The organism is Burkholderia sp. Se-20378 (genome assembly GCF_017104665.1).
GTDB classification, from domain to species: Bacteria; Pseudomonadota; Gammaproteobacteria; order Burkholderiales; family Burkholderiaceae; genus Burkholderia; species Burkholderia lata.
Genome location: NZ_JAAGPG010000011.1, coordinates 1 through 53,436 on the forward strand (window position 1 = coordinate 1; position 53,436 = coordinate 53,436).

Consider the following 53,436-nt stretch of genomic DNA (forward strand, 5'->3'; position numbering starts at 1 on the left):
TTGCCTGATGACCATAGCGAGTCGGTCCCACCCCTTCCCATCCCGAACAGGACCGTGAAACGACTCTACGCCGATGATAGTGCGGATTCCCGTGTGAAAGTAGGTAATCGTCAGGCTCCCTAAGCCAGAAACCCCCGCCCGAAAGGCGGGGGTTTTTGCATTTGAGCGACGGAAATGCGCAGGGGATCGGGATGGGCGGCCTGGCTGGAGCTGGGGCGACGAATGAACCGATTTAGGGACCTGCCGCCCTCGAACGACCCGCCGCTCTGCGCCCCCTGATCAAACCGATCGAGCTGGCCCCACACGGGTGGCTGGCGCTGGCCGAAATCCACATTCAAACATCCATCCTCCGGCTGTTCACGACGACGGCCAGGTCGAGTAGCGACTCCATCGCATACCTGACTACCTCTCGACGTAGATTCGAGCGTCGCGGGCCGTGGTCCGGTGCAGCATTACCAATCCTTCGATTGCCGGCTATCTGGCGTCGTTCATCGGCGTATTGAGCTTATCCGCGGGCTAAGGCCATCATCGCAATTCCGTGCCTATCGAGCATGTTTCGCGGCCTCCGTCACCGCGTGAACCGTCGGCATGACCCGGGCAACGGGTCGCCTCAATCGGACGTTTTGGCGTGTTCTTGCCACGAGCACTGAACGACTGTTACCCATCGAGCGAGTGAAGACGGATTGCGCCCAGGATGACATCGTGTAGTCATCCTGAACTTTTGATCTCTTAATTCGTCGCATCTTCGCTCAAGTTGACCCACACAAAAAACGGGCATGCGTAACCAGTCGGATCGAAAGAATCGGTGTGCAGCGCGAACTGCATGTCCGCGAGCTCATCGACCGGATGGCATCAGAAATCCGCGCTGTTCCTTTTGACGAGCACGGGCTGCCCGTCGCGCAACATATAGATTTCTTCGATGAGCGAATAGGCCGTGCCGCCAAAGCAGTCTCGCCCTTCGCCCATTAACGCGAAGTGTGTGCCGCCAGCGTCGACGCCGGTCGATCGCACCGTGCATGCGGTACTCGGATCCCGGAGTGCGGAGCCATCGCCCGGCGAAAACCGGCGCGTCGTGTTCCGGCCTTGATCTCGCGTTAGCACGACCAACGCAGGGCAGCGAGCAGTAGGTGCTGAAGACTGGATGTCGCACGCCAGCTTTCCCGCGTCGTCGGATGGATGCGAAGCGGAAAACGCGCCGGCGTCGAATCCAACGCAGGTATTGACGTTCAGCTGCACGAGGCGAGTATCGAACGGGCACGCGGGATGTCGCGTGTATGCCGAGGATTCGCTGCGATAGGCCGACCAGATACTGACGTTCATCGGCTTGCACGATGGCGAGATGCAGTGGGCGGCACATTGCCGGATGTTCGCCGAGATCGCTTCGACAAGCCTGCGGGGCAGGCCCGGGCGGGGACGCATATCGTCGCCGAGTAATGGCTGCAATGGGTCGATGCACGCCGGGCCGCCGGACTCACGTTCTGGCGCATTGTCGCCGGCGCCGACGAGGTACATGGACGCATCGTTGAGCAGCCACGCATAGGCGATCGCATCTTGGCTCAACGGGGGCGTCCCGGCGGAACCGCCGTGTTGCGAATCGAGACACCCGGCATCGAGCGCGGGTTCCAGCCGGTCATATGCGGCGAGCATTGAGGCTGCCGCCGGGCGTCCTGGAGCGTGGCTGTCAGCGAGCGCCAGCTGGCGGATCCTGGTGATCGTGCTCGAGCGACACCAGTCGTCCGACGGACCCGCGGCATGCGCGGTCAAAGCCATGAAGGTCATCACAACGGCAAGCAGGCGCATAGGGGTCCGAACCGGAGGCGGGCAGTTGACCCGCGATGGTATCGCGCCTGTCGCTGAAGCCGGCAAAGGTCGATGCCGCGCCCATGACTTCCCGTCTGCAGCCGGCCGGCGGGCCCGAGGCAGTTGCCGGAAAACACCCGAAAGCCTTGTCACGTACATCGCCTGCAGGTCGAATTTGACAACCCGTGAGATCCGAAGCGGCATCCCTCAAAATATCGGGGATTGATCAACGAATCCGCCCGGCACGAAATTTGCGGAAATTTTTCGTTTACCCGCTTGGCAGAGTGCGAAAGAGGTCGTATGATGGCGGTCTTTCGTTTTCAGCGTAGATGCAGATCGACGTTGAGGGCGGAGTCTGACGAAGATGTGGCACTGATCGGTGGTACCCATGCTTGCCTTAGCCGGGCAAGGGCGGGAGGTTGGTGGTCAAGCAGGTGTCGGGAAGAGAGTGAAAATAATCTTCCGGATGTGCTTGACAGATGTGCGATGCACCCCCATAATCGTCAGTTCTCTACGGAGGGGTGCCCGAGTGGCTAAAGGGGGCAGACTGTAAATCTGTTGGCTTACGCCTACGTTGGTTCGAATCCAACCTCCTCCACCAAGATTATCAGCGCAGTGAGCGGTAAGGAATCGTTTGTGGCCCGTGCGGGTGTAGCTCAATGGTAGAGCAGAAGCCTTCCAAGCTTACGACGAGGGTTCGATTCCCTTCACCCGCTCCAGACCGCGAAGTTGAAGCGTAAAGCGCCCATGTGGCTCAGTGGTAGAGCACTCCCTTGGTAAGGGAGAGGTCGGCAGTTCGATCCTGCCCATGGGCACCAGCAGTACAAAGTCAGTGTCTTGTTTGCGCGCGGCGCAACCTGTGAAATTCCTTTTGGGAGTCGAAAATGGCCAAGGGTAAATTCGAGCGGACCAAGCCGCACGTGAACGTTGGTACGATTGGTCACGTTGACCACGGCAAGACGACGCTGACGGCAGCGATCACGACGGTTCTGACGAAGAAGTTCGGCGGCGAAGCGAAGGCATACGACCAGATCGACGCGGCACCGGAAGAAAAGGCGCGCGGCATCACGATCAACACGGCACACGTCGAGTACGAAACGGCTAACCGCCACTACGCACACGTCGACTGCCCGGGCCACGCTGACTATGTGAAGAACATGATCACGGGCGCAGCGCAGATGGACGGCGCGATCCTGGTTTGCTCGGCAGCTGACGGCCCGATGCCGCAGACGCGTGAGCACATCCTGCTGGCACGTCAGGTTGGCGTTCCGTACATCATCGTGTTCCTGAACAAGTGCGACATGGTGGACGACGCTGAACTGCTCGAGCTGGTCGAGATGGAAGTTCGCGAACTCCTGTCGAAGTACGACTTCCCGGGCGACGACACGCCGATCGTGAAGGGTTCGGCAAAGCTGGCGCTGGAAGGCGACACGGGCGAGCTGGGCGAAGTGGCGATCATGAGCCTGGCCGACGCGCTGGACACGTACATCCCGACGCCGGAGCGTGCAGTTGACGGCGCGTTCCTGATGCCGGTTGAAGACGTGTTCTCGATCTCGGGTCGTGGTACGGTTGTGACGGGTCGCGTTGAGCGCGGCATCGTGAAGGTCGGCGAAGAAATCGAAATCGTCGGTATCAAGCCGACGGTGAAGACGACCTGCACGGGCGTTGAAATGTTCCGCAAGCTGCTGGACCAAGGTCAAGCAGGCGACAACGTTGGTATCCTGCTGCGCGGCACGAAGCGTGAAGACGTGGAGCGTGGCCAGGTTCTGGCGAAGCCGGGTTCGATCACGCCGCACACGCACTTCACGGCTGAAGTGTACGTGCTGAGCAAGGACGAAGGCGGCCGTCACACGCCGTTCTTCAACAACTACCGTCCGCAGTTCTACTTCCGTACGACGGACGTGACGGGCTCGATCGAGCTGCCGAAGGACAAGGAAATGGTGATGCCGGGCGACAACGTGTCGATCACGGTGAAGCTGATCGCTCCGATCGCGATGGAAGAAGGTCTGCGCTTCGCAATCCGCGAAGGCGGCCGTACGGTCGGCGCCGGCGTCGTCGCCAAGATCATCGAGTAAGCCAGTTATTCGTTGATCGACAGTTTTGGGGCTGGCAACAGCCGGCCCCAGCATGGTTTAGGGGTATAGCTCAACTGGCAGAGCGTCGGTCTCCAAAACCGAAGGTTGGGGGTTCGATTCCCTCTGCCCCTGCCAAAAAATAGCCACGTGTCCTACGTGGCATTTGTTTTAAGGTGTTATGGCGAATCCATCCGTCGAAACTGTAAATACCTCCGGCGATAAGCTGATGCTGGCCCTGGGCGTATTGTTGGTCTTGGCCGGATTCGTGGGCTTCTTCTGGCTGGCCAATCAGCAGTGGTATGTCCGCGGTGCCGCGTTGGCGGTAGGTATCATCGCCGGCGTGGCCGTCGGGCTGATGTCCGCACCTGGCAAGAGCCTCATCGCCTTTGCCAAGGATTCGTACAAGGAAGTCCGCAAGGTCGTTTGGCCCACCCGCAAGGAAGCAACGCAAACCACACTCGTCGTGTTCGGTTTCGTGCTCGTGATGGCGATTTTCCTCTGGTTGAGTGACAAATCGATCGAATGGGTGATTTTCTCGGCGATTCTGGGTTGGAAATGATATGAGCGATACTCCGGCATCCCCGAGCGGAAAGCGTTGGTACGTCGTGCACGCCTACTCCGGTATGGAGAAGAGCGTGCAACGTGCGCTTCAGGAGCGCATTGAACGTGCTGGCATGCAGGACAAATTCGGTCAGATCCTGGTCCCGACCGAAGAAGTGGTCGAAGTCAAAGGCGGCCACAAGGCAGTAACCGAGCGTCGTTTCTTCCCCGGCTACGTGCTGGTTGAGATGGAAATGACGGACGAAACGTGGCACCTCGTGAAGAACACCGCGAAGGTCACCGGTTTCGTCGGCGGTGCACGCAACCGCCCGACCCCGATTTCCCCGAAGGAAGTCGAGAAGATCATGTCGCAGATGCAGGAAGGCGTTGAGAAGCCGCGCCCGAAGACCCTGTTCGAAGTCGGCGAGATGGTGCGTGTCAAGGAAGGCCCGTTCACGGACTTCAATGGCACCGTCGAAGAAGTCAACTACGAAAAATCGCGCGTGCGTGTGTCGGTCACCATCTTTGGCCGATCCACCCCGGTCGAACTCGAGTTCGGCCAGGTCGAAAAAGTTTGATCCCGATTCGGTGGGCAGCCTCGGCTGCCCACCTTCGCGCTTACGGCCCGCGTCATGGCCGTTGAGGAGCGTCAGTAGCCCGTGGCGAAAGCGCGTTATTACTCACCGAACGCCTTCTCTGGCGTTCCAATGAGGTTCACAAATGGCAAAGAAGATTATCGGCTTTATCAAGCTGCAGATCCCTGCAGGTAAAGCCAACCCGTCGCCGCCGGTCGGTCCGGCACTGGGCCAGCGCGGCCTGAACATCATGGAGTTCTGCAAGGCGTTCAACGCGCAGACTCAAGGCATGGAGCCGGGTCTGCCGGTGCCGGTGGTCATCACGGCATTCGCTGACAAGAGCTTCACGTTCGTGATGAAGACGCCGCCGGCGACCGTCCTGATCAAGAAGGCGGCGAAGGTGGACAAGGGCTCGAGCAAGCCGCACACCGACAAGGTCGGTTCGATCACGCGCGCTCAAGCTGAAGAAATCGCTAAGACCAAGATGCCGGACCTTACGGCAGCTGATCTGGACGCAGCCGTTCGCACCATCGCTGGTAGCGCACGCTCGATGGGCATCACTGTGGAGGGCGTGTAAATGGCTAAGATCTCCAAGCGCCGTCAGGCATTTGCTGCCAAGGTTGATCGTCAGAAGCTGTACGCGATCGAAGACGCACTGAGCCTCGTGAAGGAATGCGCGAGCGCGAAGTTCGACGAGTCGATCGACGTCGCAGTCCAGCTCGGCATCGATGCGAAGAAGTCGGACCAGGTCGTTCGTGGTTCGGTCGTTCTGCCGGCAGGTACGGGCAAGTCGGTTCGCGTTGCAGTGTTCGCGCAAGGCGAGAAGGCTGAGCAAGCGCGTGCAGCAGGCGCGGAAATCGTCGGTATGGAAGACCTGGCAGAGCAGATCAAGGCTGGCCAGATGGACTTCGACATCGTGATCGCTTCGCCGGACACGATGCGTATCGTCGGTACGCTCGGTCAGATCCTCGGCCCGCGCGGCCTGATGCCGAACCCGAAGGTCGGTACGGTCACGCCGGACGTCGCAACCGCCGTCAAGAACGCGAAGGCTGGTCAGGTGCAATTCCGTGTCGACAAGGCCGGTATCATCCACGCGACCATCGGCCGTGCATCGTTCGAACCGACCGCACTGCGTTCGAACCTGTCGGCGCTGATCGAAGCGCTGCAGAAGGCAAAGCCGGCAACGAGCAAGGGCATCTACCTGCGCAAGATCGCACTGTCGAGCACGATGGGCGTCGGCGTGCGTGTTGACCAGGCTACGCTGGCAGCGCAGTAAGCAAGTATTCGGGCTGCTTCGTTCGCGAAGCGGCCTACATGGGCTTTGGGCGGTTGTTCGTGCAGCAAGGCGGGCAACCGGTTATCAAAGACCGTTGGTGGGGCGCAGCAGTCGGGCGAACCCTTAATTCAAGCCAACGCAGATGGCGAACCCGAAAAAGTTTTGCAGTGGTGAAGCCGCAGGCCGTGAAGCGATTCCCGGCATGAGGTGGAAATACTCCTAACGAGGTCGGACGCCGTTGTTGAACGAGGTACGTGAGGTTTCGTGCCGAACGTATCGTTTCTGGAGGCTAACCGTGCCGCTTAATAGAGAAGACAAGCAAGCCGTCGTCGCTGAGGTTTCCGCGCAAGTCGCGAAGGCCCAGACCGTTGTGCTGGCTGAGTATCGTGGAATTGCGGTTGGCGATCTGACCAAGCTGCGCGCGCAAGCGCGTGAGCAAAAGGTTTACCTGCGCGTGTTGAAGAACACGCTGGCGCGTCGCGCTGTCGAAGGTACGCCGTTTGCTCCGCTGGCAGAGCAGATGACTGGCCCGTTGATCTACGGCATCTCGGAAGATGCAATTGCTGCTGCTAAGGTCGTCAACGACTTCAGCAAGAGCAATGACAAGTTGGTCATCAAGGCTGGTTCGTTCGATGGCAAGGTGATGGACAAGGCTGGCGTGCAAGCGCTGGCAAGCATCCCGAGCCGCGAAGAACTGCTCTCGAAGCTGCTGTTCGTTATGCAATCGCCTGTTTCGAGCTTCGCGCGCGCTCTTGCCGCGCTGGCCGAGAAGAAGCAAGCGGAAGCTGCGTAATCGAACGTGCATCAGCGTCATTGATCGCTGGCTGTATCCGAATTCAATTTAGGAGTATTTCAAATGGCAATCGCAAAAGAAGACATCCTGGCAGCAGTCGAAGGGATGACCGTTCTGGAACTGAACGAACTGGTCAAGGCATTCGAAGAGAAGTTTGGCGTGTCGGCAGCTGCAGTTGCAGTCGCTGGCCCGGCAGGCGGCGGCGCTGCTGCTGCTGCTGAAGAGCAGACCGAATTCACGGTCATGCTGCTCGAAGCAGGCGGCAACAAGGTTGCAGTCATCAAGGCAGTTCGCGAACTGACGGGCCTGGGCCTGAAGGAAGCGAAGGACCTGGTTGACGGCGCACCGAAGCCGGTCAAGGAAGCAGTGCCGAAGGCTGCTGCTGACGAAGCCAAGAAGAAGCTGGAAGACGCAGGCGCGAAGGCCGAAATCAAGTAAGTTTCGACGCGCTGTGCGAAGGCTGGCGGTATTTTCACCGCCGGCCTTTTTGTGCTTTGTGGGGTCGTTATTCTGGCACTCATTCGGGAGCCCGAATAATCGGCCCCAGAAGCCAAAGAAAACCGTCTGATCGTTGCGATTGATCACGAATGGCGGTTCTCTTTGTCTTCTGAAGCGACTGCAGAAGGCAAGTTTGGTCGGGTAGCGGGCAACACAGGCATCCGCTGCCGTCAGCCAGCGGTTGGTAGCGGCCAACCACCAAGCTTCTCGGCTCGTTCAAGCCGTCGGACGGCCATCGGGTCTCAGTCGGTGAACACTCGGGTTTGAAACGTCCAGGTATTCCGCCTCGATAGCACCCGCCGTGATTCGGAGATCGTATGCAATATTCCTTCACCGAGAAGAAGCGCATTCGCAAGAGTTTCGCGAAGCGCCCCATCGTTCACCAAGTTCCTTTCTTGCTGGCTACCCAGCTTGAATCATTCAGCACGTTTCTGCAAGCCGATGTGCTCGCGGCGCAACGCAAGCCTGAAGGTTTGCAGGCCGCGTTCACATCGGTATTTCCCATTGTTTCGCACAACGGCTTCGCGCGCCTCGAGTTCGTGAGCTACGCGCTGTCCGCGCCGGCATTCAACATCAAGGAATGCCAGCAGCGCGGCCTGACGTACTGCTCCGCACTGCGCGCGAAGGTCCGCCTTGTCATCCTCGACAAGGAATCGCCGAACAAGCCGGTCGTCAAGGAAGTGAAAGAGCAGGAAGTGTACATGGGCGAAATGCCGCTCATGACGCCGACGGGCTCGTTCGTCATCAACGGCACCGAGCGTGTCATCGTCTCGCAGCTGCATCGTTCGCCGGGCGTGTTCTTCGAGCACGACAAGGGCAAGACGCACAGCTCGGGCAAGCTGCTGTTCTCGGCACGGATCATTCCGTACCGCGGCTCGTGGCTCGACTTCGAATTCGATCCGAAGGACATCCTGTACTTCCGCGTCGACCGTCGCCGCAAGATGCCGGTCACGATCCTGCTGAAGGCCATCGGCCTGACGCCGGAACAGATCCTCGCGAACTTCTTCGTGTTCGACAACTTCACGCTGATGGACGAAGGCGCACAACTCGAGTTCGTGCCCGAGCGCCTGCGTGGTGAAGTCGCGCGTTTCGACATCACGGATCGTGATGGCAAGGTCATCGTCCAGAAGGACAAGCGGATCAACGCGAAGCACATTCGCGACCTCGAAGCCGCGAAGACCAAGTTCATCTCGGTGCCGGAAGACTATCTGCTCGGCCGCGTGCTGGCGAAGAACGTCGTCGACGGCGACACCGGCGAAGTGATCGCGAGCGCGAACGACGAAGTCACGGAAAGCGTACTCGAGAAGCTGCGCGAAGCGGGCATCAAGGACATCCAGACGCTCTACACGAACGACCTGGACCAGGGCCCGTACATTTCGTCGACGCTGCGTGTCGACGAAACGACCGACAGGACTGCCGCGCGCATCGCGATCTACCGCATGATGCGTCCGGGCGAGCCGCCGACCGAAGAAGCGGTCGAGGCTCTGTTCAACCGTCTGTTCTACAGCGAAGAAGCGTACGACCTGTCGAAGGTCGGCCGTATGAAGTTCAACCGCCGCGTCAGCCGTGACGAGATCACCGGCCCGATGACGCTGCAGGACGACGACATCCTCGCGACGATCAAGATCCTGGTCGAGCTGCGTAACGGCAAGGGCGAAGTGGACGACATCGACCACCTCGGCAACCGTCGTGTGCGTTGCGTCGGCGAACTGGCGGAAAACCAGTTCCGCGCAGGTCTCGTGCGTGTCGAGCGCGCGGTCAAGGAACGCCTCGGCCAGGCCGAAAGCGAAAACCTGATGCCGCACGACCTGATCAACTCGAAGCCGATTTCGTCGGCGATTCGCGAGTTCTTCGGTTCGTCGCAGCTGTCGCAGTTCATGGACCAGACCAACCCGCTGTCGGAAATCACGCACAAGCGCCGTGTTTCCGCACTGGGCCCGGGCGGTCTGACGCGCGAGCGCGCAGGCTTTGAAGTTCGCGACGTGCACCCGACCCACTATGGCCGCGTGTGCCCGATCGAAACGCCGGAAGGTCCGAACATCGGCCTGATCAACTCGCTCGCACTGTATGCGCACCTGAACGAGTATGGCTTCCTCGAGACGCCGTACCGCAAGGTCGTGGACAGCAAGGTGACCGACCAGATCGATTACCTGTCGGCGATCGAAGAAGGCCGCTACATGATCGCTCAGGCGAACGCCGCGATCGACGAGAACGGTCAGCTGATCGACGAACTCGTGTCGTCGCGTGAAGCCGGCGAAACGATGATGGTCACGCCGGACCGTATCCAGTACATGGACGTCGCACCGTCGCAGATCGTGTCGGTCGCAGCTTCGCTGATTCCGTTCCTCGAGCACGATGACGCGAACCGTGCACTGATGGGTTCGAACATGCAGCGTCAGGCCGTGCCGTGTCTGCGTCCGGAAAAGCCGGTCGTCGGTACGGGCATCGAGCGTACCTGCGCGGTCGACTCGGGTACGACGGTTCAGGCGTTCCGCGGCGGCGTCGTCGACTATGTCGACGCAGGCCGTATTGTGATTCGCGTGAACGACGACGAAGCAGTCGCAGGTGAAGTCGGTGTCGACATCTACAACCTGATCAAGTACACGCGTTCGAACCAGAACACGAACATCAACCAGCGTCCGATCGTGAAGATGGGCGACAAGGTCTCGCGCGGCGACGTGCTGGCCGACGGCGCCTCGACGGACCTGGGCGAGCTCGCGCTCGGCCAGAACATGCTGATCGCGTTCATGCCGTGGAACGGCTACAACTTCGAGGATTCGATCCTGATCTCGGAGAAGGTCGTTGCGGACGATCGCTACACGTCGATCCACATCGAAGAGCTGAACGTCGTTGCACGCGACACGAAGCTCGGGCCGGAAGAAATCACGCGCGACATCTCGAACCTGGCGGAAGTCCAGCTCGGCCGTCTCGACGAATCGGGCATCGTGTACATCGGTGCTGAAGTCGAAGCAGGCGACGTGCTGGTCGGCAAGGTCACGCCGAAGGGCGAGACCCAGCTGACGCCGGAAGAGAAGCTGCTGCGCGCGATCTTCGGCGAGAAGGCTTCGGACGTGAAGGACACGTCGCTGCGCGTGCCGTCGGGCATGAGCGGCACCGTGATCGACGTCCAGGTGTTCACGCGTGAAGGCATCCAGCGCGACAAGCGTGCGCAACAGATCATCGACGATGAACTGAAGCGTTACCGTCTCGACCTGAACGACCAGCTGCGCATCGTGGAAGGCGACGCGTTCCAGCGTCTCGCACGCATGCTCGTGGGCAAGGTCGCAAACGGCGGTCCGAAGAAGCTCGCGAAGGGCACGAAGATCGACCAGGCTTACCTGGAAGACCTCGACCACTACCACTGGTTCGACATCCGCCTTGCGGACGACGAAGCAGCGGCGCAGCTCGAAGCGATCAAGAACTCGATCGAAGAAAAGCGTCACCAGTTCGACCTCGCGTTCGAAGAGAAGCGCAAGAAGCTCACGCAAGGCGACGAACTGCCGCCGGGCGTGCTGAAGATGGTCAAGGTGTACCTCGCGGTCAAGCGTCGCCTGCAGCCTGGCGACAAGATGGCAGGCCGTCACGGTAACAAGGGTGTCGTGTCGAAGATCGTCCCGATCGAAGACATGCCGTACATGGCCGATGGCCGTCCGGCAGACGTCGTGCTGAACCCGCTGGGCGTTCCGTCGCGGATGAACGTGGGTCAGGTTCTGGAAGTGCACCTCGGCTGGGCCGCGAAGGGTCTCGGCTGGCGTATCGGCGAAATGCTGCAGCGTCAGGCGAAGATCGAGGAAATGCGCGTGTTCCTGACGAAGATCTACAACGACTCGGGCCGCCAGGAAGACCTGGAAAGCTTCACCGACGAAGAGATCCTCGAACTCGCGAAGAACCTGCGCGAAGGCGTGCCGTTCGCAACGCCGGTGTTCGACGGTGCGACCGAGGAAGAAATGGGCAAGATGCTCGACCTCGCGTTCCCGGACGACATCGCTGAACAGCTCGGCATGAACCCGTCGAAGAACCAGGTCCGTCTGTACGACGGCCGCACGGGTGAAATGTTCGAACGTCGCGTGACGCTTGGCTACATGCACTACCTGAAGCTGCACCACTTGGTCGACGACAAGATGCACGCGCGTTCGACCGGCCCGTACTCGCTCGTCACGCAGCAGCCGCTGGGTGGTAAGGCGCAGTTCGGTGGCCAGCGTTTCGGTGAAATGGAAGTGTGGGCACTCGAAGCGTACGGCGCGTCCTACGTGCTGCAGGAAATGCTGACGGTGAAGTCGGACGACGTGAACGGCCGTACCAAGGTTTATGAAAACCTGGTCAAGGGCGATCACGTGATCGATGCAGGCATGCCGGAATCCTTCAACGTGCTCGTGAAGGAAATCCGCTCGCTCGGTATCGATATCGATCTCGACCGCAATTAATCGGACTACGGAGAGAAAGCAATGAAAGCTCTGCTCGATCTATTCAAGCAAGTCCAACAGGAAGAAGTTTTCGACGCGATCAAGATCGGTCTGGCCTCGCCGGACAAGATCCGTTCGTGGTCGTTCGGCGAAGTGAAGAAGCCGGAGACCATCAACTACCGTACGTTCAAGCCGGAACGCGATGGTCTCTTCTGCGCGAAGATCTTCGGGCCGATCAAGGACTACGAGTGCCTGTGCGGCAAGTACAAGCGTCTGAAGCACCGCGGCGTGATCTGCGAGAAGTGCGGCGTCGAAGTGACGCTGGCGAAGGTGCGTCGTGAACGGATGGGCCACATCGAACTGGCCTCGCCGGTCGCTCACATCTGGTTCCTGAAGTCGCTGCCGTCGCGTCTGGGCATGGTGCTCGACATGACGCTGCGCGACATCGAACGCGTGCTGTACTTCGAAGCATATGTGGTCATCGAACCGGGCATGACGCCGCTGAAGGCGCGGCAGATCATGACCGAAGAGGATTACTACAACAAGGTCGAGGAATACGGCGACGAATTCCGTGCCGAAATGGGCGCGGAAGGCGTGCGTGAACTGCTGCGCGCGATCAACATCGACGAGCAGGTCGAGACGCTGCGCACCGAGCTGAAGAACACCGGCTCGGAAGCGAAGATCAAGAAGTACGCGAAGCGCCTGAAGGTCCTCGAGGCATTCCAGCGCTCGGGCATCAAGCCCGAGTGGATGATCCTCGAAGTGCTGCCGGTGCTGCCGCCGGAACTGCGTCCGCTCGTGCCGCTGGACGGCGGCCGTTTCGCGACGTCGGACCTGAACGACCTGTATCGCCGCGTGATCAACCGTAACAACCGGTTGAAGCGTCTGCTCGAGCTGAAGGCGCCTGAAATCATCGTCCGCAACGAAAAGCGGATGCTGCAGGAAGCCGTCGACTCGCTGCTCGACAACGGTCGTCGCGGCAAGGCGATGACGGGCGCGAACAAGCGTCCGCTGAAGTCGCTCGCCGACATGATCAAGGGTAAGGGCGGTCGTTTCCGTCAGAACCTGCTGGGCAAGCGCGTCGACTACTCGGGCCGTTCGGTCATCGTGGTCGGCCCGACGCTGAAGCTGCACCAGTGCGGTCTGCCGAAGCTGATGGCGCTCGAACTGTTCAAGCCGTTCATCTTCAACAAGCTGGAAGTGATGGGCGTTGCGACGACCATCAAGGCTGCGAAGAAGGAAGTCGAGAACCAGACGCCGGTGGTGTGGGACATCCTCGAAGAGGTGATCCGCGAGCACCCGGTGATGCTGAACCGTGCGCCGACGCTGCACCGTCTCGGTATCCAGGCATTTGAGCCGGTGCTGATCGAAGGCAAGGCAATTCAGCTGCACCCGCTCGTCTGCGCGGCGTTCAACGCCGACTTCGACGGTGACCAGATGGCCGTTCACGTGCCGCTGTCGCTCGAAGCGCAGATGGAAGCGCGTACGCTGATGCTGGCGTCGAACAACGTGCTGTTCCCGGCCAACGGCGATCCGTCGATCGTGCCGTCGCAGGATATCGTGCTGGGTCTGTACTACGCGACCCGCGAAGCGGTCAACGGCAAGGGCGAAGGCCTGTCGTTCACGGGCGTGTCGGAAGTGATCCGCGCGTACGAGAACAAGGAAGTCGAGCTCGCATCGCGCGTCAACGTGCGGATCACCGAAATGGTCCACAACGAAGACACGTCGGAAGGCGCGCCGCCGTTCGTGCCGAAGATCTCGCTGTACGCGACGACCGTCGGCCGCGCGATCCTGTCGGAGATCCTGCCGCACGGCCTGCCGTTCTCGGTGCTGAACAAGCCGCTGAAGAAGAAGGAAATCTCGCGCCTGATCAACACGGCGTTCCGCAAGTGCGGTCTGCGTGCGACGGTGGTGTTCGCCGACCAGCTGATGCAGTCGGGTTTCCGTCTCGCGACGCGTGCCGGCATCTCGATCTGCGTGGACGACATGCTCGTGCCGCCGCAGAAGGAAACGATCGTCGGCGACGCCGCGAAGAAGGTGAAGGAGTACGACCGCCAGTACATGTCGGGTCTCGTCACCGCGCAGGAACGCTACAACAACGTGGTCGACATCTGGTCGGCAACGTCGGAAGCGGTCGGCAAGGCGATGATGGAGCAGCTGTCGACGGAGCCGGTGACGGACCGCGACGGCAACGAGACGCGCCAGGAGTCGTTCAACTCGATCTACATGATGGCCGACTCGGGCGCCCGGGGTTCGGCGGTTCAGATTCGTCAGCTGGCCGGTATGCGTGGCCTGATGGCGAAGCCGGACGGCTCGATTATCGAGACGCCGATTACCGCGAACTTCCGCGAAGGTCTGAACGTGTTGCAGTACTTCATCTCGACCCACGGTGCACGTAAGGGTCTGGCTGATACGGCACTGAAGACCGCGAACTCGGGTTACCTGACGCGTCGTCTCGTCGACGTCACGCAGGATCTGGTCGTGGTGGAAGACGATTGCGGCACGTCGAACGGCGTGGCGATGAAGGCACTCGTCGAAGGCGGTGAAGTCGTCGAAGCGCTGCGTGACCGTATCCTCGGCCGCGTTGCGGTTGCGGACGTCGTGAACCCGGAAACGCAGGAAACGGTGTACGAATCGGGCACGCTGCTCGACGAAACGGCGGTCGAGGAAATCGAACGCCTCGGCATCGACGAAGTGCGCGTGCGCACGCCGCTGACCTGCGAAACGCGTTACGGCCTGTGCGCAGCCTGCTACGGCCGTGACCTCGGCCGCGGCTCGCTCGTGAACGTCGGCGAAGCAGTCGGCGTGATCGCGGCACAGTCGATCGGTGAACCGGGCACGCAGCTGACGATGCGTACGTTCCACATCGGTGGTGCGGCATCGCGTGCGGCAGTGGCTTCGTCGGTCGAAGCGAAGAGCAACGGTATCGTCCGCTTCACGGCGACGATGCGCTACGTTACGAACGCGAAGGGCGAGCAGATCGTCATTTCCCGTTCGGGCGAAGCGATGATCACCGACGACTTCGGTCGTGAGCGCGAGCGTCACAAAGTGCCGTACGGCGCGACGCTGCTGCAGCTCGACGGCGTGACGATCAAGGCAGGCACGCAGCTCGCCACGTGGGATCCGCTGACGCGTCCGATCATCACCGAGTACGGTGGTACGGTGAAGTTCGAGAACGTCGAGGAAGGCGTGACCGTCGCGAAGCAGATCGACGACGTGACCGGCCTGTCGACGCTGGTCGTGATCGACGTGAAGCGTCGTGGCTCGCAAGCTTCGAAGAGCGTGCGTCCGCAGGTCAAGCTGCTCGACGCGAACGGCGACGAAGTGAAGATTCCGGGCACGGAGCACGCAGTGCAGATCGGCTTCCAGGTCGGCGCACTGATCACCGTGAAGGATGGCCAGCAGGTGCAGGTCGGTGAAGTGCTCGCACGTATCCCGACGGAAGCGCAGAAGACGCGTGACATTACCGGCGGTCTGCCGCGGGTGGCGGAACTGTTCGAAGCGCGTTCGCCGAAGGATGCCGGCATTCTCGCGGAAGTCACCGGTACGACGTCGTTCGGTAAGGATACGAAGGGCAAGCAGCGTCTCGTCATCACGGACCTCGAGGGCAACCAGCACGAGTTCCTGATCGCGAAGGAAAAGCAGGTTCTGGTTCACGATGCTCAGGTCGTCAACAAGGGCGAAATGATCGTGGACGGTCCGGCCGATCCGCACGACATCCTGCGTCTGCAGGGTATCGAGGCGCTGTCGCGCTACATCGTTGACGAAGTGCAGGACGTGTATCGTCTGCAGGGCGTGAAGATCAACGACAAGCACATCGAGGTGATCGTTCGCCAGATGCTGCGTCGTGTGCAGATCACCGACAACGGTGATACGCGCTTCATCCCGGGCGAACAGGTCGAGCGTTCCGACATGCTGGACGAGAACGATCGCATGATCGCCGAGGACAAGCGTCCGGCTTCGTACGACAACGTGCTGCTCGGTATCACGAAGGCATCGCTGTCGACCGACTCGTTCATCTCCGCGGCATCGTTCCAGGAAACGACCCGCGTGCTGACCGAAGCGGCGATCATGGGCAAGCGCGACGATCTGCGTGGCCTGAAGGAAAACGTGATCGTCGGCCGTCTGATTCCGGCCGGTACGGGTCTCGCGTTCCACAAGGCACGCAAGGCGAAGGAATCGTCGGATCGCGAGCGTTTCGACCAGATCGCAGCGGAAGAGTCCTTCGACTTCGGCACGCCGAGCGCGCCGGCAGAAGAGCCGCAGCAACACCCGGCAGCCGAGTAAGTGCGGGCGGCGCGAGCCGCCTTGCCTTACCTCGTTGTCACCGAAACCGCCCGGTTCTGCCGGGCGGTTTTTTTTCGTCCGTCGTTTACGCGCATGACGGGCCTGCGCAGCGCCGGCGAAGGTCGCTTGCGAGCGATGTGTCGCCTGACTGCTGGCGCCGCCGCAGCCATTGTGCTGACTGCAGCGTAGCCGCGGCAGGCCCGTCATGCGCACGAACGATTACTGGCCGATTGGCCAAAACCGCACGATTCGCCACGCGTCGCGCGAGCGGGTTGTTAAAATTGCGGTCATCGTTTAGCCGTCCCTGTCCTCATTCATGTCCCGCGCCCTCGAAATCCTCGACGAAGTATTTGGTTATCCCGCATTTCGCGGCCAGCAGGGCGAGATCGTCGAGCACGTCGCTGGCGGCGGCGATTGCCTCGTGCTGATGCCGACCGGCGGCGGCAAGTCGCTGTGCTATCAGATTCCGGCGCTGCTGCGCCGCGAGGCCGGGCAGGGCGCCGGCATCGTCGTGTCGCCGTTGATCGCGCTGATGCAGGACCAGGTCGCCGCACTGAGGGAAGTGGGCGTGCGTGCGGCTTACCTGAATTCGACGCTGTCGGGCGCCGAGGCCGCGGCGACCGAGCGCGCGCTGCGCGAAGGCGAAATCGACCTGCTGTACGTTGCGCCGGAACGCCTGATGACGGGGCGCTTCCTCGACCTGATCGAGCGCGCGAAGATCGGCCTGTTCGCGATCGACGAAGCGCACTGCGTGTCGCAATGGGGGCACGATTTCCGCCCGGAATACATCCAGCTGTCGGTGCTGCACGAGCGATTCCCGTCGGTGCCGCGCATCGCGCTGACCGCCACGGCCGATGCGATCACGCGCGACGAGATCATCCATCGCCTCGCGCTCGACGACGCACGCGTGTTCGTGTCGAGCTTCGACCGCCCGAACATCCGCTACCGGATCGTCGAAAAGGACAACGCGCGTTCGCAGCTGCTCGATTTCATCCGTGCCGAACACACGAATGCCGACGGCACGACGGATGCGGGCGTCGTCTATTGCCTGTCGCGCCGCAAGGTCGAGGAAACGGCCGAATGGCTGAAGGCGCAGGGTGTGCGTGCGCTGCCGTATCACGCGGGGATGGAGTTCGAGGTGCGGCAGAAGCACCAGGAAATGTTCCAGCGTGAGGAAGGCATCGTGATGTGCGCGACGATCGCGTTCGGCATGGGCATCGACAAGCCGGACGTGCGCTTCGTTGCGCACCTGGATCTGCCGAAGAGCGTCGAAGGCTACTACCAGGAAACGGGCCGCGCCGGCCGTGACGGGATGCCCGCGAATGCGTGGATGGCGTACGGTCTCGGCGACGTCGTCCAGCAGCGCAAGATGATCGACGAGTCCGATGCGGACGACGCGCACAAGCGCGTCCAGACGTCGAAGCTCGACGCGCTGCTTGGGCTGTGCGAGACGATCTCGTGCCGCCGCGTGCGGCTGCTGAACTACTTCGGCGAGGAGAGCAAGCCGTGCGGCAACTGCGACACGTGCATCGAGCCGCCGGCTTCGTGGGACGCCACGCGTGAAGCGCAGATGGCGCTGTCCTGCGTGTTTCGCGCGCAGCGCGCAAGCGGCTTCAATTTCGGCTCGAGCCACCTGATCGAGATCCTGCGCGGCGGGCGCACCGAGAAGGTGTTGCAGCGCGGCCACGACCAGCTCACGACGTTTGGGATCGGCGCGTCGCTGTCGGAGCCCGAATGGCGCGCGATTTTCCGTCAGCTCGTCGCGTACGGCTACCTGGCCGTCGATCACGGCGGCTTCGGCGCGCTCGTGCTGACCGAGGCTGCGAAGCCCGTGCTGAAGAACGAAGAGAAGGTCACGCTGCGTCGCTACGTGAAGCCGCAGCGCACGCGCCAGTCGTCGAGCCGCAGCGGTACGCGCGTCGATCCGACGGCCGGCATGGGCACGCGTGAGCGCGCACGGTGGGATGCGCTGCGCGCGTGGCGTGCGGAAACGGCCAAAACGGACGGCGTGCCGGCCTACGTGATCTTCCACGATGCGACGCTTGCCGAGATCGCGCGCAACGCGCCGGAGTCGATCGACGACCTGCGCCATATCCCCGGCATGGGCGTGCGCAAGCTGGAGCGCTTCGGCGACGAGATCATCGGCGTCGTCGAGTCGGCCTGACACAGGCGTTCCGACCCTTCCGGTAAACCACACGTTCGGCAAGCGAATCACGCAAGCCGTTGACTTAGTTGGTATTTCCGGAATATCATGCTGGGTTCCGGTATTCGGTGGGCCGAGTTGCGTTCCAAGGTTCGCACCCGTTTCGCCGGTTCGGAAGTCAACTGTGCGCCGATTCTCGCTTTGCCCGAAATCGATGCGCAGATTTTGTTCAATTTCAGGAATAAACAATGCCAACCATCAACCAACTGGTTCGCAAAGGCCGTCAGTCGGAAACGACGAAGAGCAAGAGCCCGGCCCTGCAGGACTGCCCCCAGCGTCGCGGCGTGTGCACCCGTGTGTACACGACGACGCCGAAGAAGCCGAACTCGGCACTCCGTAAGGTCGCCAAGGTTCGTCTGACGAACGGCTTCGAAGTGATCTCGTACATCGGCGGTGAAGGCCACAACCTGCAGGAACACTCGGTTGTGCTGATCCGCGGCGGCCGTGTGAAGGACTTGCCGGGTGTGCGTTACCACATGGTTCGCGGCTCGCTGGATACCCAGGGCGTCAAGGACCGTAAGCAAGCGCGCTCGAAGTACGGCGCGAAGCGTGCAAAGGCTGCCAAGTAAGCAGTTTTTGATCAGGGATCGCCGTAGGGCGGTCAAGGCGGGAGTGCCGGATTGCCGGTGCTGTCGAGTAAGTGGTCACCCGGCCAAGCTGGTTAGTCGTGAAGATGTGATCGGGTTTGTTGGTGGCCGCGGAGCTGGAACCAGCTCCAACTGAACAAGTAAAGGAAGAATCATGCCGCGTCGTCGCGAAGTCCCCAAGCGGGAAGTGTTGCCGGATCCGAAGTTCGGTAACGTTGATGTAGCCAAGTTCATGAACATGCTGATGCTGTCCGGCAAGAAGTCGGTCGCAGAGCGCATCGTTTATGGCGCATTCGAACAAATCCAGACCAAGGGTGGCAAGGACCCGCTGGAAGTGTTCACGGTTGCGCTCAACAACGTCAAGCCGGTGGTCGAAGTTAAGAGCCGTCGCGTTGGTGGTGCCAACTATCAAGTTCCGGTCGAAGTGCGCCCGTCGCGTCGTATGGCATTGGCGATGCGCTGGCTGCGTGAGGCTGCGAAGAAGCGTAGCGAGAAGTCGATGGCCCTGCGCCTGGCAGGTGAACTCTCCGAAGCGGCCGAAGGCCGTGGCGGCGCGATGAAGAAGCGCGACGAAGTTCACCGCATGGCAGAAGCCAACCGCGCGTTCTCGCATTTCCGTTTCTAAGCGCCTGGCTGGGCTTTTAGCGGAAATAAATTCCGGGCGGGTGCGCTTTTCAGGCGCCTCGCCCGTTTGTGTTGAAGCATGATGCAGCAGCGCTGCATCGTGTCATCCCAGTAGAGGATCAAAGTGGCTCGCAAGACTCCTATCGAGCGCTACCGCAATATCGGTATTAGCGCTCACATCGACGCCGGCAAAACGACGACGACCGAGCGCATTCTGTTTTACACCGGTGTGAACCACAAGATCGGTGAAGTCCACGACGGCGCGGCCACGATGGACTGGATGGAGCAGGAACAGGAGCGTGGCATCACGATCACGTCCGCTGCTACCACCGCCTTCTGGAAGGGCATGGGCGGCAACTATCCGGAACACCGCATCAACATCATCGACACCCCGGGCCACGTCGACTTCACGATTGAAGTCGAGCGCTCGATGCGCGTGCTCGACGGCGCGTGCATGGTGTACTGCGCAGTGGGCGGCGTGCAGCCGCAGTCGGAAACGGTGTGGCGCCAGGCGAACAAGTACAAGGTGCCGCGTCTCGCGTTCGTCAACAAGATGGACCGTACCGGCGCGAACTTCTTCAAGGTCTACGACCAGCTCCGTCTGCGCCTGAAGGCGAACCCGGTTCCGGTCGTGGTGCCGATCGGTGCGGAAGAAGGCTTCAAGGGTGTCGTCGACCTGATCAAGATGAAGGCGATCATTTGGGACGAGGCATCGCAAGGTACCAAGTTCGACTACGTCGACATCCCGGCTGAACTCGTCGACACGTGCAATGAATGGCGTGAAAAGATGGTCGAAGCGGCTGCGGAGTCGAACGAAGACCTGATGAACAAGTACCTCGAAGCAGGCGAGCTGTCGGAAGCCGAGATCGTCAAGGGTCTGCGCGACCGTACGATCGCGTGCGAAATCCAGCCGATGCTGTGCGGTACCGCGTTCAAGAACAAGGGCGTGCAGCGTATGCTCGACGCCGTGATCGATTTCCTGCCGTCGCCGGTCGACATCCCGCCGGTTACGGGTGAACTCGAAAATGGCGAGAAGACGGAACGCCGTGCGTCCGACGACGAGAAGTTCTCGGCACTCGCGTTCAAGATCATGACCGACCCGTTCGTCGGCCAGCTGATCTTCTTCCGCGTCTACTCGGGCGTCGTCAATTCGGGCGACACGCTGCTCAATGCGACCAAGGACAAGAAAGAGCGTCTCGGCCGTATTCTGCAGATGCACGCGAACCAGCGTGAAGAAATCAAGGAAGTTCGTGCAGGCGACATCGCTGCTGCGGTCGGCCTGAAGGAAGCGACCACGGGCGACACGCTGTGCGATCCGGCACATCCGATCGTGCTCGAACGCATGATTTTCCCGGAGCCGGTGATTTCGCAGGCCGTCGAGCCGAAGACGAAGGCTGACCAGGAGAAGATGGGCCTGGCGCTGAACCGTCTCGCTCAGGAAGATCCGTCGTTCCGCGTGCAGACCGACGAAGAATCGGGTCAAACCATCATTTCGGGTATGGGCGAGCTCCACCTCGAAATTCTGGTCGACCGGATGAAGCGCGAATTCGGCGTGGAAGCGACCGTCGGCAAGCCGCAGGTGGCGTACCGCGAAACCATTCGCAAGTCGGCCGCGGACGTCGAAGGCAAGTTCGTCAAGCAGTCGGGTGGTCGTGGTCAGTACGGCCATGCGGTCATCACGCTCGAGCGCAGCGAACTGGGCAAGGGCTACGAGTTCGTCGACGCGATCAAGGGCGGCGTGATTCCGCGCGAATACATCCCGTCGGTTGACAAGGGTATCCAGGAAACGCTGAAGAGCGGCGTGCTGGCAGGCTTCCCGGTTGTCGACGTGAAGGTCACGCTGACGTTCGGTTCGTACCACGACGTCGACTCGAACGAAAATGCGTTCCGCATGGCCGGTTCGATGGCGTTCAAGGAAGCGATGCGTCGTGCGGATCCGGTTCTGCTCGAGCCGATGATGGCCGTGGAAGTGGAAACGCCGGAAGACTTCATGGGCAACGTGATGGGCGACCTGTCGGGTCGTCGCGGCATCATCCAGGGTATGGATGACATGGTCGGCGGCGGCAAGATCGTGCGCGCCGAAGTGCCGTTGTCGGAGATGTTCGGCTATTCCACGTCGCTGCGTTCGCTGACGCAGGGTCGCGCAACGTACACGATGGAGTTCAAGCACTACGCTGAAGCTCCGAAGAACGTTGCAGAAGCGATCATCAGCGCGAAGACGAAGTAATTCGTTATCACAATCGATTATTTTTGAAAGAAGAGAATCATGGCAAAAGGTAAATTCGAGCGGACCAAGCCGCACGTGAACGTTGGTACGATTGGTCACGTTGACCACGGCAAGACGACGCTGACGGCAGCGATCACGACGGTTCTGACGAAGAAGTTCGGCGGCGAAGCGAAGGCATACGACCAGATCGACGCGGCACCGGAAGAAAAGGCGCGCGGCATCACGATCAACACGGCACACGTCGAGTACGAAACGGCTAACCGCCACTACGCACACGTCGACTGCCCGGGCCACGCTGACTATGTGAAGAACATGATCACGGGCGCAGCGCAGATGGACGGCGCGATCCTGGTTTGCTCGGCAGCTGACGGCCCGATGCCGCAGACGCGTGAGCACATCCTGCTGGCACGTCAGGTTGGCGTTCCGTACATCATCGTGTTCCTGAACAAGTGCGACATGGTGGACGACGCTGAACTGCTCGAGCTGGTCGAGATGGAAGTTCGCGAACTCCTGTCGAAGTACGACTTCCCGGGCGACGACACGCCGATCGTGAAGGGTTCGGCAAAGCTGGCGCTGGAAGGCGACACGGGCGAGCTGGGCGAAGTGGCGATCATGAGCCTGGCCGACGCGCTGGACACGTACATCCCGACGCCGGAGCGTGCAGTTGACGGCGCGTTCCTGATGCCGGTTGAAGACGTGTTCTCGATCTCGGGTCGTGGTACGGTTGTGACGGGTCGCGTTGAGCGCGGCATCGTGAAGGTCGGCGAAGAAATCGAAATCGTCGGTATCAAGCCGACGGTGAAGACGACCTGCACGGGCGTTGAAATGTTCCGCAAGCTGCTGGACCAAGGTCAAGCAGGCGACAACGTTGGTATCCTGCTGCGCGGCACGAAGCGTGAAGACGTGGAGCGTGGCCAGGTTCTGGCGAAGCCGGGTTCGATCACGCCGCACACGCACTTCACGGCTGAAGTGTACGTGCTGAGCAAGGACGAAGGCGGCCGTCACACGCCGTTCTTCAACAACTACCGTCCGCAGTTCTACTTCCGTACGACGGACGTGACGGGCTCGATCGAGCTGCCGAAGGACAAGGAAATGGTGATGCCGGGCGACAACGTGTCGATCACGGTGAAGCTGATCGCTCCGATCGCGATGGAAGAAGGTCTGCGCTTCGCAATCCGCGAAGGCGGCCGTACGGTCGGCGCCGGCGTCGTCGCCAAGATCATCGAGTAATATCGGCGATCCGCGGATCCCGACGGGGTCCGCGATTCCCGCGGTATGCAGTTCGTACCGTCGAAACCGGGTGTCCAGCTTGCGCTGGCACCCGGTTTTGTTTTTCCGTCACGCCTGAAGCGCGGGACGAGAAACTCGCACCATCGCTCCAGAATTTCGTGTAGAATCGCGGGCTTAGCAGTGGAAGTACCGCAAGGAACCTGATGTCTCGCTCCCCGCAGGCGTCAAGTTTCACGTTCTTTTAGTGTCCGGCGATGCAACATCGCCTCGCTCTTTCCAAGGAATCGTCATGCAGCAACAGAAAATCCGCATTCGCCTGAAGGCATTCGACTATCGTCTGATCGATCAATCGGCTGCCGAGATCGTCGATACCGCGAAGCGGACTGGCGCAATCGTCCGTGGCCCGGTGCCGCTGCCGACGCGCATTCAGCGTTTTGACATCCTGCGTTCGCCGCACGTCAACAAGACGTCGCGCGATCAGCTCGAAATCCGTACCCACCAGCGCCTGATGGACATCGTCGATCCGACCGACAAGACGGTTGACGCGCTGATGAAGCTCGACCTGCCGGCTGGCGTCGACGTGGAAATCAAGCTGCAGTAAGGCTTCCAGCGCCGTTCGGCTTGCCGGGTGGTGCTAAGTCTTTGATTGCTTGCGGAAAACGCGAAGTCGGGCTATAATGCTTGGCTTTTCGCGTATTCGCGTAAAAAAGTTGGGCCTTGCGTGCCCGGCATTTTGTAAATCAGCCCCGACCAATCGCAGTCGGGAATGGAGAAAATGATGAGCCTTGGACTCGTAGGTCGCAAGGTTGGCATGACCCGTATCTTCACGGCGGAAGGGGATTCGATTCCCGTCACCGTGCTGGACGTGTCGGACAACCGCGTGACGCAGATCAAGACTGTTGAAACCGACGGCTACACGGCCGTGCAGGTTGCATTCGGCTCCCGTCGTGCCTCGCGCGTGACGAAGCCGCTGGCAGGTCATCTCGCCAAAGCCGGTGTCGAAGCCGGTGAAATCCTCAAGGAATTCCGCATTGACGCGGCCAAGGCAGCTGAGCTGTCGAATGGCGCCGTGGTCGGTGCTGATCTTTTCGAAGTGGGCCAGAAGGTCGACGTGCAAGGCGTGTCGATCGGTAAGGGCTACGCCGGTACGATCAAGCGTTACAACTTCTCCTCCGGCCGTGCTACGCACGGTAACTCGCGCTCGCACAACGTGCCGGGCTCGATCGGTATGGCGCAGGATCCGGGTCGTGTTTTCCCGGGTAAACGCATGACGGGTCACATGGGTGACGTGACGGTGACGGTGCAGAACCTCGAAATCGCTCGTATCGACGCAGAGCGCAAGCTGCTGCTCGTGAAGGGTGCGATTCCGGGCGCGAAGGGCGGCAAGGTCTTCGTGACGCCGGCCGTCAAGACCAAGGGGGCGAAATAATGGAACTCAAGCTCCTGAACGAAAATGGTCAGGAAGGTGCAGTGGTCAACGCATCGGACGTCGTGTTCGGTCGTGACTACAACGAAGCGCTGATCCACCAGGTCGTCGTCGCTTACCAGGCGAATGCTCGCCAGGGTAACCGCGCACAGAAGGACCGTGAGCAAGTCAAGCACACGACGAAGAAGCCGTGGCGCCAGAAGGGTACGGGCCGCGCTCGTGCCGGTATGTCGTCGAGCCCGTTGTGGCGTGGCGGTGGTCGTATCTTCCCGAATTCGCCGGAAGAAAACTTCTCGCACAAGGTCAACAAGAAGATGCATCGCGCAGGTCTCTGCTCGATCTTCTCGCAGCTGGCCCGTGAAGGCCGTCTGTCGGTCGTCGAGGACATCATCCTCGAAGCACCGAAGACCAAGCTGCTGGCCGAAAAATTCAAGACCATGGGTCTCGACTCCGTTCTGATCATTACGGATACGGTTGACGAAAACCTGTACCTGGCATCGCGCAACCTGCCGCACGTGGCAATTGTCGAGCCGCGCTACGCTGACCCGCTCTCGCTGATCTACTTCAAGAAAGTGCTGGTCACGAAGGCTGCGGTCGCCCAGATCGAGGAGTTGCTGTCATGAGCGAGATTCGCAAGAACGATCATCGTTTGATGCAGGTCCTGCTCGCACCGGTGATCTCGGAAAAGGCGACGCTGGTTGCCGACAAGAACGAGCAAGTCGTGTTCGAAGTCGCACCGGATGCCACGAAGCAGGAAGTGAAGGCGGCTGTCGAGCTGCTGTTCAAGGTTGAAGTTGATTCCGTCAACGTGCTGGTTCAGAAGGGCAAGCAAAAGCGCTTTGGCCGTTCGATGGGCCGCCGCAAGGACGTGAAGAAGGCGTACGTTTGCCTGAAGCCCGGCCAGGAAATCAACTTTGAAGCGGAGGCCAAGTAATCATGGCAATCGTTAAAGTTAAGCCGACATCGCCGGGTCGCCGCGCGATGGTCAAGGTGGTCAACAAGAACCTGCACCAGGGCAAGCCGTTCGCGGCACTGCTCGACTCGCAGAGCTCGACCGCCGGCCGTAACAACAACGGCCGTATCACCACGCGTCACAAGGGTGGTGGTCACAAGCAGCACTATCGTATCGTCGATTTCCGTCGCACGAAGGATGGCATTCCGGCAAAGGTCGAGCGTCTCGAGTACGACCCGAACCGTAGCGCGAACATCGCGCTGGTGCTCTACGCAGACGGCGAACGTCGCTACATCATCGCCCCGAAGGGCCTGACCGTCGGCCAACAGCTGATGTCGGGTTCGGAAGCGCCGATCCGTGCAGGCAACACGCTGCCGATCCGCAACATTCCGGTCGGTACGACGATCCACTGCATCGAGATGCTGCCGGGCAAGGGCGCGCAAATGGCGCGTTCGGCTGGTACGTCGGCCATGCTGCTCGCACGTGAAGGCGTCTACGCGCAGGTTCGTCTGCGTTCGGGCGAAATCCGCCGCGTGCACATCGAGTGCCGTGCAACGATCGGTGAAGTCGGCAACGAAGAGCATAGCCTGCGCCAGATCGGCAAGGCTGGCGCGAACCGCTGGCGCGGTATCCGCCCGACGGTGCGTGGCGTTGCGATGAACCCGGTTGATCACCCGCACGGTGGTGGTGAGGGCAAGACGGCTGCAGGTCGCGATCCGGTTAGCCCGTGGGGTACGCCGGCTAAGGGTTATCGCACCCGTAGCAACAAGCGCACGACGACGATGATCGTCCAGCGCCGTCACAAGCGTTAAGGAGTAGGCAATGGCACGTTCTGTTAAAAAAGGTCCGTTCTGCGACGCCCATTTGCTGAAGAAAGTTGAGGCGGCTGCAGCTTCGCGCGACAAAAAGCCGATCAAGACCTGGTCGCGTCGCTCGACGATTCTGCCGGATTTCATCGGCCTGACGATCGCTGTTCACAACGGCCGTCAACACGTTCCGGTGTACATCTCGGAAAACATGGTCGGCCACAAGCTTGGCGAGTTCGCACTGACCCGTACGTTCAAGGGTCACGCAGCCGACAAGAAGGCCAAGAAATAAGGGGCAATCAAGATGGAAGTGAAAGCAATTCATCGCGGTGCCCGCATCTCGGCGCAAAAAACGCGCCTTGTGGCTGACCAGATCCGCGGTTTGCCGGTCGACAAGGCGCTGAACGTTCTGACGTTCTCGCCGAAGAAGGCGGCTGGCATCGTGAAGAAGGTTGTGCTGTCGGCAATCGCGAATGCGGAGCACAACGAAGGCGCCGATATCGACGAGCTCAAGATCAAGAGCATCTACGTCGACAAGGCTGCATCGCTCAAGCGTTTCACCGCGCGCGCCAAGGGCCGCGGTAACCGCATCGAGAAGCAATCCTGTCACATCACTGTGACGGTCGGGAATTAAGGAGCCATACGATGGGACAGAAAATTCATCCGACTGGCTTCCGCCTGGCTGTCAGCCGCAATTGGGCTTCGCGTTGGTACGCGAACAACAACAATTTCGCGGCGATGCTGCAGGAAGACATCGGTGTTCGTGAATACCTGAAGAAGAAGCTGAAGAACGCTTCGGTCGGTCGGGTCGTCATCGAGCGTCCGGCGAAGAACGCGCGCATCACGATTTACAGCTCGCGTCCGGGTGTGGTCATCGGCAAGAAGGGCGAGGATATCGAGCAGCTGAAGACGGAACTGCAACGCCGCATGGGCGTTCCGGTCCACGTCAACATCGAAGAAATCCGCAAGCCGGAAACCGATGCTCAGCTGATCGCTGACTCGATCACGCAACAGCTCGAGCGCCGGATCATGTTCCGTCGCGCGATGAAGCGTGCGATGCAGAACGCGATGCGTCTGGGTGCTCAAGGCATCAAGATCATGAGCGCCGGCCGTCTGAACGGTATCGAAATCGCTCGTACGGAGTGGTATCGCGAAGGTCGCGTGCCCCTTCACACGCTGCGTGCTGATATCGACTACGCGACCTCGGAAGCGAAGACGACCTACGGGATCATCGGCGTCAAGGTGTGGGTTTACAAGGGCGACACGCTCGGCCGCAACGACGCACCGGTGGTGGAAGAAGTAGCCGAAGACAAGCGTCCGCGTCGCAATGCGCGTCCGGGCGACCGTCGTCCGCGCCGTGACGGCGAAGGCGGCGCTCCGGGTGCTCGTCGTGGCGCACCGCGCCGTGGCGCCGGCAAGCCCGAAGACGGCAAGACTGGAGAATAACGATGCTGCAACCGAAACGCAGGAAGTATCGTAAAGAGCAGAAGGGTCGTAACACCGGCAAGGCGACGCGCGGCAACGCAGTGTCGTTCGGTGAATTCGGCCTGAAGGCTATCGGTCGCGGTCGTTTGACCGCACGCCAGATTGAAGCGGCGCGTCGTGCAATGACGCGTCACATCAAGCGTGGCGGCCGCATCTGGATCCGGATCTTCCCGGACAAGCCGATTTCGCAGAAGCCGGCCGAAGTGCGTATGGGTAACGGTAAGGGTAACCCTGAGTACTACGTCGCCGAGATTCAGCCGGGCAAGATGCTCTATGAAATGGACGGCGTAACCGAAGAACTGGCACGCGAAGCGTTCCGTCTGGCTGCAGCCAAGCTGCCGCTGAAGACGGCGTTCATCGTGCGCCAGCTCGGCGCCTAAGGAGAAAATATGAAGGCTTCCGAACTTCTCCAGAAAGACCAGGCCGCGCTCAACAAGGAGCTGGCGGACCTGCTGAAGGCGCAATTCGGCCTGCGCATGCAACTCGCGACCCAGCAGCTCACGAACACGAGCCAGCTGAAGAAGGTTCGTCGCGACATCGCACGTGTGCGGACCGTCATGACTCAGAAGGCGAACCAGAAATGAACGATAGCGTGAAAACCTCGCTGAAGCGGACGCTGGTCGGTCGGGTCGTCAGCAACAAGATGGACAAGACCGTCACCGTGCTGATCGAGCACCGCGTCAAGCATCCGATCTACGGCAAGTATGTCGTGCGTTCGAAGAAGTACCACGCGCACGATGAAGCGAACACCTACAACGAAGGCGATCTCGTCGAAATCCAGGAAACTCGTCCTGTTTCGAAGACGAAGGCCTGGACGGTGTCGCGCCTCGTCGAAGCAGCTCGAGTCATCTAAGCGGGCTGTGCAGTAGGCAGTAACAGGCACTTCTCCGCGAAGTGCTTGAAATCGCAAAGTATTTGCTTGCGTGACCAGGATTATTTGTTATAATCCTGGTCTTCCCTCTTTATGGGAGCCCCGTCGCGGGCGAAGTTGGTGGGGGAAGCGGACTGGCGCCTGCCTGTCCGAAAGATTCACCGAATTGCGATGGCGGGTTTCGTTTGCCGTCGCTGCTGTTCCAACCCAAGCAGCCGATTGGCTGACGGGACCAAGACTGACCGAATGCATCATGGTGGTGCATCCGGATTAAGTTGGGAAAGACAAACCATGATCCAGACCGAATCTCGGCTCGAAGTAGCCGACAACACGGGTGCACGTGAAGTCCTGTGCATCAAGGTGCTCGGCGGCTCGAAGCGTCGTTATGCCGGCATTGGCGACATCATCAAGGTGAGCGTCAAAGAGGCAACGCCGCGCGGGCGCGTGAAGAAAGGCGAAATTTACAACGCCGTGGTGGTCCGCACCGCCAAGGGCGTACGCCGTCAAGACGGCTCGCTGATCAAGTTCGACGGCAACGCCGCTGTGCTTTTGAATAACAAGCTCGAGCCGATCGGCACCCGCATTTTCGGGCCGGTCACGCGTGAGCTGCGTAGCGAACGATTCATGAAGATCGTTTCGCTGGCGCCGGAAGTGCTGTAAGGAGTCGCGATGAACAAGATTCGCAAAGGTGACGAAGTCATCGTCGTCACTGGCAAGGACAAGGGCAAGCGCGGCGTCGTGCTGGCTGTCGGTGCAGAGCATGTGACGGTTGAAGGTATCAACCTCGTCAAGAAGCATGTGAAGCCGAACCCGATGAAGGGTACGACGGGCGGCGTGGAAGCGAAGACGATGCCCCTGCATATTTCGAACGTCGCACTGGTCGACGCGAATGGCAAGGCGTCGCGTGTTGGCATCAAGGTCGAGGAAGGCAAGAAGGTTCGCTTCCTGAAGACGACCGGTGCTGTACTGAGCGCCTGACGCAGCGGAGTAAAAAATGGCTCGTTTTCAAGAGTTTTACAAAGAAAAGGTTGTGCCCGGCCTGATCGAGAAGTTCGGTTACAAGTCGGTCATGGAAGTGCCGCGCATCACCAAGATCACGCTGAACATGGGTCTTGGCGAAGCGATCGCTGACAAGAAGATCATCGAGAACGCCGTTGGCGACCTCACGAAGATCGCCGGTCAGAAGCCGGTCGTGACGAAGGCACGCAAGGCAATCGCAGGCTTCAAGATCCGCCAGGGTTACCCGATCGGCGCGATGGTGACGCTGCGTGGCCAAGCAATGTACGAATTCCTCGACCGTTTCGTGACGGTTGCCCTGCCCCGCGTGCGTGACTTCCGCGGTGTGTCGGGTCGTGCTTTCGATGGCCGTGGCAACTACAACATCGGTGTGAAAGAGCAGATCATTTTCCCCGAAATCGACTACGACAAGATCGACGCACTGCGTGGGCTGAACATCAGCATCACGACGACTGCGAAGACCGACGACGAAGCAAAGGCTCTGCTCGCCAGCTTCAAGTTCCCGTTCAGAAACTGAGGTTACCGTGGCTAAACTGGCACTGATCGAACGTGAAAAGAAGCGCGCCCGCCTGGTCGCGAAGTTCGCAGCAAAGCGCGATGCGCTGAAGGCGATCGTCGAAGACCAAAGCAAGTCGGAAGAAGAGCGCTACGAAGCACGCCTGGAGCTGCAGCAACTGCCCCGCAACGCAAACCCGACCCGCCAGCGTAACCGCTGCGCGATCACGGGCCGTCCGCGTGGCACGTTCCGTAAATTCGGCCTCGCGCGTAACAAGATTCGTGAAATCGCATTCCGTGGCGAGATTCCTGGCCTGACCAAGGCGAGCTGGTAATAGGAGAAACGTAAATGAGCATGAGTGATCCTATCGCCGATATGCTGACTCGCATCCGCAACGGGCAGATGGTCGAGAAGGTATCGGTGTCGATGCCCTCGTCGAAAGTCAAGGTTGCAATCGCGCAAGTCCTGAAAGACGAAGGCTATATCGACGATTTCGCCGTGAAGGCGGAAGGTGCGAAGTCCGAACTGAATATCGCGCTGAAGTACTACGCTGGTCGTCCGGTTATCGAACGCATCGAACGCGTCTCGAAGCCTGGCCTGCGCGTGTACCGCGGCCGTAACGACATCCCGCAGGTCATGAATGGCCTCGGTGTGGCAATCGTGTCGACGCCCAAGGGCGTGATGACCGACCGCAAGGCGCGCGCTACCGGCGTCGGCGGCGAAGTCATCTGCTACGTCGCTTAAAGCCGAGGAGAGAGAAACATGTCTCGAGTAGGTAAGAGCCCGATCGCGCTGCAAGGCGCGGAAGTCAAGCTGGCCGACGGTGCGATCACCGTCAAGGGCCCGCTGGGCACCATCACGCAAGCGGTCAATCCGCTCGTGAACGTGGCGAACAACGACGGCACGCTGAACCTGTCGCCGGTGAACGAAAGCCGCGAAGCAAATGCACTGTCGGGCACGATGCGCGCGATTATCGCGAATGCCGTGCACGGCGTGACCAAGGGTTTCGAGCGCAAGCTGACGCTGGTTGGCGTCGGTTATCGTGCGCAAGCGCAAGGCGACAAGCTGAACCTGTCGCTGGGTTTCTCGCACCCGGTGGTGCACCAGATGCCGGAAGGCGTCAAGGCAGAAACCCCGACGCAAACCGAAATCGTGATCAAGGGGATCAACAAGCAACAAGTCGGTCAAGTGGCTGCGGAAGTCCGCGGTTACCGTCCGCCGGAGCCCTACAAGGGCAAGGGCGTGCGCTATTCCGACGAGGTTGTGATCCTCAAAGAAACGAAGAAGAAGTAAGGGTGCGCAATCATGGATAAGACTCAATCTCGCCTGCGCCGCGCTCGCCAGACGCGTATCAAGATCGCTGAGCTGCAGGTCGCGCGTCTCGCCGTGCATCGCACGAACACGCACATCTACGCTCAAGTGTTCTCGCCCTGCGGCACCAAGGTGCTCGCCAGCGCGTCGACGCTCGAAGCTGAAGTGCGCGCTGAACTGGCCGACAAGTCGGGCAAGGGCGGCAACGTTAATGCCGCGACGCTGATCGGCAAGCGTATTGCCGAGAAGGCAAAGGCTGCCGGCATCGAATCCGTCGCCTTCGATCGCTCGGGCTTCCGCTACCACGGCCGCGTCAAGGCGCTGGCTGAGGCAGCTCGCGAAGCTGGGCTCAAGTTCTAAGGAAGGAATTCGTCATGGCAAAGATGCAAGCGAAAGTTCAGGCTGACGAGCGCGACGACGGCCTTCGTGAAAAGATGATTTCGGTCAATCGCGTGACCAAGGTCGTGAAGGGTGGCCGTATTCTCGGCTTCGCCGCACTGACCGTGGTTGGCGATGGTGATGGCCGCATCGGTATGGGCAAGGGCAAGGCGAAGGAAGTGCCGGTCGCTGTCCAGAAGGCAATGGAACAAGCTCGCCGCAACATGTTCAAGGTGCCGCTCAAGAACGGCACGCTGCAACACGAAGTGCACGGCAAGCATGGCGCATCCGCTGTCCTCCTCGCTCCGGCGAAGGCAGGTACGGGCGTGATCGCCGGCGGCCCGATGCGCGCAGTGTTCGACGTGATGGGCGTTCAGAACGTCGTGGCGAAGAGCCACGGTTCGACGAACCCGTACAACCTCGTTCGCGCCACGCTGGACGGTCTGCGCAAGCAGTCCACCCCGGCAGACATCGCGGCGAAGCGCGGCAAGTCCGTCGAAGAAATTTTGGGCTAAGCCCGGGTGGTCACCATGTCTGAAAAAACTGTCAAGGTTCAGCTCGTTAAGAGCCTGATCGGGACCCGCGAATCGCACCGCGCGACCGTGCGTGGCCTGGGCCTGCGCCGACTCAACTCGGTCAGCGAGCTTCAGGACACGCCGGCGGTCCGCGGCATGATCAACAAGGTCTCGTACCTCGTTAAGGTCATCGCGTAAGCGGCCCTACGGATCAAGGAGTTGATATGGAATTGAATAACCTGAAGCCGGCAGCTGGCGCAAAGCACGCCAAGCGTCGCGTCGGCCGTGGCATCGGTTCGGGCCTCGGCAAGACGGCTGGCCGTGGTCACAAGGGTCAGAAATCGCGTTCGGGCGGCTTCCACAAAGTCGGTTTCGAAGGCGGTCAGATGCCGCTGCAACGTCGTCTGCCGAAGCGCGGCTTCACGTCGCTGACGAAGGAATTCGTCGGTGAAGTGCGCCTGAGCGACCTCGAGAAGCTGCCGGTCGATGAGATCGATCTGCTCGCACTGAAGCAAGCCGGCCTGGTCGGCGAGCTGACGAAGAGCGCAAAGATCATCGCGACGGGCGAACTGAAGCGCAAGATCGTCGTGAAGGGTCTCGGTGCCACCAAGGGTGCGCGCGCTGCGATCGAAGCGGCTGGCGGTTCGTTCGCCGAGTGACACGCGTAGCGCGTCGTCACTTGCATTCATCGGAGAAGGTACTTGGCTAACAGCCCGAGTCTTGCAAAACCCGGTCGAAGCACGGCGAAATTCGGCGATCTGCGCCGGCGAGCAATGTTCTTGCTCCTGGCGCTGATCGTCTATCGCATCGGCGCGCACATTCCCGTGCCGGGCATCGATCCGGATCAACTGGCAAAGCTGTTCCAGAGCCAGGCGGGCGGCATCCTGGGCATGTTCAACATGTTCTCGGGTGGCGCGCTTTCCCGCTTCACGATCTTCGCGCTGGGGATCATGCCGTACATCTCGGCGTCGATCATCATGCAGTTGTTGGCGATCGTCTCGCCGCAGCTCGAGGCGCTGAAGAAGGAAGGGCAGGCAGGGCAACGGAAGATCACGCAGTACACGCGGTATTTCACCGTGGTGCTCGCGACCTTCCAGGCGTTCGGTATCGCGGCTGCGCTGGAAAACCAGCCGGGCCTCGTTACTGACCCCGGCATGCTGTTCCGTCTGACGACGGTCGTGACGCTGGTTACGGGCACGATGTTCCTGATGTGGCTCGGCGAGCAAATTACCGAGCGTGGTCTGGGCAACGGTATCTCGATCATCATCTTCGGCGGGATCGCAGCAGGGTTCCCGAATGCCGTCGGTGGGTTGTTCGAGCTGGTGCGTACGGGTTCGATGAGCATCATTTCGGCGATCATCATCGTCGTCCTGATTGCCGCGGTGACTTACCTGGTCGTGTTCATCGAACGCGGTCAGCGCAAGATCCTCGTGAACTACGCGAAGCGCCAGGTCGGCAACAAGATCTACGGTGGGCAGTCGTCGCATCTGCCGCTGAAGTTGAACATGTCGGGTGTGATTCCGCCGATCTTCGCATCGTCGATCATTCTGTTCCCGGCAACGATTCTCGGCTGGTTCAGTACCGGTCAGCCGACGGGAAGCTGGATTTCCAATACGTTGCATAACGTTGCGGAAGCGCTGAAGCCGGGCCAGCCGGTCTATGTGCTGCTGTACACGCTGGCGATCGTGTTTTTCTGCTTCTTTTACACCGCACTGGTGTTCAACAGCAGGGAAACCGCAGACAACCTGAAGAAGAGCGGCGCGTTTGTTCCGGGCATCCGTCCGGGCGATCAGACCGCACGATATATCGACCGCATCCTCACGCGTCTGACGCTGGCCGGTGCGATCTACATCGTCTTCGTGTGTCTGCTGCCGGAGTTTCTGGTGCTGCGCTGGAACGTGCCGTTTTATTTTGGTGGAACGTCGCTGCTGATCATTGTCGTCGTCACGATGGACTTTATGGCGCAGGTGCAGTCGTACGTTATGTCGCAACAGTATGAGTCACTGCTCAAGAAGGCGAACTTCAAGGGCGGCAACATCCCGATGCGTTAAGGACTATGGCCAAAGACGATGTAATCCAGATGCAGGGTGAGGTGATCGAAAACCTCCCGAATGCGACCTTCCGTGTGAAGCTGGAAAACGGCCATGTCGTGTTGGGGCATATTTCCGGAAAGATGCGGATGCACTACATCCGCATCCTGCCGGGCGACAAGGTGACGGTTGAGTTGACGCCTTACGATCTGTCTCGTGCGCGGATCGTGTTCCGGGCGAAGTGATTTGAAAAAAGGGTATTATCATGAAAGTGATGGCATCGGTTAAGCGCATTTGCCGCAATTGCAAGATCATCAAGCGCAAAGGCGTCGTTCGCGTGATCTGCAGCTCGGATCCGCGCCACAAGCAGCGCCAAGGCTGACCGCGCGTTTGTTTGCGCTTTTTGTTTGAGGAAAAACAATGGCTCGTATCGCAGGGGTTAACATCCCGAATCACCAGCACACCGAGATCGGCCTGACGGCAATCTTTGGTGTCGGCCGCACCCGTTCGCGCAGCATCTGCGTGGCAGCTGGCGTCGATTTTTCGAAGAAGGTCAAGGACTTGACCGACGCAGACTTGGAAAAGCTGCGTGAAGAAGTGGGCAAGTTTGTCGTTGAAGGCGATCTGCGCCGTGAAGTGACGATGAACATCAAGCGCCTGATGGACCTCGGTTGCTACCGTGGTGTTCGTCATCGCAAGGGCCTGCCGATGCGCGGTCAGCGTACGCGTACGAACGCACGTACTCGCAAGGGTCCGCGTCGTGCAGCGCAAGCGCTGAAGAAGTAAGCGGAACTGACAGTTACAGGAAAACGTAATGGCTAAGGCTTCGAACACCGCGGCGCAACGCGTTCGCAAGAAGGTTAAGAAGAACGTCGCTGAAGGCGTGGTTCACGTTCACGCGTCGTTCAACAACACGATCATCACGATCACCGATCGCCAAGGCAATGCACTGGCATGGGCGACGTCGGGCGGTCAGGGCTTCAAGGGCTCGCGCAAATCGACGCCGTTCGCTGCCCAGGTCGCAGCCGAGTCGGCTGGCCGCGTCGCGATGGAATACGGCGTGAAGAATCTGGAAGTGCGGATCAAGGGCCCGGGCCCGGGTCGTGAGTCGGCGGTGCGCGCACTGCACGGCCTCGGCATCAAGATCACCGCGATTTCGGACGTCACCCCGATTCCGCACAACGGCTGCCGTCCGCCGAAGCGTCGTCGTATCTAAAGGTGTGCTGGCACGTTCGTGCTAGCACATTGCCTGTCGCCGCTCAGCGTCGACGGGCGTTGCTTTTTTGATTGACTAAGCCCACCGTTCGCCCCAAAGGGCGCGAACTAGCGCGGATTCAGATCTGCGTGACTGATTGATAGAGGAATGCAAAGTGGCACGTTATATCGGCCCGAAGGCCAAGCTGTCCCGCCGTGAAGGCACCGACCTGTTCCTGAAGAGCGCACGTCGCTCGCTCGCCGACAAGTGCAAGCTCGACAGCAAGCCGGGTCAGCACGGCCGTACCTCGGGCGCACGTACGTCCGACTACGGTACGCAGCTGCGCGAAAAGCAGAAGGTCAAGCGCATTTACGGCGTGCTGGAGCGTCAGTTCCGCCGTTACTTCGCCGAAGCCGACCGCCGCAAGGGCAACACGGGTGAAAACCTGCTGCAACTGCTCGAGTCGCGCCTCGACAACGTCGTGTATCGCATGGGCTTCGGCTCGACCCGCGCTGAAGCGCGTCAGCTGGTGAGCCACAAGTCGATCACGGTGAACGGCGTCGTCGCGAACGTCCCGTCGCAGCAAGTGAAGGCAGGTGACATCGTCGCGATCCGCGAAAAGGCGAAGAAGCAGGCGCGTATCGTTGAAGCGCTGTCGCTGGCCGAGCAAGGCGGCATGCCGAGCTGGGTTGCAGTCGATGCGAAGAAGTTCGAAGGCACGTTCAAGCAAATGCCGGAACGCGTCGAAATCGCAGGCGACATCAACGAAAGCCTGATCGTCGAATTGTATTCGCGTTAATCCGATTGACGGCCGAGGTACCCCGATTGCGTTGCGCAAGGAGGGGCCTCGGCTGTTTATTTTCTGGTTGTTACCGGTCAGCCTTATCGGTGTAACGAGCCGAGGGTATTGAAAAGGAAAGCCCATGCAAACCAGTTTGCTGAAACCCAAGATCATCGCCGTGGAATCGCTGGGCGAGAACCACGCGAGGGTGGTCATGGAACCGTTCGAACGCGGTTACGGCCATACCTTGGGCAATGCGCTGCGTCGCGTGCTGCTGTCGTCGATGGTTGGCTACGCGCCGACCGAAGTGACGATCGCGGGCGTGGTGCACGAGTACTCGACGCTGGATGGCGTGCAGGAAGACGTCGTCAACCTGCTGCTTAACCTGAAGGGCGTGGTGTTCAAGCTGCATAACCGTGACGAAGTGACGGTTACGCTGCGCAAGGAAGGTGAAGGCGTTGTCACGGCCGGCGATATCGAGCTGGCTCACGACTGCGAAGTCATCAACCCGAATCACGTGATTGCGCACCTGTCGAAGGGTGGCAAGCTCGACGTTCAGATCAAGATCGAAAAGGGTCGCGGCTATGTGCCCGGCAACGTCCGTCGCTACGGCGAAGACACGGCCAAGATCATCGGCCGCATCGTCCTCGACGCATCGTTCTCGCCGGTTCGCCGCGTGAGCTACGCTGTCGAAAGCGCACGTGTCGAGCAGCGTACCGACCTCGACAAGCTCGTGATGAACATCGAGACGAGCGGTGTGATCACGCCGGAAGAAGCGATCCGTCAATCGGCCCGCATCCTGGTCGACCAGCTGTCCGTGTTTGCGGCACTGGAAGGCACGGAAACGGCAGCCGAAGCGCCGTCGCGTGCACCGCAGATCGATCCGATCCTGCTGCGTCCGGTGGACGATCTCGAGCTGACGGTTCGTTCGGCGAACTGCCTGAAGGCCGAGAACATCTACTACATCGGCGACCTGATCCAGCGCACGGAAAACGAGCTGCTGAAGACGCCGAACCTCGGTCGCAAGTCGCTCAACGAGATCAAGGAAGTGCTCGCTTCGCGCGGTCTCACGCTGGGCATGAAGCTCGAGAACTGGCCGCCGGCTGGTCTCGACAAGTAAGCCTGGTTGATGCTGTAGTTGGCAAAGATGCGGATTTTCCTTTAAAATCCGCATCTTGCTTTTTTCGCTACCGGCCCGTGCACCCATCGAGGTGCGATAGAAGAGCTGGATCAAAACTTTGAATCAAGGAAACTGAAATGCGCCATCGTCATGGTCTGCGGAAACTGAACCGCACGAGCAGCCACCGTCTGGCTATGCTCCGTAACATGTCCAACTCGCTGATCGAGCACGAAGTCATCAAGACGACGCTGCCGAAGGCGAAGGAACTCCGTAAAGTCGTCGAGCCGCTGATCACGCTCGGCAAGAAGCCGTCGCTGGCAAACCGTCGCCTGGCGTTCAATCGCCTGCGCGATCGTGACTCGGTGGCGAAGCTGTTCGACGTGCTCGGTCCGCGTTTCGCGAACCGTCCGGGCGGCTACCTGCGCGTGCTGAAGTTCGGCTTCCGCGTGGGCGACAACGCACCGATGGCACTGGTCGAGCTGCTCGATCGTCCGGAAGTCGACGAAACGGAAAACGTGCAAGAAGCTGAGTAAGCTTCCGGTACGCAGCAGTATCTGAAAGGGGCCGAGCAATAGCTTGGCCCTTTTTGTTTTTCCGGCGCCGGCTGCGATCGATTGTCGCAGGGCGGTGCCGGCAGCATTGCGCGGGCTGCGCTACGATACGGGGCAGCCGACGCGCTCCCCAGGTGGGCAATCCGCGTCGGCAGGAGCCGATAGACCAGCCAGGAGGGCGCGGATGATAGTGGTGCTGATGCTGACGACGGTGCCCGATGCCGAGACCTCCAAGGTGCTTTCAGACGGTGCGCTCGATGCCCGGCTTGCCGCGTGCGTGTCGGAGCTCGGTGCGATCAAGTCGCGCTATCACTGGCAGGGCAAGGTCGAAACGGCCGACGAGATCCAGTTGCTGTTCAAGACGAGCCCCGTGCGGGCGCTCGAACTGGAGCGATTTATTCTCGCGCATCATCCTTACGAGACGCCCGAAATCGTCTCGTGGCAGACGACGGCATCGGCCGCGTACGGCCAGTGGGTGACCAGCGAAACTCAACGTCTATTTCATGTTTAACGGTATGGCGCTTTCCGTGCGCGTGCGCGCGCTGCGGTTTCTCGCAGTCCTGATGTCGTTCATGCTCGTGCTGGGCGGCCTGTCGGTCGCGCGCGCGGCCGACGATTTCCTCGATCCGTCGGTTGCGTTCAAGTTCAGTGCGAGCGAATCGCCGGGACAGGTGGACGTCCGCTTCAAGGTCGCCAACGGCTACTACCTGTACCGCGAGCGGTTCGCGTTCGCGGTGAAGAGCGGGCAAGCGACGCTCGGCGATCCGCAATTCCCGGCCGGCCACGTGAAGTTCGACCAGACGTTCCAGAAGAACGTCGAGACCTACCGTGACGAAGTCGTCGTGCATGTGCCGGTCAAGCAGGCGTCGGGGCCGTTCGAGCTCGCGGTGACATCGCAGGGGTGTGCTGACGAAGGCATCTGTTATCCGCCGGCCGAGCACGTCGTGAAGGTCGACGGCGCCGCGCTGGGCGCAGCATCGTCGTCCGGCGATGCGGCCGCCGCGGGCAGCTGGTTCGACAAGGTCACGAGCGCCGATTTCGCGCAGTCGCTGCTCGAAGGGCACGGCTTCTTCACGATCGTCGCCCTGTATTTCGTCGCGGGCGTCGTGCTGAGCCTCCTGCCATGCTCGTACCCGATGATCCCGATCGTGTCGGCGATCATCATCGGCCAGGGTACGCGTGCGACGCATGCGCGTGGCTTCGCGTTGTCGCTGACGTACGTGGTCGGCATGGCGCTGGTCTACACGGTGCTCGGCATCGCCGCGGCGCTGGTCGGCCAGAGTCTCGGCGCGTGGCTGCAGAACCCGTGGGTGCTCGGCGCGTTCGGCGTGCTGCTGACTGCGTTCGCCGTCTCGCTGATCTCGGGCAAGGACATCGCGCTGCCCGCGCGCTGGCAGAACGGCGCAGCGGAAGCATCGAGCGCGCGTCAGGGCGGCCATTTCATCGCGGTCGCGGCGATGGGCGCGCTGTCCGCGCTGGTCGTCGGCGCATGCATGACGGCGCCGCTGTTCGCGGTGCTCGCCTTCATCGCGCACACGGGCAATGCGCTGCTCGGTGGTGCCGCGCTGTTCGCAATGGGGCTGGGGCTGGGCGTGCCGTTGCTGGTCGTCGGTGTCGGCGCCGGGACGGTGCTGCCGCGCGCCGGTGCATGGATGGACGGCGTGAAGGTGTTCTTCGGCATCGTGCTGCTCGCAGCCGCCCTGTGGATCGTGTGGCCGGTGCTGGCCGGGGGGCTGAGGATGGTGCTCGCTGCGTTGTGGCTGCTGATCGCGGCCGCGGCGCTCGGGCTGTTCACGCCGAATGCCGGCGCCACGTCTATCTGGCGTCGTCTTGGCCGTGGTGTCGGCGCTGCGCTCGCGATCTGGGCGGCGACGCTGCTCGTCGGCCTCGCCGCGGGATCGACCGATCCGGTCAAGCCGCTGGCGGTGCTGGCGGCACGCACGGTTGCGTCGGGCGGCGCTGCGACGGCAGGTGCGGCCGCAACGCAGGACGGGCCTGCGTTCGCGTCGGTGCGCTCGAGTGTCGAACTCGACACGCTGCTGAAGACGTCCGGCCAGCCCGTGATGCTCGACTTCTACGCCGACTGGTGCGTGAGCTGCAAGGAGATGGAGCATCTGACGTTTACCGACGCACGTGTGCAGGCGCGGCTCGCGCAGCTTCACCTCGTGCGCGCCGACGTCACCGCGAACAACCCGGACGACCAGGCGCTGCTGAAGCGTTTCAACCTGTTCGGGCCGCCGGGCATCATCTTCTTCGATCGCAACGGCAACGAGATCGGGCGCGTGGTCGGCTATCAGGCCGCTGAGACGTTCCTACGCAGCCTCGACCGGGCTGCGGTCCCGACGGTATGACCAGGCCGCTCGGGTGCGCGCCGGTGGCGAGCCGGCGTGCTTGCGTGGCATGAACTGACGATCGGCAACGCATAAGTCCGGGATCGACGGCAAACAAAAAAACGGCGGGACACCGAGGTGTCCCGCCGTTTTTCATTCCGCCTGCCGGCGGGAAATCAGCGTTGTGCTTTCAGCAGACGCGCGGCGTCGAGTGCGAAGTACGTGAGCACGCCATCGGCCCCCGCTCGCTTGAACGCGAGCAGCGATTCGAGCACGACCTTGTCGTGGTCGAGCCAGCCGTTCATCGCGGCGGCCTTCAGCATCGCGTATTCCCCGCTCACCTGGTACACGTAGGTCGGGAAGCGGAACTCGTCCTTCACTCGGCGCACGATGTCGAGGTACGGCATGCCGGGCTTGACCATCACCATGTCGGCGCCTTCGTCGATGTCCAGGCGCACTTCGCGCAGCGCTTCGTCGCTGTTCGCCGGATCCATCTGGTAGGTCATCTTGTTGCCCTTGCCCAGGTTGGATGCCGAGCCGACCGCATCGCGGAACGGGCCATAGAACGCCGACGCGAACTTGGCCGAATAGGCCATGATTCGCGTGTGGATATGGCCGTCGCTTTCCAGCATTTCGCGGATCGCGCCGATGCGGCCGTCCATCATGTCCGACGGGGCGACGATGTCGACGCCGGCTTCCGCCTGCGCGCGCGCCTGGTCGATCAGGATCTCGATCGTGTCGTCGTTGATCACGTAGCCGTTTTCGTCGAGGACGCCGTCCTGGCCGTGGCTCGTGTACGGATCGAGTGCGACGTCGGTCAGCACGCCGAGTTCGGGGAAGCGCTTCTTCAGCTCGCGCACCGCGCGCGGGATCAGGCCTTCCGGATTGGCTGCCTCGCGGCCGTCAGGCGTTTTCACCGACGGATCAATGGCCGGGAACAGCGACAGCACGGGCACGCCGAGTTCGACGCACTGCTCGGCGACCTGCATCAGCAGATCGACGGACACGCGCTCGACGCCGGGCATCGACGGCACCGGCTGCCGCTCGTTGGTGCCTTCGACGACGAACACCGGATAGATCAGGTCGTCGGTGGTCAGACGGTTTTCGCGCATCAGGCGGCGGGAGAAGTCGTCGCGGCGCATCCGGCGCGGACGATGAAGCGGATGGAAGCTCATGGCGATTGGGTAGAAATCGGGGCAGTAAGACCTTACGGAACCCTTAGGTCATTTTCGGGAGCGTTGGTATATGATAGCGATCGAGCGGCACGCGTCGCGTGCAGCTCCCCGCTTCTCCTCCCTGAGCGGGTGCCTGTCGTTTTTCGATTAGGCTGTTTGACCCGCCGTTCAACGGCGGGTTTTTTTATGAGCCGGCCGAAACCGCAGGCGCCGTCAGGTGCGCGCCGCCGAGCCCGGCCGCGCGTTGCCCGATCATTGTGCTACAGGCTCGCTTTTTTCGTCGGCGGCGGACGGCCGCACCCAGCTTTCGATCAATTCGTGCGCCTCGTCGAGCCCAACGCGCTTCATCGCCGAGAACAGCTGAACCGTCAGCTTGCCCTGGACGCCCTGGTCACGATACGCATCGAGACCCTTTTGCGCGGTCCGCAGCGCGTTGATGCTTTCCTGCCGCGTCAATTTGTCGCACTTCGTCAGCAGCGTGTGGATCGGCTTGCCGGTCGGCACGAACCATTCGATCATCCGGCGATCGAGGTCGGTCAGCGGACGGCGCGAATCCATCATCAGGATCAGGCCGCAAAGCTGCGAGCGGGTCGCGAGGTAGGACGACAGCAGCATTTCCCAGTGGGCCTTGGCGGCGCCGGGCACTTCCGCGTAGCCGTAGCCGGGCAGGTCGACGAGATTCGCGACGGGCTCGTCGGCCGGGCCGACGGAGAAGTAGTTGATATGCTGCGTGCGGCCAGGCGTCTTCGACGCGAAGGCGAGCCGCTTCTGGTTGCACAGCACGTTGATCGCCGTCGACTTGCCGGCATTCGAGCGGCCCGCGAACGCGATTTCCGGCTGGACCGTCGGCGGCAGGTCGCGCAGATGGTTGACGGTCGTGTAGAAGCGGGCTTGATGGAGCAGAAAGGCCATGGGAACCGGAAGGACGGGCGGCGCGAGCCGCTTGGTGGAGGCGGGGTAGCCCCGATAGGCGCGGGAGCTTTCAACACGATATTGTACAATACGGCGGTTTTACCGAAGGCTACCGGGCGCCTGCCTCGCGCTTTTATGTAGCTTCTGCGGTAGACTGAACGCCGTCGTTTTTTGCAGAACCTCAAATTCCCACAAGACGAAACAGGGTGTGCGAATGAATCGACTGTGCAAGTCTCTGATGGTGCTTCAGGTTGCAGCAGGGTTCGTAGGTTTCGTAGCGGAGGCAAACGCGGCGGATGCGGCAAAGCCGGATCTCGACCGTGGCAAGGCAATTGCCGGGCAGGTTTGTGCGTCGTGTCACGGCGCCGACGGCAATAGCGCGTCGGGCAGTTTCCCGAAGCTTGCCGGCCAGCATCCCGAATATCTGGTCAAGCAGTTGAACGACTTCAAGGCGCAGCCGGGCGCGAAGGGGCCGGTGCGCACCAACGCGGTGATGGTCGGATTCGCGAGCGCGTTGAGCGCGGACGACATGCGCAACGTCGCCGCGTACTACGGGTCGCAGACGACGAAGCTCGGCACCGCGCGCGATGCGGCAACCGTGCCGGTCGGCCAGAAGATCTATCGCGGCGGCATCGCGGAGAAGGGCGTACCCGCCTGCGCGAGTTGCCACGGGCCGACAGGGCAAGGGATTCCGGTCCAGTACCCGCGTCTGTCGGGGCAATGGGCCGATTACACGGTCGCGCAGTTGACCGCGTTCCAGCAGGGTGCCGGCGCGCGCAACAACAACGAGGCGATGCATCAGATCGCGACGCGGCTGTCGGACAACGAGATCAAGGCCGTCGCGGATTACATCGCGGGCCTGCGTTGAGCGGTCAGCCGCGAATGGAATGACCGGGCGCCCGAAGGGCGGCCGGAGTCAGAACAAGAAAAGGGTGGGGCGCCGCATCGTTGCGGTTGCCTCGCCCTTCTTTTTTGTCGGCACGCGCCGGGCCTGGCCAGGATGGAGAGGCTTGCGCGAGATGGGGGGCTGCGCCCCCCAAGCGAACACAGTAGCGAGGGGCTGTTTCCCCTAAGTCGGAGTTTGAATGAGCGTTACCACGTCGGGGTTGCAGTCGAAGTCGGGTCAGGGTGCGTCGAAGCGCGCGGTCGAGCTGCTGAGCTCGATGCGCTTCGCAATCGCGCTGCTGGTGGTGCTGTCGATCGCGAGCATCATCGGCACGGTCCTGACCCAGGACGATCCGTATCCGAACTACGTGAACCAGTTCGGGCCGTTCTGGGCGGACATCTTCCGCTCGCTCGGCCTGTACAACGTGTACAGCGCGTGGTGGTTCATGCTGATCCTGATCTTCCTCGTCATCTCGATCTCGCTGTGCGTGATCCGCAACGCGCCGAAGATGCTCGCCGATGCGAAGAGCTGGAAGGACAAGGTTCGCGAAGGCAGCCTGCGCGCGTTCCACCACAAGGCCGAATACACGGCTTCCGGCACGCGCGCGACGGTCGCGGCGACGCTTGCCACGTTCGTCACCAAGGCCGGCTACAAGCACATCGTGCGTGAGAACGACGGCGCGACGCTGATCTCCGCGAAGCGCGGCGCGATGACCAAGTGGGGCTACATCTCCGCGCACATCGCGATCGTCGTGATCTGTATCGGCGGCCTGCTCGACAGCAACCTGCCGATCAAATTCCAGATGTGGATGTTCGGCAAGAGCCCGGTCAACACGAGCGCGACGATCAGCGAGATCTCGCCCGACCATCGCCTGTCCGCGTCGAATCCGACGTTCCGCGGCTACGCGTGGGTGCCCGAGGGGCAGTTCGTGTCGACCGCGATCCTGAACCAGCCGAGCGGCTCGCTGATCCAGGACCTGCCGTTCTCGATCCAGCTCAACAAGTTCATCGTCGACTACTACACGACGGGCATGCCGAAGCTGTTCGCGAGCGACATCGTCGTGATCGATCGCGAGACCGGCCAGAAGATCCCGGCGCGCGTCGAGGTCAACAAGCCGTTCACGTACAAGGGCGTGTCGATCTACCAGTCGAGCTTCCAGGACGGCGGTTCGCAGATGCAGATGACGGCCTACCCGATGACGGGCGGCAACGCGAAGACCTTCCCCGTGAAGGGAACGATCGGCAGTTCGGCGCCGCTGCAGATGCCGGGCAACGACGGCGACACGATCGAGTTCTCCGATTTCCGCGCGATCAACGTCGAGAACATGGCTGACGCGAACGGCAAGCCGGACGTGCGCGGTGTCGCGACGACGAACTCGCTGAAGGAAGTGTTCGACGAACGCCTCGGCTCCGGCGCGAAGACGTCGAAGCCGACACAGCTCCACAATATCGGCCCGTCCGTGCAGTACAAGATCCGCGGCAAGGACGGCCAGGCGCGCGAATTCAACAACTACATGCTGCCCGTCGACATGAACGGCGAGCGTGTGTTCCTCGCCGGCGTGCGTGCGAGCCCGAACGACCCGTTCCGCTACATGCGGATTCCGGCCGACAGCCAGGATTCGATCGGCGAATGGATGCACCTGCGTGCCGCGCTCGAGGATCCGTCCGCGCGCGCCGAAGCCGCCGCGCGCTTCGCGCAGCGTTCGCTGCCGGGCACCGACGCATCGCTGCGCAGCCGCCTGCAGGACAGTGCATTGAAGGTGCTGACCCTTTTTGCAGCGAGCGACGACAGCGTCGGCCGTGGCGCCGATGGCCAGCCGATTGGCGGCTTCCAGGCCGTCGCGACGTTCATCGACCGCTCGGTGCCCAAGGCCGAGCAGGAGAAGGCCGCGAGCCTGCTGCTGCGCATGCTCGAAGGCTCGATGTGGGAGGTCTGGCAGATCGCGCGCGAGCGTGCGGGCGAGCCGGCGGCGCAGCAGGGCACCGACACGATCCGTTTCGTGCAGAACGCCATCAATGCGCTATCTGACAGCTTTTTGTATGGATCGCCGGTCTATTTGCAGCTTGACTCATTCAAGCAGGTGCAAGCTTCGGTATTTCAGTTGACGCGCGCACCCGGCAAGAATCTGGTGTATCTTGGCAGCCTGCTGCTGGTCGCCGGCATCTTCTCGATGTTCTACGTGCGCGAGCGGCGCCTCTGGTTCTGGCTGAAGGACGCCGGTTCGGGCGTCGATGTGGTGATGGCAATGTCCACGGCCCGCAAGACCTTCGATTTCGAGAAAGAATTCGTGCAGACGCGCGACGCGGCCGGTGCCGCCTTGCACGCCTCACCTCGCGACGCCGCGCCGGCCGGTGCGGCATCGACGGCCCGTCCGCCTGCCGGCGGCGGTTCCGATTCCGAGAATTCCACCCGGTAACATCATGGATCTCACGCAAGTTTCCTCTTCCCATCGGGCGTCGGCCCAGGCTCCAGTTGTGGCGCCGCTGTTCGACGACCGTCCGTTCCTCGCGCGCCTGTCGTTGCTCGACTGGCTGTTCGCACTGGCGCTCGTGGTGGGCGCGGGCTATGCGCTCGTGCACTACAACGCGCACATGGATTACTACGACAAGGCAGTGATGATCGGCACCGTGCCGGCGCTCGTCACGCTCGGCTGGCGCTGGAAGCCCGCGCGGCTGATGATGGCGTCGATCGCCGTGCTGGCGCTGCTGTCGATCCAGATCTACCAGGGCGATCTCGCGCGCGCCGATTCGGCGTTCTTCCTCAAGTACTTCCTGTCGAGCCAGTCCGCGATCCTGTGGATGAGCGCGCTGTTCGTGCTCGCGACGATCTTCTACTGGATCGGTTTGCTCGCGCGCTCGGAGTCGGGCTCCGCGATCGGCCAGAAGCTCACGTGGGTCGCCGTGCTGATGGGCTTCACCGGCCTGATGGTGCGCTGGTACGAGTCCTACCTGATCGGTGCGGACGTCGGGCACATCCCGGTGTCGAACCTGTATGAAGTGTTCGTGCTGTTCAGCCTGATCACCGCGCTGCTCTATCTGTATTACGAAGGCCACTACGGCACGCGTGCGCTCGGTGCGTTCGTGCTGCTGGTGATCAGCGCGGCCGTCGGCTTCCTGATGTGGTACTCGGTCGCGCGCGATGCGCAGCAGATCCAGCCGCTCGTGCCGGCGCTGCAGAGCTGGTGGATGAAGATTCACGTGCCGGCGAACTTCATCGGCTACGGCAGCTTCGCGCTGTCGGCGATGGTGTCGGTCGCCTACCTGATGAAGGAGCGCGGCGTGCTCGCGGATCGCCTGCCGACGCTCGAAGTGCTCGACGACGTGATGTACAAGTCGATCGCGGTCGGTTTCGCGTTCTTCACGATCGCGACGATCCTCGGCGCGCTGTGGGCCGCCGAAGCATGGGGCGGCTACTGGAGCTGGGACCCGAAGGAAACCTGGGCGCTGATCGTGTGGCTCAACTACGCGGCGTGGCTGCACATGCGCCTGATGAAGGGCCTGCGTGGCACGGTGGCCGCATGGTGGGCGCTCACGGGCCTGCTCGTGACGACCTTTGCGTTCCTCGGCGTCAACATGTTCCTGTCCGGGCTGCACAGCTACGGCAAGCTGTAAGATTTCCGCTGTTCGTCCGACTATGAGACCGCCGGTGCACTGCGTGCCCGGCGGTTTTCTTTTGTAACGGGCGGGCGGTCCGGGCGTCGAACGGCGCAAGACGGGTCGGGTCGAACGCTCATGAAGCTGCGCGCGGCGCATGCAGGAGGAGCAGCACGATGTGGATCAAACGCCCTTTGCGGAACGTACTGACCGGCGGCGATATCGCGCCCGGCGAAATCACGCCGCGTGCGGTCTTCGAGAACCGGCGGCGCGTATTGCAGGCGGCCGGCCTCGCGGCGGCGGGCGGGTTGCTCGGCGGTAGCGGCGCAGCATTCGCCGCCTATGCGTCGCCCGACGCGCGGGCCGCGAAGCTCGCGGCGAAGACGAATCCGAAGTTCGTCGCGGCCGACAAGGTGACGCCGTTCAAGGACATTACCTCCTACAACAATTTCTACGAATTCGGCACCGACAAGAGCGACCCCGCGCAGAACGCCGGCACGCTGCGGCCGCGCCCGTGGCGCGTGAGCGTCGAGGGCGAGGTGCTGCATCCGAAGGTGTTCGATCTCGACGAACTGCTGAAGCTGGCGCCGCTCGAGGAGCGCGTGTACCGGCTGCGCTGCGTCGAGGGATGGTCGATGGTGATCCCGTGGATCGGCGTGCCGCTGTCCGAGCTGATCAAGCGCGTGCAGCCGACCGGCAACGCGAAGTACGTGCAGTTCATCACGCTGGCCGATCCGTCGCAGATGCCGGGCCTCTCGACGCCGGTGCTCGACTGGCCGTACTCGGAAGGCCTGCGGATGGACGAGGCGATGAATCCGCTGACACTGCTGACGATGGGCGTCTACGGGCAGGTGCTGCCGAACCAGAACGGCGCACCGGTGCGGATCGTCGTGCCGTGGAAGTACGGCTTCAAGAGCGCGAAGTCGCTCGTGAAGATCCGCTTCGTCGACAAGCAGCCGAAGACGAGCTGGAACACGTACGCGTCGAACGAGTACGGCTTTTATTCGAACGTGAACCCGAACGTCGATCATCCGCGCTGGAGCCAGGCGACCGAGCGACGCATCGGTGAGGACGGCTTTTTCACGCCGAAGCGCAAGACGCTGATGTTCAACGGCTACGGCGATCTCGTCGCGTCGATGTATCAGGGCATGGACCTGAAGAAGAATTTCTGAGGGCGACGGTGAGAAACGATATGCCCTCTTCGACGCTGACTCCGGCGCGCACAGCCGGCGCCGGCCAAGGCGCCGCACGTGCCGCACGGGGCGGCACGGTCCGTCCCGCTGCGCCGCGCTGGCTCGCGCCGGCCAAGGTGCTGGTTTTCGCGGCCGGCCTTTATCCGCTCGCGCGTCTCATGCTGTTCGGGCTGACCGACCGGCTCGGCGCGAATCCGATCGAGTTCATTACGCGCTCGACGGGCCTCTGGACGCTCGTGCTGCTGTGCGTGACGCTTGCCGTCACGCCGCTTCGGCGCATGACCGGGTTCGCCACGCTGCTGCGCTTTCGTCGAATGATCGGACTGTTCGCGTTTTTCTACGCGACGCTGCACTTCACGACCTACCTGTGGTTCGACAAGTGGTTCGACGTCGTCGCGATCCTGAAGGACGTCGGCAAGCGCCCGTTCATCACGGTCGGTTTCGCCGCGTTCGTGCTGCTGATTCCGCTCGCGGCAACGTCACCGCGCGCGATGGTGCGCCGGCTCGGGCGTCACTGGGCGACGCTGCACAGCGCGATCTATGCGATCGCACTGTTCGGCGTGCTGCACTTCTGGTGGATGAGAGCCGGCAAGCACAATCTCGCGCAGCCGAAGCTGTATGCGGCAATCGTGGCCGTGCTGCTCGGCTGGCGGCTCATTGCATGGGGATGGCGGCGCGTGCGCGTGTGACGGCGCAGCCTGAAAAACAAAAGGCGATGACCAGGAAGTCATCGCCTTGTTTCGTGAGCCGTGCAGGCGGTGCGTCGTTACTTCGCGACAGCCGGGCTCGACGCCGGTGCGGGCGTGGTCGATGCCCCGCTCGACGACAATTCGGGTGACAGCGTCAGCGGCGTGCCGGACGAATCGGGCACACTGTCGGACGACGCGTTTTCATCGGTCGGCTTCACGTCCGACGGCGGCGTGTCCTGCTGCTGGAGTGGCTTGGGCATCGGAGGCACGGTGGGCAGATAGAGCGCGCCGCTTTGACCGCAGCCGGCAAGAATCGCCAAAGCCGCTACAATCGCGCTCATCCGGAAAACGACTCGCATGATCGTCCCTGAACAATTGAACCGATAGAGTTTAGCATGTCCGATACCGAATACCTGACCCGTGCCGAGGCCGTGCTGGCGGCCGTCGAGCGTACCGTCGACGACGCCAACGACGGCGATCACGACATCGATCTGGAGCGCAACGGCAGCGTCCTGACGCTGACGTTCGAGAACGGCTCGAAGATCATCGTCAACCTGCAGCCGCCGATGAAGGAAGTGTGGATCGCCGCGAAAGCGGGCGGTTTCCACTACCGTTTCATCGACGGCGAATGGCGCGATACGCGTACGGGCACCGAGTTTTTCTCGGCGCTCACCGAATACGCGACGCAGCAGGCCGGCCTGCCGATCACGTTCAGCGCGCCGTAACCGCCCAGGCCGAAGCCGGGGCCGCGCCCCGACGCGTCGTGCCAAAGAAAAAGCGCCCCGCGGGGCGCTTTTTTCATGGCCGGGCCGGTGGTCAGTGCGCGAACAGGTTCATGATGTCCTGCTTTTCCTGCTCGTCGACATGCGGCACGGTTGCGTCGACGTTCTGCGCGGCCGGTGCTTGCGGTACGCCAACCGTCGACACGAAGCCGTGGCCCGGCGCGAACTCGGTGAAGTACAACTCGCCGCCGAGCGATTCGACGCCGTCCGGCACCGTCGGCTTGAACTCCGGCACGCCCTTCAGCGCGGCGCCCATGTACTCGATCCAGACCGGCAGCGACAGGCCGCCACCGGTTTCGCGATCGCCGAGGCTGCGCGGGTTGTCGTAGCCGATCCACGCGATCGCGGCGAGCGTGTGCTGGTAGCCGGCGAACCACGCGTCGTGCGAGTCGTTCGTCGTGCCGGTCTTGCCCGCGAGGTCGGTGCGCTTCAGCACATTGGTCCGCGCGCCCGTGCCGCGCTGCGCGACGCTCTGCAGCAGGCTGTTCATCACGTACGCGTTGCGCGCGTCGATCGCACGCGGCGCGTTCTGCTCGGCAACGAGCGGCTGCGCGCGCACGACGATCGCGCCGTTCGGATCGGTGACTTCGGCGATCAGGTACGGATTGACGCGGTAGCCGCCGTTCGCGAAGACCGAGTAGGCCCCCGCCATCTGCAGTGGCGTGACCTGGCCCGCGCCGAGTGCCATCGGCAGGTAGGCCGGATGGCGTTCGGCGTCGAAACCGAAGCGCGTGATGTACTGCTGCGCGTACTTCGTGCCGATGTGGTTCAGGATCCGGATCGACACGAGGTTGCGCGAGCGCTGCAGCGCGGTGCGCATCGACATCGGGCCTTCGAAGCCGCCGCCGTAGTTCTTCGGCTCCCACGGCTGGCCGCCCGTTTCGGCGGCGCTGAAATACAGCGGGCCGTCGTTGATCACGGTTGCCGGCCCGAGGCCCTTGTCGAGCGACGCCGAATAGATGAACGGCTTGAACGATGAACCCGGCTGCCGCCACGCCTGCGTGACGTGGTTGAACTTGTTCTTGTTGTAGTCGAAGCCGCCGACGAGCGAGCGGATCGCGCCGTCCTGCGGGACGATCGACAGGAACGCCCCCTCGACCTGCGGCAACTGCGTGATCGACCATTTGCCGGCGTCGCTCTTCACGACGCGGACGATCGCGCCCGGGCGGATGCGGCGATTCGGCTGCGCGTTGGCCGACAGCGCGCCCGACGCGAAGCGCAGGTTGTCGCCTTCGATCGTCGCATTGCTGCCGTCGATGAACGCAACCGTGATCTGGCGCGCGCTGGCGGCCGTGACGACCGCGGCAATCAGTTCGCCGTTGTCGGGGTGTTCGAGCAGCGCATCGTCGATCGCCTGTTCGCGGTCGTCGGCACCGGCCGGCAGCTCGATGAAGCCTTCCGGCCCCCGATAGCCGTGCCGGCGTTCGTAATCCATGATGCCCTTGCGCAGCGCGGTGTACGCGACCTGCTGGTCCGCGGAGTCGATCGTCGTGACGACGTTGAAGCCGCGCGTGTAGGTTTCCTCACGGTACTGCGCGTACATCATTTGTCGGACCATTTCCGCGACGTACTCGGCGTGCACGCTGAAATCGCGGCCCGGACCCTTGACGACGAGCGGCTGTGCGACGGCCTCGTCGTATTGCTCGCGCGAGATGAAGTTCAGCTCGAGCATCCGTTGCAGGATGTATTCCTGGCGCACCTTCGCGCGCTTCGGGTTCACGACCGGGTTGTACGCGGACGGCGCCTTCGGCAGCCCCGCGAGCATCGCCGCTTCCGCGAGCGTGATGTCCTTCAGGTCCTTGCCGAAGTAGACCCGCGCGGCGCTCGCGAAGCCGTACGCGCGCTGGCCGAGATAGATCTGATTCATGTAGACCTCGAGAATCTGATCCTTCGTCAGCGCACGCTCGATCCGGTACGCGAGCAGCATCTCGTAGATCTTGCGCGTGTAGGTCTTCTCGCTCGACAGGAAGAAGTTGCGCGCGACCTGCATCGTGATCGTGCTCGCACCCTGCGACGCGTGGCCGTTCGTCAGCGCGACGAAGCCGGCGCGGACGATGCCGGTAAGGTCGACGCCGCCGTGATCGTAGAAGCGCGCGTCCTCGATCGCGAGGATCGCTTTCTTCAGCGAGTCGGGCACGTCCTTGAAATGGACGACGTCGCGGCGCTCTTCGCCGAATTCACCGATCAGCACGTGATCGGACGTATAGATGCGCAGCGGCACCTTCGGCCGATAGTCGGTGAGCGCGTCGAGCGACGGCATGTTCGGCCACGCAACGACGAGCGCGTAGCCGAGCACGAGGCCGCCGGCCACGACGAGCGCCACGCACATCGTGGCGAATCCGAGCAGGACTTTTTGCCACCAGGGCCGCTTCTTCGGCTCCGGGGCGGGAGGCGGGGACGTAGGAGTCGTGGATTGCATAGGCATACCGGAAAACAGTCCCGCGATTATAGCTGCCCGGTAAGACCGGTCCTGACGCGGGGGCTACCCGCCGCGAAGCCGCGGGTTTGCGTCCTTCCAGCATAGCCCGCGCGCGCCCGTCGCGAGCGGGTGCTGGCCATTAGGCCGACTGTCGGCCACACGCGCCGCTTTGCAGAATCAGGTCTCGAAACGCGGCGTGGGCCGCGACGATTTCGGGAGGCTGGGATGGCGGGACGATGGAGAGCGCGGTTTGCGCAGGGCGGGAACCGGTCGACGGGAATCGACGTCGGTGCGGACGAGGTGAGGATGGTCGTGCTGAGCCGGCGCGGCCGCGGTGCGGAGGTATGCGTCGAAGGGCTCGAGCGGGAGCCGGTCGGGTTGGCGGGCGGGCCGGAAGATGCACGCTGGGCGGCGGTCGCGCGAGCGTTGGCCGCCGCCGTGTCGAGGCTGTCGGCGGCCGGCGTGCGGTGCGACGCGCGTGGCGTGATGGCGTTGCACGATGACGAGATGCGGACCGCGACGCTCGACCTGGCCGGGCGGGACGACATCGAGGACGCCGCGCGGCAGGCGGCCGAACGCGTCTCGGGGCTGGCGCCGGACAGTCTCGCGTTCGACTGGCGGCAGGATGGCGGCGCGGGAGCGGACGTGATCGAGATTGCCGTGGCCCCGCTGGCGCTGCTCGAACGTCGGATCGACGTGGCTGCCCAGGCCGGTGTCGACCTGACGGTGGTCGACGGCGAGTCGGCCGCGGCGCTGCGCGCGTTGCGCTATGCCGCGCAATTCGAACCCGACGCGCAGGCGGGCGCCTACGCGGCGCTCTGGTTCCATGATTCGGGCGTGCACGGCTGGCGCATCGACGGCCCGTTGGCCGTACCGGTGCTGACGCTTTCCGGCGCCGTGCCGGAGGCGTTTTCCGATGCATTGCGCCGGCGCGCGCTCGGGGCCGAGTGTTGCGTACTCGTGGCCGGGGACGAGCGGTGTATCGCCCGCTTCGATACCTCCGTCGCCGAGATCGGTGACGTGCTCGGCACGGTTGCGGTGCCGTTCGACTGTACGGGCTGGGACGGTCAACCGTGCCCGCCCGCCGGCATGCCGGGCGGCCCGGCGTGGGCTGTCGCATTCGGGCTGGCATTGCGCGGGGTGTGGGAATGACGGCCTGTCGTGTGGAGCCGGGCGGCTTCAACCTGCTGCCGTACCGTGAGCGGCTGGCCAAGGCGTTGCGACGTCGACGGGCCGCGCAGTGCGGTACGGCGATTCTGTTCGGTGTGCTCGGCGCTGGCCTGTGGACGGGTGCCGCCACCGGGGCGCGGTGGCGCGTGGATGCCGAGCGCGCGAGTGTGGAGGCGCGGTTGCTGCGGTTGCAGCCGCAGGTGGGGGCTGCGACGCGCGCCGCCACGGCAGCGGC

The 53,436-nt window shown here is 62.0% G+C and carries 57 protein-coding genes, 4 tRNA genes, 1 rRNA gene and 1 pseudogene; 58 read left to right on the forward strand and 5 right to left on the reverse strand.

From position 1 onward, the window contains the following. The first annotated feature begins 3 nt into the window (after positions 1-3). A 5S ribosomal RNA gene (gene rrf / locus G3N93_RS03195) occupies positions 4-116 on the forward strand. Between the two features lie 736 nt (positions 117-852). Here the strand turns inward: rrf and G3N93_RS03200 are convergent. Continuing rightward, entirely contained in the window at positions 853-1,800 is a 948-nt protein-coding gene (locus G3N93_RS03200; RefSeq protein WP_206132268.1) for a hypothetical protein, read from the reverse strand. 515 nt (positions 1,801-2,315) lie between these two features. On the opposite strand from G3N93_RS03200, the gene G3N93_RS03205 reads away from it, so the two are divergent. The 49 genes from G3N93_RS03205 to dsbD all read left to right on the forward strand — a co-directional run bounded on the left by G3N93_RS03205 (position 2,316) and on the right by dsbD (position 40,403). Further along, positions 2,316-2,401, forward strand: a tRNA-Tyr gene (locus G3N93_RS03205). Between the two features lie 44 nt (positions 2,402-2,445). Then, a tRNA-Gly gene (locus G3N93_RS03210) sits at positions 2,446-2,519 on the forward strand. 24 nt (positions 2,520-2,543) lie between these two features. After that, positions 2,544-2,618: transfer RNA gene (locus tag G3N93_RS03215), tRNA-Thr, on the forward strand. 66 nt (positions 2,619-2,684) lie between these two features. Beyond that, complete coding sequence (tuf, locus tag G3N93_RS03220; RefSeq protein WP_011350666.1) at positions 2,685-3,875, forward strand: elongation factor Tu; 1,191 nt, start codon at positions 2,685-2,687, stop codon at positions 3,873-3,875. A gap of 59 nt (positions 3,876-3,934) precedes the next feature. Beyond that, positions 3,935-4,010 (forward strand) — tRNA-Trp (locus tag G3N93_RS03225). A gap of 43 nt (positions 4,011-4,053) precedes the next feature. Continuing rightward, a complete protein-coding gene (gene secE, locus G3N93_RS03230; RefSeq protein WP_006482892.1) occupies positions 4,054-4,434 on the forward strand; it encodes a preprotein translocase subunit SecE in 381 nt (126 codons plus the stop codon). A gap of 1 nt (position 4,435) precedes the next feature. After that, positions 4,436-4,993 (forward strand): transcription termination/antitermination protein NusG, encoded by a 558-nt coding sequence (gene nusG / locus G3N93_RS03235; RefSeq protein WP_006400672.1) that lies wholly within the window; start codon positions 4,436-4,438, stop codon positions 4,991-4,993. A gap of 142 nt (positions 4,994-5,135) precedes the next feature. Further along, a complete protein-coding gene (gene rplK / locus G3N93_RS03240; protein WP_006477201.1) occupies positions 5,136-5,567 on the forward strand; it encodes a 50S ribosomal protein L11 in 432 nt (143 codons plus the stop codon). Continuing rightward, complete coding sequence (gene rplA, locus G3N93_RS03245) at positions 5,568-6,266, forward strand: 50S ribosomal protein L1 (protein ID WP_174939873.1); 699 nt, start codon at positions 5,568-5,570, stop codon at positions 6,264-6,266. 295 nt (positions 6,267-6,561) lie between these two features. Continuing rightward, positions 6,562-7,059: a 50S ribosomal protein L10 gene (rplJ, locus tag G3N93_RS03250; RefSeq protein WP_174939871.1), complete on the forward strand. Its 498-nt coding sequence runs from the start codon at positions 6,562-6,564 to the stop codon at positions 7,057-7,059. A gap of 63 nt (positions 7,060-7,122) precedes the next feature. Further along, the gene (gene rplL, locus G3N93_RS03255) at positions 7,123-7,497 is read left to right on the forward strand and encodes a 50S ribosomal protein L7/L12 (protein WP_011350669.1); all 375 of its coding nucleotides are present in this window, start codon (positions 7,123-7,125) and stop codon (positions 7,495-7,497) included. A gap of 377 nt (positions 7,498-7,874) precedes the next feature. Further along, positions 7,875-11,981, forward strand: coding sequence for a DNA-directed RNA polymerase subunit beta (rpoB, locus tag G3N93_RS03260; protein ID WP_011350670.1), 4,107 nt, complete (start codon positions 7,875-7,877; stop codon positions 11,979-11,981). A gap of 21 nt (positions 11,982-12,002) precedes the next feature. Beyond that, positions 12,003-16,247 (forward strand): DNA-directed RNA polymerase subunit beta', encoded by a 4,245-nt coding sequence (gene rpoC / locus G3N93_RS03265; RefSeq protein ID WP_174939869.1) that lies wholly within the window; start codon positions 12,003-12,005, stop codon positions 16,245-16,247. A 316-nt stretch (positions 16,248-16,563) separates the two neighbouring features. After that, positions 16,564-18,411 (forward strand): DNA helicase RecQ, encoded by a 1,848-nt coding sequence (gene recQ, locus G3N93_RS03270; protein WP_206132269.1) that lies wholly within the window; start codon positions 16,564-16,566, stop codon positions 18,409-18,411. Positions 18,412-18,638: 227 nt separating this feature from the next. Continuing rightward, positions 18,639-19,019, forward strand: coding sequence for a 30S ribosomal protein S12 (gene rpsL / locus G3N93_RS03275; protein WP_006400662.1), 381 nt, complete (start codon positions 18,639-18,641; stop codon positions 19,017-19,019). Positions 19,020-19,191: 172 nt separating this feature from the next. Then, a complete protein-coding gene (gene rpsG / locus G3N93_RS03280; RefSeq protein WP_006477195.1) occupies positions 19,192-19,662 on the forward strand; it encodes a 30S ribosomal protein S7 in 471 nt (156 codons plus the stop codon). A 123-nt stretch (positions 19,663-19,785) separates the two neighbouring features. Then, positions 19,786-21,888: an elongation factor G gene (gene fusA, locus G3N93_RS03285; protein ID WP_011350673.1), complete on the forward strand. Its 2,103-nt coding sequence runs from the start codon at positions 19,786-19,788 to the stop codon at positions 21,886-21,888. Positions 21,889-21,927: 39 nt separating this feature from the next. Next, positions 21,928-23,118, forward strand: coding sequence for an elongation factor Tu (gene tuf / locus G3N93_RS03290; RefSeq protein WP_011350666.1), 1,191 nt, complete (start codon positions 21,928-21,930; stop codon positions 23,116-23,118). A gap of 289 nt (positions 23,119-23,407) precedes the next feature. Further along, the gene (rpsJ, locus tag G3N93_RS03295; RefSeq protein WP_004199280.1) at positions 23,408-23,719 is read left to right on the forward strand and encodes a 30S ribosomal protein S10; all 312 of its coding nucleotides are present in this window, start codon (positions 23,408-23,410) and stop codon (positions 23,717-23,719) included. Positions 23,720-23,896: 177 nt separating this feature from the next. Beyond that, positions 23,897-24,547, forward strand: coding sequence for a 50S ribosomal protein L3 (rplC, locus tag G3N93_RS03300; RefSeq protein WP_006482922.1), 651 nt, complete (start codon positions 23,897-23,899; stop codon positions 24,545-24,547). Further along, positions 24,547-25,167, forward strand: a complete 621-nt coding sequence (gene rplD, locus G3N93_RS03305) for a 50S ribosomal protein L4 (protein WP_011350675.1) — start codon at positions 24,547-24,549, stop codon at positions 25,165-25,167. Before rplC ends, rplD begins: the two co-directional genes overlap by 1 nt. Continuing rightward, a complete protein-coding gene (rplW, locus tag G3N93_RS03310) occupies positions 25,164-25,478 on the forward strand; it encodes a 50S ribosomal protein L23 (protein ID WP_004199275.1) in 315 nt (104 codons plus the stop codon). Before rplD ends, rplW begins: the two co-directional genes overlap by 4 nt. A gap of 2 nt (positions 25,479-25,480) precedes the next feature. Then, positions 25,481-26,308 (forward strand): 50S ribosomal protein L2, encoded by an 828-nt coding sequence (gene rplB, locus G3N93_RS03315; protein WP_006482900.1) that lies wholly within the window; start codon positions 25,481-25,483, stop codon positions 26,306-26,308. Positions 26,309-26,318: 10 nt separating this feature from the next. Continuing rightward, on the forward strand, positions 26,319-26,594 hold the full coding sequence (gene rpsS, locus G3N93_RS03320; RefSeq protein ID WP_004199273.1) for a 30S ribosomal protein S19: 276 nt from the start codon (positions 26,319-26,321) through the stop codon (positions 26,592-26,594). A gap of 12 nt (positions 26,595-26,606) precedes the next feature. Beyond that, a complete protein-coding gene (gene rplV, locus G3N93_RS03325; protein ID WP_004199272.1) occupies positions 26,607-26,936 on the forward strand; it encodes a 50S ribosomal protein L22 in 330 nt (109 codons plus the stop codon). An 11-nt stretch (positions 26,937-26,947) separates the two neighbouring features. Further along, positions 26,948-27,748 carry a 30S ribosomal protein S3 gene (gene rpsC / locus G3N93_RS03330; protein WP_006482899.1) on the forward strand — a complete coding sequence of 267 codons (801 nt, stop codon included), beginning with the start codon at positions 26,948-26,950 and terminating at the stop codon, positions 27,746-27,748. A gap of 2 nt (positions 27,749-27,750) precedes the next feature. Continuing rightward, positions 27,751-28,167 (forward strand): 50S ribosomal protein L16, encoded by a 417-nt coding sequence (gene rplP, locus G3N93_RS03335; protein WP_006482873.1) that lies wholly within the window; start codon positions 27,751-27,753, stop codon positions 28,165-28,167. 9 nt (positions 28,168-28,176) lie between these two features. Next, complete coding sequence (gene rpmC, locus G3N93_RS03340; RefSeq protein WP_006400652.1) at positions 28,177-28,371, forward strand: 50S ribosomal protein L29; 195 nt, start codon at positions 28,177-28,179, stop codon at positions 28,369-28,371. Further along, positions 28,368-28,640 carry a 30S ribosomal protein S17 gene (gene rpsQ / locus G3N93_RS03345; protein ID WP_006477189.1) on the forward strand — a complete coding sequence of 91 codons (273 nt, stop codon included), beginning with the start codon at positions 28,368-28,370 and terminating at the stop codon, positions 28,638-28,640. The genes rpmC and rpsQ overlap by 4 nt, the downstream gene beginning before the upstream one ends. 309 nt (positions 28,641-28,949) lie before the next feature. Continuing rightward, on the forward strand, positions 28,950-29,318 hold the full coding sequence (rplN, locus tag G3N93_RS03350; protein ID WP_006482918.1) for a 50S ribosomal protein L14: 369 nt from the start codon (positions 28,950-28,952) through the stop codon (positions 29,316-29,318). Positions 29,319-29,327: 9 nt separating this feature from the next. Then, positions 29,328-29,636 (forward strand): 50S ribosomal protein L24, encoded by a 309-nt coding sequence (gene rplX / locus G3N93_RS03355; protein ID WP_006477187.1) that lies wholly within the window; start codon positions 29,328-29,330, stop codon positions 29,634-29,636. A gap of 16 nt (positions 29,637-29,652) precedes the next feature. After that, on the forward strand, positions 29,653-30,192 hold the full coding sequence (gene rplE, locus G3N93_RS03360; RefSeq protein ID WP_006477186.1) for a 50S ribosomal protein L5: 540 nt from the start codon (positions 29,653-29,655) through the stop codon (positions 30,190-30,192). Between the two features lie 7 nt (positions 30,193-30,199). Further along, on the forward strand, positions 30,200-30,505 hold the full coding sequence (gene rpsN / locus G3N93_RS03365; RefSeq protein ID WP_011350676.1) for a 30S ribosomal protein S14: 306 nt from the start codon (positions 30,200-30,202) through the stop codon (positions 30,503-30,505). Between the two features lie 14 nt (positions 30,506-30,519). Next, positions 30,520-30,915 carry a 30S ribosomal protein S8 gene (rpsH, locus tag G3N93_RS03370; RefSeq protein ID WP_011350677.1) on the forward strand — a complete coding sequence of 132 codons (396 nt, stop codon included), beginning with the start codon at positions 30,520-30,522 and terminating at the stop codon, positions 30,913-30,915. A gap of 18 nt (positions 30,916-30,933) precedes the next feature. After that, complete coding sequence (rplF, locus tag G3N93_RS03375) at positions 30,934-31,464, forward strand: 50S ribosomal protein L6 (RefSeq protein WP_174939865.1); 531 nt, start codon at positions 30,934-30,936, stop codon at positions 31,462-31,464. Positions 31,465-31,476: 12 nt separating this feature from the next. After that, positions 31,477-31,842, forward strand: coding sequence for a 50S ribosomal protein L18 (gene rplR, locus G3N93_RS03380; RefSeq protein ID WP_006477183.1), 366 nt, complete (start codon positions 31,477-31,479; stop codon positions 31,840-31,842). 14 nt (positions 31,843-31,856) lie between these two features. Continuing rightward, positions 31,857-32,375 carry a 30S ribosomal protein S5 gene (gene rpsE / locus G3N93_RS03385; protein WP_006482895.1) on the forward strand — a complete coding sequence of 173 codons (519 nt, stop codon included), beginning with the start codon at positions 31,857-31,859 and terminating at the stop codon, positions 32,373-32,375. Between the two features lie 15 nt (positions 32,376-32,390). Further along, entirely contained in the window at positions 32,391-32,573 is a 183-nt protein-coding gene (rpmD, locus tag G3N93_RS03390) for a 50S ribosomal protein L30 (RefSeq protein ID WP_006400644.1), read from the forward strand. 26 nt (positions 32,574-32,599) lie between these two features. Beyond that, positions 32,600-33,034, forward strand: a complete 435-nt coding sequence (gene rplO / locus G3N93_RS03395) for a 50S ribosomal protein L15 (RefSeq protein ID WP_006477180.1) — start codon at positions 32,600-32,602, stop codon at positions 33,032-33,034. A 42-nt stretch (positions 33,035-33,076) separates the two neighbouring features. Further along, positions 33,077-34,426, forward strand: coding sequence for a preprotein translocase subunit SecY (gene secY, locus G3N93_RS03400; RefSeq protein ID WP_006482915.1), 1,350 nt, complete (start codon positions 33,077-33,079; stop codon positions 34,424-34,426). A gap of 5 nt (positions 34,427-34,431) precedes the next feature. Further along, positions 34,432-34,650: a translation initiation factor IF-1 gene (infA, locus tag G3N93_RS03405; RefSeq protein WP_004521905.1), complete on the forward strand. Its 219-nt coding sequence runs from the start codon at positions 34,432-34,434 to the stop codon at positions 34,648-34,650. Between the two features lie 20 nt (positions 34,651-34,670). Beyond that, positions 34,671-34,787 (forward strand): 50S ribosomal protein L36, encoded by a 117-nt coding sequence (gene rpmJ, locus G3N93_RS03410; protein WP_004199844.1) that lies wholly within the window; start codon positions 34,671-34,673, stop codon positions 34,785-34,787. A 38-nt stretch (positions 34,788-34,825) separates the two neighbouring features. Further along, complete coding sequence (gene rpsM, locus G3N93_RS03415) at positions 34,826-35,191, forward strand: 30S ribosomal protein S13 (protein ID WP_006477178.1); 366 nt, start codon at positions 34,826-34,828, stop codon at positions 35,189-35,191. A 28-nt stretch (positions 35,192-35,219) separates the two neighbouring features. Then, on the forward strand, positions 35,220-35,621 hold the full coding sequence (rpsK, locus tag G3N93_RS03420) for a 30S ribosomal protein S11 (RefSeq protein WP_004197937.1): 402 nt from the start codon (positions 35,220-35,222) through the stop codon (positions 35,619-35,621). 154 nt (positions 35,622-35,775) lie between these two features. Then, the gene (gene rpsD / locus G3N93_RS03425) at positions 35,776-36,399 is read left to right on the forward strand and encodes a 30S ribosomal protein S4 (RefSeq protein ID WP_174939863.1); all 624 of its coding nucleotides are present in this window, start codon (positions 35,776-35,778) and stop codon (positions 36,397-36,399) included. 124 nt (positions 36,400-36,523) lie between these two features. Further along, complete coding sequence (locus G3N93_RS03430) at positions 36,524-37,501, forward strand: DNA-directed RNA polymerase subunit alpha (RefSeq protein ID WP_006477176.1); 978 nt, start codon at positions 36,524-36,526, stop codon at positions 37,499-37,501. Positions 37,502-37,638: 137 nt separating this feature from the next. Further along, on the forward strand, positions 37,639-38,034 hold the full coding sequence (gene rplQ / locus G3N93_RS03435) for a 50S ribosomal protein L17 (RefSeq protein WP_006477175.1): 396 nt from the start codon (positions 37,639-37,641) through the stop codon (positions 38,032-38,034). Between the two features lie 202 nt (positions 38,035-38,236). Then, positions 38,237-38,563: a divalent-cation tolerance protein CutA gene (cutA, locus tag G3N93_RS03440; RefSeq protein WP_206132270.1), complete on the forward strand. Its 327-nt coding sequence runs from the start codon at positions 38,237-38,239 to the stop codon at positions 38,561-38,563. Beyond that, a complete protein-coding gene (dsbD, locus tag G3N93_RS03445) occupies positions 38,556-40,403 on the forward strand; it encodes a protein-disulfide reductase DsbD (RefSeq protein WP_206132271.1) in 1,848 nt (615 codons plus the stop codon). Before cutA ends, dsbD begins: the two co-directional genes overlap by 8 nt. Before the next feature lie 155 nt (positions 40,404-40,558). Here dsbD and hemB read toward each other — a convergent pair whose 3' ends face one another. Continuing rightward, positions 40,559-41,557, reverse strand: coding sequence for a porphobilinogen synthase (gene hemB, locus G3N93_RS03450; protein WP_174939857.1), 999 nt, complete (start codon positions 41,555-41,557; stop codon positions 40,559-40,561). Positions 41,558-41,809: 252 nt separating this feature from the next. Then, a complete protein-coding gene (gene yihA, locus G3N93_RS03455) occupies positions 41,810-42,469 on the reverse strand; it encodes a ribosome biogenesis GTP-binding protein YihA/YsxC (protein ID WP_206132272.1) in 660 nt (219 codons plus the stop codon). 214 nt (positions 42,470-42,683) lie between these two features. Between yihA and G3N93_RS03460 the strand changes: the two genes are divergently transcribed. From G3N93_RS03460 to msrQ, 5 genes are all read left to right on the forward strand, one after another. Next, complete coding sequence (locus G3N93_RS03460; RefSeq protein WP_166966098.1) at positions 42,684-43,337, forward strand: cytochrome c; 654 nt, start codon at positions 42,684-42,686, stop codon at positions 43,335-43,337. 217 nt (positions 43,338-43,554) lie between these two features. Continuing rightward, complete coding sequence (locus G3N93_RS03465) at positions 43,555-45,771, forward strand: cytochrome c biogenesis protein ResB (protein WP_174939853.1); 2,217 nt, start codon at positions 43,555-43,557, stop codon at positions 45,769-45,771. 4 nt (positions 45,772-45,775) lie between these two features. After that, positions 45,776-46,966 (forward strand): c-type cytochrome biogenesis protein CcsB, encoded by a 1,191-nt coding sequence (gene ccsB / locus G3N93_RS03470; protein WP_206121737.1) that lies wholly within the window; start codon positions 45,776-45,778, stop codon positions 46,964-46,966. A gap of 158 nt (positions 46,967-47,124) precedes the next feature. Further along, the gene (msrP, locus tag G3N93_RS03475; RefSeq protein WP_011350687.1) at positions 47,125-48,120 is read left to right on the forward strand and encodes a protein-methionine-sulfoxide reductase catalytic subunit MsrP; all 996 of its coding nucleotides are present in this window, start codon (positions 47,125-47,127) and stop codon (positions 48,118-48,120) included. Positions 48,121-48,140: 20 nt separating this feature from the next. Beyond that, positions 48,141-48,830, forward strand: a complete 690-nt coding sequence (gene msrQ / locus G3N93_RS03480; protein ID WP_206132273.1) for a protein-methionine-sulfoxide reductase heme-binding subunit MsrQ — start codon at positions 48,141-48,143, stop codon at positions 48,828-48,830. Positions 48,831-48,907: 77 nt separating this feature from the next. Here msrQ and G3N93_RS03485 read toward each other — a convergent pair whose 3' ends face one another. After that, positions 48,908-49,189 (reverse strand): lipoprotein, encoded by a 282-nt coding sequence (locus G3N93_RS03485; RefSeq protein ID WP_206121734.1) that lies wholly within the window; start codon positions 49,187-49,189, stop codon positions 48,908-48,910. A gap of 36 nt (positions 49,190-49,225) precedes the next feature. Here G3N93_RS03485 and cyaY point away from each other — a divergent pair, with 36 nt between their 5' ends. Beyond that, entirely contained in the window at positions 49,226-49,555 is a 330-nt protein-coding gene (cyaY, locus tag G3N93_RS03490; protein WP_039366759.1) for an iron donor protein CyaY, read from the forward strand. A gap of 91 nt (positions 49,556-49,646) precedes the next feature. On the opposite strand, the gene G3N93_RS03495 is transcribed toward cyaY, so the two are convergent. Continuing rightward, positions 49,647-52,037 carry a penicillin-binding protein 1A gene (locus G3N93_RS03495; RefSeq protein WP_174939845.1) on the reverse strand — a complete coding sequence of 797 codons (2,391 nt, stop codon included), beginning with the start codon at positions 52,035-52,037 and terminating at the stop codon, positions 49,647-49,649. A gap of 219 nt (positions 52,038-52,256) precedes the next feature. On the opposite strand from G3N93_RS03495, the gene G3N93_RS03500 reads away from it, so the two are divergent. Then, on the forward strand, positions 52,257-53,183 hold the full coding sequence (locus tag G3N93_RS03500; protein ID WP_206132274.1) for a competence protein ComA: 927 nt from the start codon (positions 52,257-52,259) through the stop codon (positions 53,181-53,183). Next, positions 53,180-53,436, forward strand: a pseudogene (locus G3N93_RS03505) (fimbrial protein); the annotation flags it as partial. The gene G3N93_RS03500 and the pseudogene G3N93_RS03505, both read left to right, overlap by 4 nt.

Coding starts and splice junctions, on each gene's coding strand:
- G3N93_RS03200 (WP_206132268.1), bottom strand. CDS start 1,800: ATGCGCCTGCTTGCCGTTGTGATGACCTTCATGGCTTTGACCGCGCAT.
- tuf (WP_011350666.1), top strand. CDS start 2,685: ATGGCCAAGGGTAAATTCGAGCGGACCAAGCCGCACGTGAACGTTGGT.
- secE (WP_006482892.1), top strand. CDS start 4,054: ATGGCGAATCCATCCGTCGAAACTGTAAATACCTCCGGCGATAAGCTG.
- nusG (WP_006400672.1), top strand. CDS start 4,436: ATGAGCGATACTCCGGCATCCCCGAGCGGAAAGCGTTGGTACGTCGTG.
- rplK (WP_006477201.1), top strand. CDS start 5,136: ATGGCAAAGAAGATTATCGGCTTTATCAAGCTGCAGATCCCTGCAGGT.
- rplA (WP_174939873.1), top strand. CDS start 5,568: ATGGCTAAGATCTCCAAGCGCCGTCAGGCATTTGCTGCCAAGGTTGAT.
- rplL (WP_011350669.1), top strand. CDS start 7,123: ATGGCAATCGCAAAAGAAGACATCCTGGCAGCAGTCGAAGGGATGACC.
- rpoB (WP_011350670.1), top strand. CDS start 7,875: ATGCAATATTCCTTCACCGAGAAGAAGCGCATTCGCAAGAGTTTCGCG.
- rpoC (WP_174939869.1), top strand. CDS start 12,003: ATGAAAGCTCTGCTCGATCTATTCAAGCAAGTCCAACAGGAAGAAGTT.
- recQ (WP_206132269.1), top strand. CDS start 16,564: ATGTCCCGCGCCCTCGAAATCCTCGACGAAGTATTTGGTTATCCCGCA.
- rpsL (WP_006400662.1), top strand. CDS start 18,639: ATGCCAACCATCAACCAACTGGTTCGCAAAGGCCGTCAGTCGGAAACG.
- rpsG (WP_006477195.1), top strand. CDS start 19,192: ATGCCGCGTCGTCGCGAAGTCCCCAAGCGGGAAGTGTTGCCGGATCCG.
- tuf (WP_011350666.1), top strand. CDS start 21,928: ATGGCAAAAGGTAAATTCGAGCGGACCAAGCCGCACGTGAACGTTGGT.
- rpsJ (WP_004199280.1), top strand. CDS start 23,408: ATGCAGCAACAGAAAATCCGCATTCGCCTGAAGGCATTCGACTATCGT.
- rplC (WP_006482922.1), top strand. CDS start 23,897: ATGAGCCTTGGACTCGTAGGTCGCAAGGTTGGCATGACCCGTATCTTC.
- rplD (WP_011350675.1), top strand. CDS start 24,547: ATGGAACTCAAGCTCCTGAACGAAAATGGTCAGGAAGGTGCAGTGGTC.
- rplW (WP_004199275.1), top strand. CDS start 25,164: ATGAGCGAGATTCGCAAGAACGATCATCGTTTGATGCAGGTCCTGCTC.
- rplB (WP_006482900.1), top strand. CDS start 25,481: ATGGCAATCGTTAAAGTTAAGCCGACATCGCCGGGTCGCCGCGCGATG.
- rpsS (WP_004199273.1), top strand. CDS start 26,319: ATGGCACGTTCTGTTAAAAAAGGTCCGTTCTGCGACGCCCATTTGCTG.
- rplV (WP_004199272.1), top strand. CDS start 26,607: ATGGAAGTGAAAGCAATTCATCGCGGTGCCCGCATCTCGGCGCAAAAA.
- rpsC (WP_006482899.1), top strand. CDS start 26,948: ATGGGACAGAAAATTCATCCGACTGGCTTCCGCCTGGCTGTCAGCCGC.
- rplP (WP_006482873.1), top strand. CDS start 27,751: ATGCTGCAACCGAAACGCAGGAAGTATCGTAAAGAGCAGAAGGGTCGT.
- rpmC (WP_006400652.1), top strand. CDS start 28,177: ATGAAGGCTTCCGAACTTCTCCAGAAAGACCAGGCCGCGCTCAACAAG.
- rpsQ (WP_006477189.1), top strand. CDS start 28,368: ATGAACGATAGCGTGAAAACCTCGCTGAAGCGGACGCTGGTCGGTCGG.
- rplN (WP_006482918.1), top strand. CDS start 28,950: ATGATCCAGACCGAATCTCGGCTCGAAGTAGCCGACAACACGGGTGCA.
- rplX (WP_006477187.1), top strand. CDS start 29,328: ATGAACAAGATTCGCAAAGGTGACGAAGTCATCGTCGTCACTGGCAAG.
- rplE (WP_006477186.1), top strand. CDS start 29,653: ATGGCTCGTTTTCAAGAGTTTTACAAAGAAAAGGTTGTGCCCGGCCTG.
- rpsH (WP_011350677.1), top strand. CDS start 30,520: ATGAGCATGAGTGATCCTATCGCCGATATGCTGACTCGCATCCGCAAC.
- rplF (WP_174939865.1), top strand. CDS start 30,934: ATGTCTCGAGTAGGTAAGAGCCCGATCGCGCTGCAAGGCGCGGAAGTC.
- rplR (WP_006477183.1), top strand. CDS start 31,477: ATGGATAAGACTCAATCTCGCCTGCGCCGCGCTCGCCAGACGCGTATC.
- rpsE (WP_006482895.1), top strand. CDS start 31,857: ATGGCAAAGATGCAAGCGAAAGTTCAGGCTGACGAGCGCGACGACGGC.
- rpmD (WP_006400644.1), top strand. CDS start 32,391: ATGTCTGAAAAAACTGTCAAGGTTCAGCTCGTTAAGAGCCTGATCGGG.
- rplO (WP_006477180.1), top strand. CDS start 32,600: ATGGAATTGAATAACCTGAAGCCGGCAGCTGGCGCAAAGCACGCCAAG.
- infA (WP_004521905.1), top strand. CDS start 34,432: ATGGCCAAAGACGATGTAATCCAGATGCAGGGTGAGGTGATCGAAAAC.
- rpmJ (WP_004199844.1), top strand. CDS start 34,671: ATGAAAGTGATGGCATCGGTTAAGCGCATTTGCCGCAATTGCAAGATC.
- rpsM (WP_006477178.1), top strand. CDS start 34,826: ATGGCTCGTATCGCAGGGGTTAACATCCCGAATCACCAGCACACCGAG.
- rpsK (WP_004197937.1), top strand. CDS start 35,220: ATGGCTAAGGCTTCGAACACCGCGGCGCAACGCGTTCGCAAGAAGGTT.
- G3N93_RS03430 (WP_006477176.1), top strand. CDS start 36,524: ATGCAAACCAGTTTGCTGAAACCCAAGATCATCGCCGTGGAATCGCTG.
- rplQ (WP_006477175.1), top strand. CDS start 37,639: ATGCGCCATCGTCATGGTCTGCGGAAACTGAACCGCACGAGCAGCCAC.
- cutA (WP_206132270.1), top strand. CDS start 38,237: ATGATAGTGGTGCTGATGCTGACGACGGTGCCCGATGCCGAGACCTCC.
- dsbD (WP_206132271.1), top strand. CDS start 38,556: ATGTTTAACGGTATGGCGCTTTCCGTGCGCGTGCGCGCGCTGCGGTTT.
- hemB (WP_174939857.1), bottom strand. CDS start 41,557: ATGAGCTTCCATCCGCTTCATCGTCCGCGCCGGATGCGCCGCGACGAC.
- yihA (WP_206132272.1), bottom strand. CDS start 42,469: ATGGCCTTTCTGCTCCATCAAGCCCGCTTCTACACGACCGTCAACCAT.
- G3N93_RS03460 (WP_166966098.1), top strand. CDS start 42,684: ATGAATCGACTGTGCAAGTCTCTGATGGTGCTTCAGGTTGCAGCAGGG.
- G3N93_RS03465 (WP_174939853.1), top strand. CDS start 43,555: ATGAGCGTTACCACGTCGGGGTTGCAGTCGAAGTCGGGTCAGGGTGCG.
- ccsB (WP_206121737.1), top strand. CDS start 45,776: ATGGATCTCACGCAAGTTTCCTCTTCCCATCGGGCGTCGGCCCAGGCT.
- msrP (WP_011350687.1), top strand. CDS start 47,125: ATGTGGATCAAACGCCCTTTGCGGAACGTACTGACCGGCGGCGATATC.
- msrQ (WP_206132273.1), top strand. CDS start 48,141: ATGCCCTCTTCGACGCTGACTCCGGCGCGCACAGCCGGCGCCGGCCAA.
- G3N93_RS03485 (WP_206121734.1), bottom strand. CDS start 49,189: ATGCGAGTCGTTTTCCGGATGAGCGCGATTGTAGCGGCTTTGGCGATT.
- cyaY (WP_039366759.1), top strand. CDS start 49,226: ATGTCCGATACCGAATACCTGACCCGTGCCGAGGCCGTGCTGGCGGCC.
- G3N93_RS03495 (WP_174939845.1), bottom strand. CDS start 52,037: ATGCCTATGCAATCCACGACTCCTACGTCCCCGCCTCCCGCCCCGGAG.
- G3N93_RS03500 (WP_206132274.1), top strand. CDS start 52,257: ATGGCGGGACGATGGAGAGCGCGGTTTGCGCAGGGCGGGAACCGGTCG.